This window comes from Teichococcus wenyumeiae, from assembly GCF_003696345.1.
Taxonomy (GTDB): domain Bacteria; phylum Pseudomonadota; class Alphaproteobacteria; order Acetobacterales; family Acetobacteraceae; genus Pseudoroseomonas; species Pseudoroseomonas wenyumeiae.
Window position 1 is genome coordinate 167,841 of record NZ_RFLX01000006.1, and the last position, 56,774, is coordinate 224,614.

The following is a 56,774-nucleotide window of genomic DNA, read 5'->3' on the forward strand; positions in this document are numbered from 1 at the left end:
GCATCCCGGCTGGGATGACGACCGCTATTGCCCCAATGGCCTCCTGGAACTGGTGGCGGAGGGCGAGGCCCGGCTGGTTCATGAGCCGCTGGCGCGGGAACTGCGGGAACAGCAGCGCCTTTTCCAGGCCTGGTTCGATGCCGCCTGAGGCGCCGGGCCGGATGGATGGTGGCATTCGCATCCGCAGCCGGGAAACCCTGTCGGAGAACTGGTTCCGGCTGGAGAAGGTGACCTTCGACCAGCGCCGCGCCGACGGCTCTCAGCAGACGCTGGAGCGCGAGGTGTATCACAATGGGCCCGGTGCCACCGTGCTGCCGCTCGACCCCGAGCGCGGCACCGTGCTGCTGGTGCGGCAGCTCCGCATTCCCGCGCTGGTCAATGGCGATGGCCCGATGCTGGTCGAGGCCTGCGCCGGGATGGTGGAGGAGGGCGACGACCCCGCCCAGACCGTGCGCCAGGAAGCCGAGCAGGAAATGGGCTGCCGGCTCCATGCGCTGCGGAAGGTGCTGGAACTCTATCCCAGCCCTGGCGCATCGGCCGAGAAGCTCCACCTCTTCCTGGCCCGCTACACCCCGGCCGACAGGACCGGGCACGGCGGCGGGCTGGCGGGGGAGGGCGAGCAGATCGAGGTGCTGGAAATGCCGCTCAGCCAGGCATGGGCCATGGTCGAGAGCGGCGAGATCATCGACGCCAAGACGGTGATCCTGCTGCAACACGCACGGCTCGCCCAGGCGGGCCTCTAGGCGCCCGCACACCACCAGGAATCATTGCGGAGAAACTTCATGGTCAACGGCAAGCATTTTGCGCCACCTGGGCCGATCGGCTTCGGTGGCGCGCCGCTAGGGAATATGTTCGAGATCGTCTCGGACGCCGATGCCGTGGCGACGCTGGAAGCCGCCTGGGGTGCCGGCATCCGCTATTTCGACACCGCCCCGGAATATGGTCCCGGCATTTCCGAGCACCGCTTCGGCCAGGTGCTGCGCAACAAGCCGCGCGATGAATTCGTGCTCTCCACCAAGGTGGGACGGCTGCTTCGCGCCGATGCGACGAAGGGCGGCCAGCATGGCCCCTTCGTCGCCGGCCTGCCGTTCCGGGTCGATTACGACTACACGGCCGATGGCGTGCGCCGCTCCATCGAGGACAGCTTACAGCGCCTGGGGCTGGCGCGCATCGACATCGCCTATATCCACGACTGCGCCGAGGACGCGCATGGCGGACATTGGCGCGAGGTCTTCGATATCGCCATGAAGGGCGCCGCGGTGGCCCTGACGCAGTTGCGGGAGGAAGGCGTGATCCGCGGCTGGGGCCTTGGCGTCAATCGCGTCGAGCCCTGCATCATGGCGCTGGAGCAGGCGGACCCGGATGTCTTCCTGCTGGCCGGGCGCTACAGCCTGCTGAACCAGCCCGCGCTGGACGAGTTCTTCCCCCGTTGCCAGGAGCGCGGCGTGCATGTGGTGGTGGGCGGCCCCTATAACTCGGGCCTGATCGCCGGCGGCCGGAACTTCGAATATCAGGAGGCGCCGCCCGATAAGGTGGCGCTGCGCGACCGCCTCGCCGCCGTCGCGGACCGGTATGGGGTGGATCTGCGCGCGGCGGCCCTGCAGTTCTGCGCGGCGCATCCGGTGGTGGCCTCGGTCATCCCCGGCACCAAGAACCCGCAGCGGGTGCACCAGAACATGGAGCTGATGCGCCAGGCCATTCCCCCCGCCTTCTGGCAGGAGCTGAAGCAGGAGGGCATCCTGCCGGAGAAGGCGCCGACACCCGCCGGTTGAGCGGAGCCTCGCCGGATGCATGCGATGCGCCGCATGCATCCGGAGGCGGGCCTTGGCCGTTTCAGGGGTAACGAACTGGAGCGCGAACCTTGCCATCTCACCGCCACGCCCTGGAACTCCTCGCGCGCCTTGGCTATGCGGCGCGGGGAGTTGTGAACCTCATCATCGGCCTGCTGGCCTTCCTGGCGGCGCTGGGGCAAGGTGGCCGCACCACCGGCTCCAAGGGCGCGTTGCTCTCGCTGCTGTCGCACCCATTGGGCAGCGTGCTGCTGGGCGTGGTGGCGCTGGGCCTGTTTGGCTTCGCCCTCTGGCGCGCCTGCCAGTCCCTGCTGGATGCCGACCGTCGCGGTCGGGGCGCCAAGGCCCTGATGGCGCGCGGCGGGCAGGCTGTCTCCGCCATCACCTACGCCAGTCTCGGCATCTATGCCGCGACCCTGGCCGCAGGCTTCGCGGCAGGCGGCACGGATGATGCCAAGGCGGCGCAGGACTGGTCCCGCTGGCTGATGGCGCATCCCTTCGGCGAGGTGCTGGTGGCGCTGGCCGGCCTGGTGGTGGCCGGCATCGGCGTCACCATGCTCGGCTGGGCCTGGAAGGGTTCCTTCGCCAAGCACCTGGAATGCCCCGGCACCGCCTCCCGCTGGGTCATGCCGCTGGGCCGCACGGGCTTCGCGGCGCGGGGCATCGTCTTCCTGATCATCGGCATCTTCCTGGCCCTGGCGGCATGGCACTCGAACCCGTCGGAAGTGCTTGGCCTCAGCGGCGCCCTGCGGGCCCTGCAAGGGCAGCCTTTCGGCCAAGCGCTTTATGGCGTGGTGGCGCTGGGGCTGGCGGCCTTCGGCATCTTTGAATTCGCCGAGGCCCGCTACCGCCGCATCCAGGCACCCGGCTGAGGCATCTCCAGCCGCCACGGCAGAGGGAGCCACAACGCCGCACAGGTTCTGTGCCGAGACAGCAATGAGCATCGGCCGCCTCTTCCGCTATGCAAGAGGGGCTGCCCCAGGCCACAGGCCGAAGGGCAGACCAGAAAAGCAAGTGGTGGAAGCTTCAATGGCTCGGCGCAACGGCAGGGTGCTCCTCCGGTCCGGTGCCGCACCCGGCAGGATGCGCCGCTGCCGATGAACCGGGCCGTATCGGCTCGTGGCTGAGGAAACGAAAAGCATGACCAAGGCAGTAAGCCGGCGGCGGGTATTGGCGGGGCTGGCTCTGGCAGGGCCGGCCTGGCTGGGGCTGGCCCGTGGGGCAACGGCGCAGGGGGCCTGGCCGAGCCAGCCCGTCCGCATCATCGTGCCCTTCGAGCCGGGCGGGCCCGCCGATGCCATCGCCCGCGTCGTCGCCGCCCGCCTGGGCGAGAAGATGGGCCAGCCCTTTGTGGTGGAGAACCGCTCCGGCGCCTCCTCCGCCATCGGCACGGCGGTTGTCGCGCGGGCCAAGCCGGACGGCTACAATCTGCTGCTCGGCACTTCGGCCTTTTCCGGCAATGTGGCGCTGGGGCGGCCACTGACCTTCGACACCCGCAAGGATCTCGCCCCCATCGCCCTGATGGGCGTGAGCCCGGCCTTCCTGATGGTCTCCGCCACCCTGCCCGTGCGCTCGGTGCGGGAGCTGATCGACTACGTCAGGCAGCGTCCGGACGGCGTGACCTATGCTTCTCCCGGCGCCGGCACCTTTCCGCATCTGGCGGTGGAGATGTTCAACCTGCGCGCCGGGACGCAGATGCTGCACGTGCCCTATCGCGGCACCGCGCCGGCCCTGACCGACATGGTGACAGGCCGGGTGCAGGCGATGATCTCGGATACCACCGGCGCCATGCAGCATATCCAGGCCGGCGCCATCCGTGTCCTGGCCGCCGCCGCCGGGCAGCGTTCCGACCTGCTGCCGGAGGTGCCGACGCTGCGCGAGAGTGGCCTGTCCGATTACGCGGCGGAATCCTGGTTCGGCCTGATCGGCCCGGCCGGCGTGCCGGCGGACATCCAGGACCGCCTGGCCACGGCGGTGGCCGAGGTGCTGGCGGAACCCGATGCCACGCGGCGGATGCGGGATATCGGCTCCACCCCGCGCAGCATGAAGCCGGCCGAATTCGCCAGCTACGTGGCCCGCGACATCGACCAGCTCACCGACGTGGTCCGCGCCGCCGACATCAAGGTGGACTGAGGCGGTGGGCCCGCCGCGCCGGGCATCCCGGCGCGGGCCGTGCTCAGCGCGGCGGCAGATGCTCCCGCAGGAATCCCAGCGTGCCTTGCACCACCATCTCCGGCGTCTGCACGGCGGCGATATGGCCGGTCGGCCATTCCTCGTAGCGCGCATTCGGCATCGCAGCCGCCACGGCCTGCACGGCGGCGGGGGGGCGCAGCCCGTCATGCGTGGCGCCGACCAGCAGGGCCGGGCAGGCGATCCGCGGGTATTCTTCCGCCATCTCCAGATGCGCGAACATGCGGTAGATGGCGGCGAAGGAGTGCGGGTCGTTCGCCAGCCAGCGGCAGCGTGCCTGCTCATGCGCCACCGGGTCCTGCCGCAGCGCCGGCGGCAGGATGCCGTCGATAGAGCCGGCCTCCAATGCCCGCAGCCCCTCCTTCTCGATGCGGTCGGCATGCGCCAGCACGGCCTGGTGCCGCGCCGCCGGGCAGGCCGTGACGGGCGAGAGCGCCACCAGGCAGGCGACCCGCCCCGGCTGCACCCGCGCCAGCCGCATGGTCAGCGCGGCGCCGACGGCGGTGCCCAGGAAGGCAGCGGGCTCGGTGATGCCCGCCACATCCAGCAGGGCCACGAGGTCGGAGGCCAGGATCTCCATGGTCAGCGGCGCGCGCACCTTTTCCGACTGGCCGGCGCCGCGCAGGTCGTAGCGCAGCACGCGGTAATGCCGGGCCAGAGCGGGCGCCACGGCGTCCCAGCTGTTCAGGCTGCCGCCCATCTCATGCACCAGGACCAGCGGCGGGCCCTCACCGGTGATCTCGTAGCGGATCACGGTGTCGCCGGTATCGAGCCATTGCATCGGTTGCTTCCTCCTGTGGGGCCGGGCGGCCCGGTTTCCGGCCCCTCAGCCCGGCAGGTCGCTCCAGGGCGAGGGGACGAAGCCGTAGCCGCCGCCGCGCCGCTCGACATGGCCGAAGCCCGGGAAGTGCAGGTGCATGCCGGCGATATGCTGCCGCTCCACCGCCACCTCCTCCAGCACGCGGCGGCGGGTTTCGGCGGCCTGGGCGGTATCGATGTCGAAGGCTATGCCCACCTCTGGCCGCAGCAGCTGGATGTCCGGCACATGGGCGACATCGCCCCAGATCAGCAGTGAATCGGCGCCGGAAGCAATGCGGTAGCCGCTGTGGCCGGGCGTATGCCCGGGCAGCGGCACGGCCGTGACGGTGGGAAAGACCTCGCCGCCCGTGAAGGTGCGGATGCGGCCCTGGTAGGGCGCGAAGCTGGCGAGAGTCGGCACGAGGTAGCGCTGCGCCTGCGGCGGCAGGCGGGTCTCGGCGCCGGGGGAGAGCCAGAAGCACGCCTCCTCCGCATGCAGCAGCACCTCCGCATTGGGGAAGAGCGCCTCGCCCGATGATGTCACCAGCCCGTAGGAATGGTCGGGGTGGCTGTGCGTCAGCAGCACGGTGTCGATCTGCCCAGGCTCCACGCCAGCGCGGGCCAGGTTATCGGCCAGGAAGCCGACGCTGGGCGCCATGTGCTGCCGGCCACCGCCGGTATCCACCAGCGCGAAGCGGCCGCCGGCCTGGATCAGGTAGGTGCTGACCTGGGTGCGCGGCACCGGCGGTGCGAAGGCGGCATCAAGCAGGTGCCGTGCCTCCTCTTGTCCGATGTTGTTGAGCGCGGCGATCCCGGCGGGCAGCGAGCCGTCGCTGATGCAGGTGACCAGCGTGTCGCCTACCAGAATGGGGTGGAAGCCGGGAACCTGCGGCCTCGCCAAGCTCACGGCCGGCCCTCCGGCCGGGTCGTGGAGGCCAATGTTCTTGAAAGGGCCGCATCAGCCCATGGCGCCGCCAAGCCAGTCATCGCGCTCCTCCGGGAGGGGTGGTCTCAGGGCCGCCCCCTTGACGGCATCTGGCCGCATGACGCAGGCCCTGTCCATGGTCAGGACATGCCATCACCGGAATGGTTCTGTGCAGCGCTGGCACAAATGTGGGGGCAGGGTGGCAGCTTCGGCACGGCTGCATGCAACCTTTGGGTGCCGGGAGGGTAGAAATCTGCCAGCCACCCTGCCGCCGGATCGTGGCAGAAGCAGCATGAGCGGTGCTCCGCCACCTTGAGGACAAGTATTTGATGGTCGCGCGTGTTGAGGCTGAGGCGGCGGAGTGGCTCTTCCTGGCCGGCGGCGGGGAAGTGGCGCGGCTGATCAGTGCCTTCGACTGGAGCGCGACGCCGCTGGGCCCCATGAGTGGCTGGTCCTCGACCCTGAAGAGCACGATCGGGCTGATCCTGCGCTCCCCGGTGCCGATCGTCACCCTCTGGGGCGAGGACGGCGTCATGATCTACAACGACGCTTATTCCGGCTTCGCTGGCGGCCGCCATCCGCGCCTGCTGGGCTCCAAGGTGCGGGAAGGCTGGCATGAGATCTCGGACTTCAACGACCATGTCATGAAGGTGGGCCTGGCCGGCGGCACCCTGGCCTACCGGGACCAGGAGCTGACGCTGGAGCGCGACGGCCAGCCCGAGCCCGTCTGGATGAACCTGGACTATTCGCCCATCACCGATGAATCCGGCCGGCCAGTCGGCGTCATCGCCATCGTGGTCGAAACCACGGCGAAGGTGCGGGCGGAGCAGACCCTGCGCGTCACCGCCGGTGCCCTGGCCGAGCTGAACGCCACGCTGGAACAGCAGGTCGAGGACCGCACGCGCGACCGCGACCGCATGTGGCGGCTGTCCACCGACATCATGCTGGTGGCGGATTTCGATGCGCGGATCGCGGCGGTGAACCCGGCCTGGACCACGGCCCTGGGCTGGGCGCCGGAGGATCTGCTGGGCACCGACTTCATGACCCTGGTACATCCGGAGGACGTGGCGGCGACGGTGGCCGAGGTGGGCAAGCTGGCGGAGGGCATCACGACCCTGCGCTTCCAGAACCGCTACCGCAGCAGCGACGGGCGCTACCGCTGGTTCTCCTGGACGGCGGTGCCGGACGAGCGCTTCATCCACGCCGTCGGCCGTGACATCCATGCCGAGAAGGAGCAGGCCGAGGCGCTGCGGCGGGCCGAGGAAGCGTTGCGCCAGTCCCAGAAGATGGAGGCGGTGGGGCAACTGACCGGCGGCATCGCGCATGACTTCAACAATCTGCTCGCCGGCATCACCGGGTCGCTGGAATTGCTGAGCGTGCGCATCGCGCAGGGGCGGCTGGCGGACCTCAACCGCTACATCGCCACGGCCCAGGGCGCGGCCGGGCGCGCCGCGGCGCTGACGCACCGGCTGCTGGCCTTCGCGCGCCGGCAGACGCTGGACCCCCGGCCCACCAACGTAAACCGCCTGATCGCCGGGATGGAGGAACTGATCCGCCGCACCGTCGGCCCCGCCACCAAGGTGGAGGTGGTGGGTGCCGCCGGGCTCTGGACCACCTCGGTCGATTCCAACCAGCTGGAAAGCGCCCTGCTGAACCTCTGCATCAATGCGCGCGACGCCATGCCGGATGGCGGGCGCATCACCATCGAGACCTCCAACCGATGGCTGGATGAGCGCATGGCGCGGGAGCGCGACATGCAGCCAGGCCAGTTCCTGTCCCTCTGCGTCACCGATACTGGTACGGGCATGACGCCGGAGGTGGCCGAGCGCGCTTTCGACCCCTTCTTCACCACCAAGCCGATCGGGCAGGGCACCGGGCTGGGGCTTTCCATGGTCTATGGCTTCGTGCGGCAGTCGGGCGGGCAGGTGCGGATCTATTCCGAGGCCGGCATGGGCACCACCATATGCCTCTACCTGCCCCGCCATTACGGGGAGGAGGCCGATGTGGAGACGGTGGCCGCCCCGCCCGCAGTTGGGCGCGCGGAGCAGGACGAGGCCGTGCTGGTCGTGGATGACGAGCCGACGGTGCGGATGCTGGTGACAGAGGTGCTGGAAGACCTCGGCTATACCGCCATCGAGGCCGGGGATGGCGCCGCCGGCCTGCAGGTGCTGCATTCCGACCGGCGGGTGGATCTGCTGGTGACGGATGTCGGCCTGCCCGGCGGCATGAACGGGCGGCAACTGGCCGATGCGGGGCGGGCGATCCGCCCCGGGCTGCAGGTGCTGTTCATCACCGGCTATGCCGAGAATGCCGTGCTCAGCCATGGCCATCTGGAGCCGGGCATGCAGGTGCTGACCAAGCCCTTTTCCATGGAAGTGCTGACGAGCCGCATCAGGACGATGATCAAGGGCGGCTGAGCGGCAGCCCTCAGGCGGCGTGGGAAGCGGCTGGCTCGTTCTGCTTGCGCAGGTTGAGCATCGGTATCTCGATCTCGCAGACCAGCCCGCCCGGCAGCCAGGATTGCGAAAGCCGGCCGCCGAGCTGCCCCCGCACCACCGTCGCCATGACGCGCGAGCCGAAGCCGCGCTCCACCGGAATCCCGGCCACCCGCGGTCCGCCAGTCTCTTTCCAGCGCAGCGCCAGGGCGCTGGCCGGGGCGTCTTCCTGGTCGGTCAGGTGCCAGGAGATGGAAACGCGCCCGCCGGGGGTGGAGAGCGCGCCATGCTTCACGGCATTGGTCGCCAGTTCATGCACCACCATGGCCAGCGGTTGCGCCGCGTTGGGCGGCAGCAGCACCGGCGGGCCTTCCAACTCCGCGCGCGTATCGCATTCGCCATCCGCTTCCGTGACGAAGGGCGCCAGTTCCGCCTTCAGCAGCGCATGCAGGCTGGCGCTGCGCCAGTGGTCCTCCGACAGAAGGGTCTGCGCCCGGGACAGGGCCGAGACGCGCCCCTCCACCGCCCTGATATAACTGGTCACGTCATTCTTCGGTGTCAGTTGCAGCATCGCCTGCACCACCGCCAGGGCGTTCTTGGCGCGGTGATCGACCTCCCGCGCGAGCAGGCGGAGGCGTGCCTCGCCGGATTCGATTTCCGCTGTCCGCTCCTTCACGCGGTTCTCGAGGGTGGCATTGAGGTCGCTCAACTGCCGCGTGCGGCGCCATGCCAGCAGCACCAGCCAGGAGAGAGCGATGGAGGTCAGCACCGCGAAGCAGCCATAGGCCATGGCGCGGCGCCGCCAGGGGGCCAGCAGCATGTCCACCGGGGTGCCATAGGCAACCCTGACAGGGTAGCCGGCCAGACGGCGGAAGGCCGCCAGGCGCTCCACCTCGTCGAGCGGGGAAACGCCCCGCACCACCTGCCGCTCGGCATCGGCGCTCGCCGCCCGGGACAGCGGCCCCTGCGGCAACATGCGCAGGCTGCTCTCCAGCGCGACCGTCGGGCGCCGGGCCAGGAGCGTGCCATTGTCCAGCGACAGGCTGACCAGTCCGCGCTGGTCCGGCACCGCCTGGTCCCAGTAGCTGAGCAGGGACCGCTGTTCGACGATCACCGCCGCGACGCCGAGAAAGGAGCCGTCCTCGGCGGAGCGGCGGCGGGTGATGAGGAAGACCACCTCGTCGCTGGTCTGGCTGCGGACCGGGCCGGAGACGAAGGGATCATCGCCTCGGTTGTCGCGGTGCCAGAGGAAGTAGTCGCGCCGGCTGACATTAACCCTCTCCATCGGCTCAAAGCGCTCCGAATCCACCAGGACACGGCCATCGTCGTCGAAGATGGCCACCCCGATCTGCTCGTTCGCGTAGAGCTTCAGCCGGCGCAGGAAGCGGTGGTGAGCGGGAGCATCCATGCGGATGTCGGCATTGGAAAGGCCGCGCAGCCGGTCCTCGGCGGCACCCAGAGCCAGGGCCTGGAACTGGAAGACCTTCTCGGCCTGGCCATGGATGGTGTCCAGCATCACCACGATATTGCGCCCGGCTTCGGAGAGCACTTGGCGGCGGTCCTGGAAGGCCTCACCGGCCGCCAGCAGCAGCGGCAGGCCCGCACAGGCGAGGAGCAGGGCATTAAAGGCGTGCAGCCGTTGTCTCGGCCGTGGCGCCGACGGCGGCCGAAGGGAATTTACGCCTGACATCTCCGCTCCTGCAGGACGGCCACTGATAGTGGAGCGACCGCCAGCTTTCTGACCAGAAATAACGGTGTGGATGGGATGATCAAGCTGAAACAGCGTCTCAAACGAGGCGAAGCGCCCGGGTGTAAAGCCAGCGGCAGGTTCATCCTGAGGAGCAGACTGCTATAGCAGTAGCGCGGGCAACGAAGGTGTGATTAGCATCCGGAAGACCAATGGATCGCCCACCGGCCTGGCGCCCCCCGCCGCGCCGGCCCCTGCGTCCTGGTAAGGAAAAGAGGAAACGACATGCAACACGCCTCTCGCCGCGGCCTTCTGGGCGGCAGCGCCGGACTGGTTCTTGGCAGCATGGCGGGGACGGGCGCCAAGGCCCAGACCGCCGAACCGCGCAGCCCGCTGGCCCTGAACATCATCGATGCCGCCGGCAACCTCGCGCTGACGCAGAAGGCCTTCGAGAACTATCGCCGCGCCAAGCCCCGCATGGTGTCGCGCATGGTCTTCACCAAGGCGCCGGCCCCGGAAGTGCCAGGCAAGATCAAGGCCCAGCAGGAGGCCCGGCGGCTCGATATCGACCTGGTGATCGTCGGCACCGATGCGCTCTCCGCCGGCATCCAGCAGGGTCTCTGGACGGAAGTGACGGACACCTACGCCAGCGCCCTGCCCAACCTGCAGGACATCTTCCTGGAGCCTGCCTGGCGCATGCAGGGCCTGGCGCAGAAGCAGGGCGTGGTGGTCTCCTACTACCCTTCCGGCCCGCTGCTGGAATACATGCCGCACAAGGTGCCGACACCGCCTGGCAGCGCCGAGGAGCTGCTGGCCTGGACCAAGCAGAACCCCAACAAGTTCTCCTACGCCCGCCCGGCCAATTCCGGCCCCGGCCGCACCTGGCTGATGGGCCTGCCCTATATCCTGGGCGACAAGGACCCCAGCGACCCGGTGAATGGCTGGGACAAAACCTGGAGCTACCTGAAGGAACTGGGCCAGAACATCGAGTACTACCCGACCGGCACCGGTGTGACGATGAAGGAACTGGGTGAGGGCACCCGGGACATGATCATCAGCACCACGGGCTGGGACATCAACCCGCGCGTCCTCGGCATCGTGCCGAAGGAAGCGAAGGTCTCGACCCTGAAGAACTTCCGTTGGGTGGTGGATGCCCATTACCTCGTCATCCCGAAGGGCGTGACCGAAGAACGCCTCAAGGTGCTGCTGGACCTGACCTCCTTCCTGCTCACCAAGGAAAGCCAGGCCTATACCTATGACGAAGGCTACTTCTATCCCGGCCCAGCGGTGAAGGGTGTCACGCTCGACATGGCGCCGAAGGAAAGCCAGGACGCGATCCGCGAATATGGCCGCCCGGAATACGAGAAGCTGATCGCCGAGACGCCCACGGAACTGCCGCTGGACGCCGACAAGATGGTGCTGGCCTTCCGTCGGTGGGACGAGGAGATCGGGGCGCGGAGAACCCGGTGAACGACGGAGTCATCCAAGTATGACCATGCACGCAGCCGAATTCCGCGAACTGCGCCTCGAAGGCATGCGGCGGACCTTCGGGAACCTGAATGCCCTGAAAGGGATCGACCTCAAGATCGCGCGCGGCGAGTTCATCGCCCTGCTCGGCCCCTCGGGCTGCGGCAAGTCCACCGCGCTGAACTGCCTGGCCGGCCTGCTCCCCCTCACCGGGGGGAGCATCTGGCTCGATGACCGGCGCATCGACACGCTGCGGCCGGAACAACGCGGCTTCGGCATGGTGTTCCAGAACTACGCGCTGTTTCCGCATATGAGCGTGCGCCGCAACGTGGCCTTCGGGCTGATGATGAAGGGCGTGCCGAAGGCGGAAGCCGCGCGGCGGGTGGATGAGGCGCTGACGACCGTGCGCCTGCAATCCCAGGCGGACAAGCTGCCGGGCCAGCTTTCGGGCGGGCAGCAGCAGCGCGTGGCCATCGCCCGCGCCATTGTCATCGAGCCGCCGCTGGTGCTGATGGACGAGCCGCTTTCCAACCTCGATGCCAAGCTGCGCCTGGAGATGCGCGCCGAGATCCGGCGAATCCACGAAGGCCTTGGCTCCACCACCATCTATGTGACGCACGACCAGGAGGAAGCCCTGTCGCTGGCGGACCGCATCGTGGTGATGCGGGAAGGCGAGATCCGGCAGGTGGGCACGCCGCAGGAGCTGTATGCCCAGCCGGCGCATCTCGATGTCTCCGACTTCATGGGCTACCGCAACCGGCTGCCGGGCCGTGTCATCGGGCGCGAGGGCAACCTTGTCACCCTCGACATGGGCCATGGCGGGCGCCTCACCGGCACGGCGCGGGAGACACTGGGCAGCAATGCCGTCATCGCCGTACGCCCGGACGACATGACCACCACGGCGGAAAATGCTTCCGGCGTCCCGGCCACCGTTCGCGCCATCGAGTACCGCGGCCGCGAGTTCCACGGCATCGCCACCACGGCGGGCGGCATCGACCTGTTCTTCCATACCGAGGCTCCGGTGGAGATCGGCACGCAGGTCCGGCTGGCCGCCGAGCCGCAGCGCGCCCTGGTCTTCGCAGGGGAGGCTGCATGAGCGCGGCGATCGACAGCAGCCCACCGCTGCGGATGCGCCTGGCGGCACGGGGGCTGGACACGGTGACGCTGCTGGTGCTGCCGGCAGCTTTCGTGCTGGTAGCGCTGTTCCTCTACCCCTTCCTCTACGGGCTCTGGCTGTCCTTCCACCCCAAGGACGGCACCCTGCTGGGAAACTACGGCCGCTTCTTCTCCGACCCGTTCCTCTACGACACGATCTGGACAACCATGCGCCTAGCGGTGCCGGTGACGCTGCTGAACCTGCTGCTGGCGGTGCCCGTGGCCTTCCGCGTGCGCCTGATGCGGCGGCAGCGGCTGCTGACCACCATCCTGATCCTGCCGATCACGCTCGGCACGGTGCTGGTGGCGGAAGGCATGCTCTTCTACTTCGGCGCCCAGGGCTGGTTCAGCCGCACGGTGATGATGCTCGGCCTGTCCTCGACCCCGGTGAAGCTGACCAACAGCTATATCGGCGTCTTCCTGTCGCTGCTGATCACCGGCTTTCCCTTCACCTTCCTTCTGACGCTGTCCTATGTCACCGGCATCGATTCCTCGCTGGAACAGGCGGCGGCGACACTGGGTGCGGGGCCGCGTTCGCGCTTCCGGCACATCTTCCTGCCGCTGCTGCTGCCGGGTCTCGCTATCACCTTCTGCCTCAGCTTCGTGCAGGCCTACTCGGTCTTTCCCTCGGCGGTGCTGGTGGGCGAGCCAGCACGAATAACCAGGGTGATCTCCATCGCGGCCTACCAGGCGGCTTTCGAGGAATATGATTACTCGCTGGCCTCCGCCATCGCGATGATCATGGGCTTCACGCAGCTCGCCGTGGTGGTCGTGGTGCTGGCATCGCGGCAATTGCTGTATCGCGGCCCCGCCGGCGGCGGAAAAGGCTGAGGAGCGCAGGACATGCATAGCAATCCCAGCCTTTCCACCCGCCTCTGGGCCGCGGCCCTTTGGGTGACGGTCGGCTTCTTTGTCCTGAACCTGCTGGCCATGATCGCCTCGGTGGTGGTCAGCTCCTTCGGCACGCGCTGGCTCGGCACCTGGCTGCCGGCGGGGTGGACCACACGCTGGTACTTCTCCGCCTGGGAGGAATTCCAGCTGCACGACGTGCTGCTGGTCACCTTCCAAGTCGCCTTCTCCGTGGTGCTGCTGTCGGGCCTGCTCGGCGTGCCGGCGGCTTACGCCATGGCGCGGCGGGAATTCCCCGGCAAACGCGTGCTGATGCTGCTGTTCCTGCTGCCGCTGCTGGTGCCGCCCATCACCTACGGCATCCCGATGGCGACGGTGCTCTACCAGACCGGCCTGGGCGGCACGATGGCCGGCGTCATCCTGGCCAACCTGGTGCCCACTGTGCCCTTCGTGATCCTGGTGATGATCCCCTTCGTGGAGCAGATCGACCCGAGGATCGAGGCCGCCGCGCGGGTCTTCGGCGCCGGCACCTTCCGACTCTTCGTGCATGTGCTGACGCCGCTGCTGCTGCCGGGCGTGCTGGCGGCGCTGCTGCTGGTGCTGGTGCGCACCATCGCGATGTTCGAGCTGACCTTCCTGACGGCTGGCCCGACCAGCCAGACGCTGGTGGTCGCGCTCTACTACTCGGTCTTCGCGGCGGGCGTGCGCGCGGTGCAGTCGGTGGATGCCATGGCGGTGATCTACATGCTGGCCACGCTGGTCTGGCTGGTGATCGCGCTGCGTTTCGTCAGCCCGACTCAGATCGTGGGCCGCGCTAAGCAACAGCAGGCGCATTGAACGGAAACGGCAGGGCGGCACGCCGCCGCCCTGCCGGCCCTTGTTACTGCCGCGGCTTCTTGGAGCCGATCTGCTCGTCCCAACGGCGGAAGGCCGCCACCAGCCGGTCCGGCGTCAGTGGCGGCGCCACCGGCCGCTCGCGGAACCAAGTCTCGTATTCCGGACGGCCGAATTCACGGATCACGTCCTGGCTTTCCTGCGGCGCCATCGAGAGCGGCGCATCCGCGATCACCGGGCCCGGATAGAGGTAGCCCTTGTCATAGGTCATCGCCTGCTGCGGCGGCTGCAACAGGAAGGCCATCAGCTTGGCGCAGACCGCCACGCGCTCCGGCGCCACGCCCTTGGGCACGGCCATGAAATGCGCGTCCGGCAGCCAATGCGTACCGTCCAGCATGAAGACCTTGGCCTCCTTCGGCACGATGCCCAGTACGCGTGGGTTGATGTCCCAGCCGCAGGCGGTCGCGATGATGTCGCGCGAGCCTTCGCCGAACTCGCGCATCGTGGCGGAGGTGCCGGTCGGGTAGTAGTCGATGGTCTCGCCGATGGCCTGGAGATAATCCCAGCTCTTGTCCCAGCCATTGACGGGGTCCGAGGGGTCCCTGTCACCGAGGATGTAGGGAAGGCCCTGCAGCAGCGTCCAGCCCGGGCCGGAATTGGCCGGGCGGGCATAAACGAAGCGCTCGGGATGCGCCCGTGCCCAGCCGAGCAGATCCTCCGGCGTGCGGATCGCCGCCGTCATGCGGTTGGGCATGTACTCGAACAGCGGGCCGGAGGGCGTATAGGACACCTCGATGCCATAGCCCCGGCCAAAATTCGCCTGCAGCATCTTGGCGCCGGGGATCAGGATCTTGTCGAGGTCCGGCAGGACATCGGAATAGGCCGGCAGCATCTGCGTCCAGAGGCCCTGGTTGACGCCGTCCGACAGTGGTCCGAGCCCCAGCAGCACGAAGTCGATATCCAGCCGCCCGGCATCCTGCTGCGCCTTCAGCTTAGGCGCCAATTCGGGCGAGGGCGCGACCTGGATGTTCAGCCGGGAGATCAGGTTGGGATTCTGCTGCCGGAACAGCTCGATCGCCGGGCGGTCGATCTGCAGGGCGCCGGCGACATCCATGATGCTGAGCGCGATCGGCGCACTGGGCAGGGGGTGCGGTTGCGCGTGAGCCTGGCGCAGGGCCACTGTCGCGGCGGAGCCACCGGCCAGCAACGCGCGGCGGCCCAGGTGATGGACAGGCATGTTTCCTCCGTTCTTGCTGCTTCAGCGCGAGGGGGACGAAGACTCGCGAGGGGCCGTGCACCAGGATCGGTGCGGCGCCTGCCGGGAAGCATGCCGGAGAATGCAGCGGCTTTGCAGTCAATTCGGCGGGGCTTCGAATAACCCCGCAGGGATGTCAGATGCTTTTCACCCGACAAGGACGGCCGGTGCGCGAGCTCTCCAGCAGGGCGTCCACGAGGTAGTGGACGCGCAGCGCATCGGCGCCACTGGCGGCGGGCTCGCGCCCCTGGTCGAGCGCATCCAGGAAATCCGCCAGCACGCTGCGGTGGTAATCATGCGGGAAGGCCATGGGATCGGCACCGGTGCCACCGCCACCGCCCGGCCGAAGCTCGGTGACGCGGCCGTCCTGGTGCTGCACATGCAGGTCCACGCCTGTCAGCGAAGCCGTGGCCCGCTTGCCGGTCAGTTCGATACGCTCGGGAAAGCCAGGGAAGGCGGCCGTGGTGGCCTCGATGGTTCCCATGGCGCCGCTGGCGAAGCGCACCGCCGCGCAGGCCAGATCCTCGGTTTCCATGCGGTGGACCGGGCTGGTCGTGGCATAGCCGGTGACCTCGGCCACCGGGCCGGCGAGGCTTTGCAGCAGGTCCAGCGTATGGATGCCCTGGGTGATCAGCACGCCGCCGCCATCGCGCGCCAGCGTGCCGCGGCCAGGCTCGTCGTAATAGGATTGCGGGCGCCAGAGGCGGATGCTGGCGGAGGCGGCGATGAGGTTGCCGATCTGCCCCTCCCGCTGCAGCGCCGCGAATTGCACAGCGGCGGGGCGGAAGCGGTGCTGCAGCACCAGGCCCAGCGTGACGCCGGCCTCGCGGCAGGCGGCGACCAGTTGCTCCGCCCGCGCGGTGGTGATCTCCAGCGGCTTTTCCAGCAGGATATGCTTGCCGGCGGCGGCACAACGCCGCACCAGATCCAGATGCGTATCCGGCGGCGTCAGGATCATCACGCAATCCACGCTGGAATCTTCCAGGATAGTGTCGAGCTGATCGGTGGCGGGGAAGGGGAAGCGCTGCGCGAAGCTGTCGCGCCGGGCGGCGCTGCGTGCATAGGTGCCCGCCACCTCCACACGCTCCGCAAGGTCCAGCAAGGATCTGGCATGGGGCGTGACCGCCATGCCGAGGCCGATGACTCCGATGCGGTGCCGCGTGCTCATGCCCTGCCTCCGGCCTCAGGAAGAAACCGCGGCCCGGGAAGGCCGCGGGGTCTCAAGCGGGTGCTCAGAACTGCGGCATCGGCGGCAGCGGGTCCATCGGCGCCTTGAACCAGCGCTGGTGGATACGGTCCAGCTCGCCATTCTGCACGATGGAGGCGATGAAGGTGTTGCTCCAGTCGCGCAGCGCCTCATCCTGCTTGCGGAAGGCCATGCCATTGGCCTGGGCGCGGAGCGTGAACTTCGGCTCGATCTGCAACTGCGGGTAGTTGTTGACCAGCTGCGCCAGAACCGTGCTGCTGGCGCCAATGGCCTGCACCTGGCCGGAGATGATGGACTGCGTGGTGGTGGCATCGTCATCGAAGCGCATGACGCGGATTTCCTTCGGCGCCACGGCCATCAGCGCCGAATCCTGCGTGCTGGCCCGCGCCACGCCGACGCGCACGCCCTTCAGGTCGTCCGGGCCTTTGATGTTGGCGCTCTTCGGCGCCAGGATATAGGTGGTGAAGGCGCTGTAGGGGTTGGAGAAGAGCACCTGCTTCGCCCGTTCCTCGGTGATGCCGAAGGTGGCGACCAGCATGTCCACCTTGTTGGTCAGCAGGAAGGGAATGCGGTTGGGGCCGGTGACGGGCACGAGCTGAAGCTGCACGCCCAAGGCCTTGGCCAGCAGAACGGCAACATCGGCGTCGTAGCCGGCGGGCTTCTGATTCTCATCGATGCCGCCGAAGGGCGGGTAGTCGGTGAGGATGCCGATGTTGATGGTGCCGCGCTTCTTGATCTCATCCGGCGTCGCGGCGGCGGCGGGGCGGATCAGGCCCGGCATCAGGGCGGCGGCGCCACCGAGTGCGAGCGCGCCCAGTGCGCGGCGGCCGATCGGGTTGAAGGTCATGTCAGTTGTCTCCCTGGTCGTGGCGTTTGCTTGTGTTGTCGGTGGCCGCTTCAGCGGGTGGCAAGGGCGAGTTTCTGTTCCATGCGCTTGCTGTAGGCGGAAAGCGGCCAGCAGATGATGAAATAGGTCAGCCCCACCAGCCCGAAGATGGTGAAGGGTTGGAAGACGGCATTGTTGATCACCTGCGCCGCGCGGGTCAGTTCCACGAAGCCGATGATCGAGGCCAGCGAGGTCGCCTTGATCAGCTGCACCAGGAAACCCACGGTGGGCGGGATGGCGATGCGGAAGGCCTGCGGCAGCACGATCAGCCGCATCTGGTTCCAGTAACGCAGGCCGAGGGCGCTCGATGCTTCCCACTGGCCGCGCGGCACCACCTCGATGCTGCCGCGCCAGATCTCGCCCAGGAAGGCGCTGGCGTGCAGCGAGAGCCCCAGCGCGGCGGCGCCCCAGGGATCGACATCGAAGCCGAAGATGCCGGGCACGAAGAAGGCCAGGAACAGCTGCATCAGCAGCGGCGTGCCCTGGAAGATCTTGATATAGGCGAAGGCGAACCAGCGCAGCGGCTTGATGGGGCCGCTGCGCATCAGCGCGATCAGGATGCCGCCGATGCTGCCGCCGATGAAGGCGAAGACGGAGAGCAGCAGCGTCCAGCGCACCGCCGCCAGGATGAAGAGGATCTCGTTGGGGCCGAGGCTTCGCATGATACCGTTCCCTCAGCGTGTCGCGGGCTGGCGCAGGAAGGCGCGGTCGATCAGCGCGAAGATGCCCCAGAAGATCAGGGACAGGGCGAAATACATGCCCGTCACCACGAAATAGACCTCGAAGCTGCGGAAGTTGCGCGCCTGGATGTCGTTGGCGGCGCCGGTCAGCTCACTGGCCGCGATGGCCGAGCAGACGCTGGAATTCAGCATCAGCAGGATGAACTGGCTGGTCAGCGCGGGATAGATGGCCTGGATGGCAGGCTTCAGCACGATGAGGCGGAAGATCTGCAAGGGCTTCAGGCCCAGCGCGCGCCCGGCCTCGATCTGGCCCTTGGAGATGCTCTCGATGCCGGCGCGGATGATCTCGATGCCATAGGCGCCGACATTGACCACCAGGGCCAGCAGCGCGGCCTGGTCGGCTTCCAGCCGGATGCCGATGGCGGGCAAGCCGAAGAAGACCACGAAGATCTGGATCAGGAAGGGGGTATTACGGATCAGCTCGATATAGGCGTCGATCACCCAGCGCAGCGGCTTTGGCCCGCTGGTCTTGCCCAGCGCGCCCAGGACGGCCACGACCATGCCGATGGCCATGGAGGCCGCGGACAGCCAGAGGGTGCGCAGGGCACCAGCCATCAACTCGTCCCAGGCGTTGAAGACCTGCCCGAATTCAAAAACGTAGTTCATGCCGGCGGGCCGCCGGCCCACGGGCGTGGCACTGCCATCGGATTATAACCCTCCCGAATCGTTTCCGGCCGGCCGTTAAGGCTTTGGCTTGCTCTTCTCACCGTTGCGCAATGCAGTGCAACAGGCCGGAAAGCTGACGCGGATCAGGGCTTTATGCAAGTGGGAGGAGTGGCGGGGGGCTACCGGCCCCGGGCCTGCCAGCCCGCCAATTCTTCCCGCAGGATGCTGTCGAGCAGCATCGTAGCCCCGGCGCTGTCGTTCAGGCAGGGGAGCAGGTGGAAATGCGTGCCGCCGGTGCCGAGGAACTCTTCCCGCAGCTCACTTCCCAGTTCCTCCAGCGTTTCCACGCAGTCGGACAGGAAGCCAGGCGCCACCACGGCGATGCGCTTGATTCCCCTGGCGGCAAGGCTCCCGACATACTCGTCGGTATAGGGCTCCAGCCAGGGCTCGCGGCCGAAGCGGGACTGGAAGGTCATGGGGAACTGCGCCGCGCCCAGGCCCAGTTCCCGCCGCAGCGCCACCATGGTGCGCTCGCATTCGCCCGGATAGGGATCGCCCGCTTCCACATAGCGGCGCGGCAGCCCGTGGAAGGAGCCGATCAGCAGCTCCGGCTCCCGGTCCAGTGTCAGCAGCGAGGCCCGGATACGGTCCGCCATGGCGCGGATATAGGCCGGGTGGTCGGGGAAGCTGGGCACGGTGCGGATGGCCGGCTGCCGGCGCATCCGCATCAGGGTGCGGAAGGCGGCGTCATTCACCGTCGCCGTGGTCGTGGCGCTGTATTGCGGATAGAGCGGCACCAGCAGCACGCGGCCGCAGCCCTGGTCCACCAGCCCTTGCAGGCGCTCGGCCACCGAAGGGCGGCCGTAGCGCATGGCCCAGTCCACCACCACGCCGGTACGTTCCTCCGGCCACAGCGCGCGCAGGTTCTCAGCCTGGGCGCGGGTGAAGGTCCGCAGAGGGGATTCGTCCTTCTCCCGGTTCCAGATCTCGCGATAGGCGGCGCCGGTGCGGAAGGGGCGGCGGCTGAGGATGACGCCTTGCAGCAGCGGCTGCCACCAGAGCGGACTGGCTTCGATGACGCGCCGGTCGGAAAGGAACTCCGAGAGATAACGGCGGATGGCCCAGTAGCCGGTGCCTTCCGGCGTGCCGAGATTCACGAGCAGCAGGCCGGTGCGCTCCGCCCCGGCCAGGGCAGGGCTGGACCAGTTCCGGCTGCCGCCATGGGCTGGCGGATGCTCGATATAGCTCATCACAGAATATCCTCGGGGCTGTCCGCCCGCAGGGCGGCGCCCAGTTCGGCGCCCATCCGCGCCGCATCGGCCTGCTGCCCGCGCAGGCTGCGCCGCAGCAGGAAAGAACCGTCGGGCCGCGCCAGCATTGCCGTCAGCAGCAGTTCGCCACCCGGCAGCGGGCGCGCGAAGGCGCCGGCAGGGGTGCGGCAGGAGCCATCGAGCGCATGCAGCACCGCCCGCTCCGCCCGGGCGGCGAGCCGCGCGGCGGGATCGTCGATCCGCGCCAGCAGGGCGCGGGTGTGGTGGTCATTCTCCCGCGCCGTCACCGCCACAATGCCCTGGCCGGCGGCGGGCAGCATGGCCTCGGGTTCCAGCACGGCGGCGATGCGGTGGGTCAGGCCCAGGCGCTTCAGCCCGGCCACCGCCAGCAGCGTGGCCACGAAGTCGCCGCCCTCCAGCCGCTCCAGCCGCGTGCGCACATTGCCGCGGAGAAGGCCGAAACGCAGGTCTGGCCGCGCATGCAGCAACTGCGCCTGCCGCCGCACGGAAGCGGTGCCGATGCGCCCGGCTTCCGGTAGGCTGGGGAAGGGCAGGGCACGCTCAGTGGGCGGGCAGCCGGGCGCCAGCACCAGGGCATCGCGCGGGTCCTCGCGCGGCAGTACGCAGGCGATGGCGATGCCACGCGGCAGTTCCGTTTCCAGGTCCTTCAGGCTGTGAACGGCGAAGTCGACGTGGCCGTCCAGCAGCGCCTCATGGATGTCCTTGGCGAAAAGACCCTTGCCGCCCAGATCGGCCAGCCGCCGGTCCTGCATCCGGTCGCCGGCGGTGCTGATCACCTCCTGCCGCATCGGCAGGCCGGGGCGGATGGCGTCCAGCGCCTCCATCACCATCCGCGTCTGGGTCCGGGCCAGGGCAGAGCCGCGTGTGCCCAGGCGCAGCGCGGCCGGGCTGTCGATGGAGGGCCAGGTGGGGAGCGAAAGGACGGCTGACATCCGCAAGGTTTCCTTATCGGCCAGGCGCGGGGCGGGCGCCCCGCGCCTGGCCTGTCTGTTACTCGGCGGCTGCCGGGACCACGTCGGCGGCCGTCGTGGGGGCGGAGGCCGGGGCGGTGTGGATGCGCTGGATCGCGGCCTCCACGCCGGCGGCATAGGCCGGATCGGCGCGGCGGAAATGCTCCAGCTGCCGTTCGATGATGAAGCGCGGCACGCCCTGCATGGCGCCGGCGATATTCTCGAACAGCCGCTGCTGCTGCGCCGCGTCCATCAGGCGGAAGAGGTCGCCGGGCTGGCGGTAGTCGTCATTGCCGTCGCGGTGGCTGTAGTGGTCCGCGTCGCCATTGATTCGCAGCGGCGGCTCCTTGGCCGAGGCCACTTCCGCCGGGCCATTGAAGGAATTCGGCTCGTAATAGGCATCGGTGCCCTGCGGCGCGTCGAAGCGCATGGCGCCGTCGGCATGGTAATGATGCACCGGGCAGCGTGGGCGGTTCACCGGCAGTGCCTCGTAATGCGTGCCGACGCGGTAGCGATGCGCATCCGCATAGGCGAAGAGCCGGCCCTGCAGCACCTTGTCCGGCGAATAGCCGATGCCCGGCACGACATTGGAGGGCGAGAAGGAAGCCTGCTCGATCTCCGCGAAGTAATGCTCGGGGTTCCGGTTCAGCTCCAGCACGCCGACTTCGATTAGCGGGTAGTCGCCATGCGGCCAGACCTTGGTCAGGTCGAAGGGGTTGTACCAGTGCTTGTCGGCATCGGCTTCCGGCATGATCTGCACGCAGACGCGCCACTTCGGGTACTCGCCGCGCTCGATGGCTTCGAGAAGGTCGCGTTGGGCGCTCTCACGATCCTCGGCGATCACGGTATTGGCTTCCGCGTTCGTCCAGGTCTTGATGCCCTGCATGGACTTGAAGTGGAACTTCACCCAATAGCGCTCGCCGGCATCGTTCCAGAGCGAATAGGTATGGCTGCCGTAGCCGTTCATGGCGCGGTAGTTCTGCGGCAGGCCACGGTCGCTCATCAGGATGGTCACCTGATGCAGGCTCTCGGGGGAGAGCGACCAGAAGTCCCACATGGCCGTCGCGCTGCGCATGTTGGTGCGCGGGTGGCGCTTCTGGGTGCGGATGAAGTCGGGGAACTTCATCGGGTCACGGATGAAGAAGACGGGCGTGTTGTTGCCCACCAGATCCCAGTTGCCTTCTTCGGTGTAGAATTTCAGGGCGAAGCCGCGCACGTCACGCTCGGCATCCGCCGCGCCGCGCTCACCGGCCACGGTGGAGAAGCGCAGCAGCGTCTCGGTCACCTTGCCGGGCTGGAAGACCTTGGCGCGGGTATACTTGGTGATGTCGCCGGTGATGGTCAGCGTGCCATAGGCGCCGGAGCCCTTGGCATGCACCACGCGCTCGGGGATACGCTCGCGGTTCTGGTGCGCCAGCTTCTCGATCAGCTGGAAGTCCTGCAGCAGGACCGGGCCACGCGGGCCGGCAGTGACGCTGTTCTGGTTGTCGGCAACAGGCGCACCAGCGGTGCTCGTCAGAACCGGACGTATCGGCATGTCGGGCATGGATCCCTCTCTTCTCTCGCTTGGGCCATCATGGACAAGCGGGAGCTATGGGTAAAATCGATCTTTCCGCTCTGATAAATCGGTTATACCTATGTATGACCATGCAGAACCAAACGCTGGCCGGGCTGTCGCTCCGGGATCTGGAATATGCCGTCGCGGTGGCCGACCTCGGCCATTTCGGGCGCGCAGCGGAACGCTGCGGCGTCAGCCAGGCGGGCCTGTCGGAGCAGGTGCGGAAGCTGGAGAGCCTGCTGGGTGCCGCGCTGTTCGAGCGCACCACCCGCCGCATCACCGTCACTCCGGCGGGAGAGGTGCTGCTGCGGCAGGCGCGAGAGGTCGTGGCCGCCGCACGGCTGCTGCTGGAGATGGCCCGCAGCCGGTCGGAGCCGCTGGCCGGGCCGCTGCGCCTGGGCGTCATCGCCACCCTGGGGCCTTATTACCTGCCGGGCCTGCTGCGGGCGGCGCGGGCGCGCTATCCCCGCATGGAACTACGCTTGCAGGAGGGGCAGACGGCCTCCCTGCTCGGCGCCCTCCAGGCCGGTGACCTGGACGCCCTGCTGGTGGCCTTGCCGCTGCCAACGGAAGCCCTGACGGCCGAGGCACTGTTCTTCGAGCCCTTCCGCGCCGTGCTGCCCTGTACCCACCCGCTGGCCAGCCAGCCGGAGCTTGGATTGCAGGATCTGGCGGGCGCGGGGCTGCTGCTGCTGGAGGAGGGGCATTGCCTGCGGGACCAGGCGCTTTCCCTTTGCGGCAAAAGCCAGCCAGGGCGGGATGCGCGCTTCGCCAGCAGCCTGGAGATGCTGCGGCACATGATCGCCGCCGGCGAGGGCTATTCCCTGCTGCCCCTGCTGGCGACGCAGGAGCGGGCGGAGCTGGACGGCTTGGTGCGGGTGCGCGAGCTGGCGCATGCCGAGGAAGTCGGCCGGACCATCGGCCTGGCCTGGCGCCGGACGGATACGCGCGCCGAGGCCTTCCGGGAATTCGCCGCCTTCCTGCGGGAGATGGCGCCCGCCGGAACGCGCGCCGCCCCATAGGGCGGCGCGCCGGGCCCGTCAGGCGCCGGCGGAAGCCTCCAGCGCCTCGCGGAAGCGGGCGAAGGTGGCGGCATCGGCGAAAGCCTTCTGGGTGCCCGGACGGGTGATGGAATCCGCCGCATAGCTGGCACCCCAGGCCATGGCCGCCTGCACGTCGCGGTTGGCGGCGTAATGCTGCGCGAAGGCGCCGATGAAGGCATCGCCCGCGCCGCTGGTGTCATGCACCCGCACCCGCACGGAAGGCACATGCACCGTGGGGCCGTCGGTCACCAGCAGCGCGCCATCGGCGCCCAGCGTCACGATCACCGCTCGGATGCCACGCGCCACCAGGGTCCGCGCGGCGGCCTCGGCCTGTGCCGGCGTCTCGGCGGGCAGGCCGGTCAGGATGGTCAGCTCGGTTTGGTTGGGCACCAGGAAGGTGGCGGAAAGGATGCGCTCCACATCCAGCTCCGGCACCGCCGGGGCGGGGTTCAGCAGCACCTCGATCCCCTCACGCGCCGCCCAGGCGACGGTGTGGTAGATCGTCTCCAGCGGAATCTCCAGCTGCAGCAGGATCAGGCCGCAGGTGCGGAGGTCGTCGGCCGCAGCGTCCACATCGGCCGGCAGCAGGTGCTCATTGGCGCCCTTGACAATCAGGATGCGGTTCTCGCCCGAGGGCTCGACGAAAATGGGCGCCACGCCGCTCTGGGTGCCGGGCACGGCGCGCACGTGGCGGGTGTCGATGCCCAGGTCCTGGAAGTTCTTGACCGTGCCGCCGCCGAAGAGGTCATCGCCCACGCGGCTGACCAACAGCACGTCGCCGCCCAGCTTGGCGGCGGCCACGGCCTGGTTGGCGCCCTTGCCGCCATGGCCCATGGCGAAGGAGGGAGCGGCCAGGGTCTCGCCCGCCGCCGGCATCCGGTCGGTATAGGTGATCAGGTCGACCATGTTGCTGCCGACCACACCGATGCGCGTGCCCATGAAGTTCCTATCCTAGCGATGCAATGAGCGCGGCCGTCTCGCGGGCCGCTTGTTGGTCCAGGTAGCCGGCGCGCACGGAGAAGCCGGCCTGCGCCCCCGGCGGCAGCAGCCGCACATGGCCTTTGCGCTTCTCCGCCGCATAGCCTTCCGGCTGGCAGGTGGAGGGCAGGGCGAAGGCGGCCACCTGCTGGTCCGGGTCGTGCAGAATCCAGCGGACCGTGTGCGGGAAGTCGGCGGGGGCATAGGACATGGCGAAGCCATCGCCCTCCGGCCGCGCCAGCATCAGGTGGGTCTGCCCCTGCGCGTCGGTGCCGAGGCCGTGCAGGTAGAAGACCTGCTCCGGGTCATAAAGCTCCGGCTCCTCCAGCACTTCCATGCGCGCCGGGTTGCGCGCGAGGTCCTCGATCAGCGCCAGATAGGCCGGGTTGGGCTGCACATGCGCCGGCACCGCGTGCCGCACCGCCGTGCGATCCGGCGTGAAGGGGGCCGGTTGCAGGCAGCGGCCGCCGGGCACGAAGGCGAAGTTGACGTGGCACATGTACATCAACTCCATCGGCTTGCCCGACAGGTTGCGGATGTTGAGGCCGATGTCGAAAAGCGTCGCGCCGGGCCGCAGCGTCAGCGAGGGATGCGCCTGGTAGTGCGAGCCGAAGCCCATGACATATTCCCGCGCGCTGACCACGCGCAGGAAGGAGCCATTCGCGTCCTCGCCGAATTCAAGCCATGCCCGATCCATCGGCGCGCAGGGGAATTCGCCATGGGCGGCGTGGCTGTCCTCCGGCGCGGGCACGCCGTTGCGCAGCAAGCCGCTATGGAAGGCGAAGCAGCCGTAGGTCTCAGCGATGGTGGTCGCCGGGCGCGGGGCATCGAAGCCGCTGGACATGGACAGTTCCACGCCGTCGAAGCGGGCGGACCAGATCATGCCGCCCATCCAGGGCAGCACCACCACCTCGCCCCGGCTGTTGCGCAGGCGCAGGCCGGGGATGCCGGTGTGGAAGCGGAAGAGCGTGGCGGAGAGTTCCCCGGCGCGCAGGACCTCGCCGGTGACCTCGGGGTAGAGGGGGATGATGGCGGCCATGGTCAGCGCACCCGGTTCCGCCAGGCGGCCAGTGCGATGGAGAGCAGCAGGAAGCCGCCCCAGATCAGGTCCACCAGGAAGTTGGAGAAGCGCATCATCTGCAAGCCAGAGGAGAGCAGCATCAGCGCCACCAGCGCCAGCGCCACGCCCACCACGCTGCCGCGCCCGCCCGAAGGGTTGGTGCCCGCCAGCACCGAGATCAGCACGGCCTGCAACAGGTAGGAGACGCCGTAATCCGACTTCGCCGCATTGGTGCGGCCCGAGAGCAGGATGCCCGCGATGGAAGCCAGCACGCCGGTCATCACATAGGAGAAGAAGACCGTGCGCCCGGTGCGCAGCCCGGCGAAGGCCGCCGCGCGCGCATTGGTGCCGATCAGCGACAGGTTGATGCCGAAGGCGGTACGCGACAGCAGGAACCAGACCAGCGCCGCCACCACCAGGAAGACGATCAGCGGCACCGCGATGCCGAAGGCCGTGCCATTGCCGATCTGGCCCCAGAGCTTGGGGAAGCCCGCCACGGCGGGCCCGCCCGTCAGCACCAGGCAGATGCCGGTGAAGACCTGCCCGGTGCCGATGGTGGCCAGGATGGGCGTGACGCGCAGCCGGGTGATCAGCAACCCGTTGATGGCGCCCGCGATCATCCCGGTGCCGAGCGCGATGCCGATGCCGGCCGCCACAGTGTGCAGCGGCAGGTTCACCAGTTCAGGCCCGCGCGGCCCGCCGATCCAGTGGAAGAACATGCCCGCCAGGATGCAGGAGAGATTGGCGATGCCGATGACCGAGAGATCGATGCCGCCGGTCAGCATCGCCACCATCATGGCGATGGCCAGCAGGCCCAGCTCAGGCGCGATGAAGGTGATGGATTCGAAGACATAGGGGCGCAGGAACCGGTCGGGGTTCAGCGCGGCCATGCCGGCGAAGATCAGCACCGTCAGCAGCAGGAGCTGCAACAGGTTGGTGTCGAAGCGGCGCAGGCGCTGGGTGATGGCGCTCATGATGCGTTCCCTGCCTTCAGGCGATGCGCTTGCGGTCGCGCCAGGCGGTGGCCGCCGTGGCCGCGATCACGATCAGGCCGACCACCACGCGCTGCCAGGTGGTGTCCACGCCCAGGATGATCAGGCTGTTGGTGATGACCACCAGCGTCAGCACGCCCAGCACGGTGCCGATGACCGTGCCACGCCCGCCGAAGATGCTGGCGCCGCCGAGCACCACCGCCGCGATCACGTCCAGTTCCAACCCCACCATGTCGCGTGGGTTGGCCGTCCAGATCATGGCGCCGTGCAGCAGCCCGGCGAAGCCCGCCAGCGCGCCCGCCAGGCCATAGATGAAGAAGGTGGTGCGGCGGACATTGAAGCCGACGCGCCGCGCCGCTTCCTCGCCGCCGCCCAGGGCATAGATGCTGCGGCCCATCATGGTGTAGCGCAGCATCAGGTGCACCAGCAGGGCGATGCCGGCATAGACCAGCACCATGGAGGAGAGGCCAGCCGTGCTGCCATCCGCCTGTGTGACATGGAAGAACTCGCCACGGGCGAAGTTGATCAGCAGCGGCGGCATCTGGTCGATGTTAATCTGGCTGGTGCCGACCACGCCGAGGATGAAGCCGCGCACGGCGGTGCCGGTGCCCAGCGTGACGATCAGCGGGATCATCCGCAGGTAATAGACAAAGACCGCGTTCACCAGCCCGAGGCCGACGCCGATGGCGGTGGCCATGGCGAAGGGCAGTAGCACGCCGTCGAAGCCCCAGGCGATCATGGCCTTCACGGTCAGGTACATGGCCGCGATGGCGAAGGCGGGGAAGGAGACGTCGATGCCGCCGGAAAGCATGACCAGCAGCACCGCCAGCGCCAGAATGCCGGTGATGACGCTGGCGCGCATCAGGCTGAACAGGTTGGAGGGCTGCCAGAAGACCGGGTTGATCGTGCCGATCACCACCACGGCCAGCACCAGCACGGCCGCCACCATCATCTCCGGATGGCGGCGCAATGCGTTGGCGAGCGCGCTCATGCCAGGGCTCCCAGCTGCTCGCTGAGCGCGGCTTCGCTGGTCGCCTCGGTGGGCGTGTCTGAGACCAGGCGGCCACGATGCAGCACGATGATGCGGTTGCAGTTGTCCACCAGCTCCGGCAGGTCGTCGGAGATCATCAGCACTCCCAGGCCGCGTGTGCGGGCGAGTTCACGGATCTTGCGATGAATGCCGGCCTTGGAGCCGACATCGACGCCCACGGTGGGGCCGTTCAGGATCAACAGGCGCGGGTCGTTCAGCAGCCAGCGGCCGATGACCACGCGCTGCGCATTGCCGCCCGAAAGCTGCGTCACCGGCCGGTCGCCGGTGGGGGTGGCGATCGCCATCTCGCGGATCATCCCCGCCGCCTCCCGCGCCGCGCGGGCACGCTGGATGATGCCGCCCTTGCTCAGCCGGGCATAGGAGGTGGCGAGCATGTTGCGGTCGATGGTCTGCGTCAGGAACAGGCCCTCGGTCAGCCGGTCCTCGGGCACATAGGCGATGCCGTGCTCGATGGCGCGCTGCACGCTGTCCAGCCGCACTTCCCGCCCGTCGATGCGGACCTGCCCCTGGTAGCCATGCTTCATGCCGAAGAGCGCGAGCGCCAGTTCCGTGCGGCCGGAGCCCAGCAGGCCGGAAACGCCGACGATCTCGCCCGGCATGACGCGGAGCGAGACGTCCTCAAGCTGCCCGGGGATGGTGAGGCCCGAGACCTCCAGCAATGGCGTGCCGCCGGCTGTGCCTTCCCAGCGGTAGCCTTCCGCCGCGATCTCCTGGCCCGTCATGGCGCGGGTGATGGCGGCTTCGTCGAACTCGGAAATAGGACCCGCCGCCACGACGCGGCCGGAGCGGATGACGGTCAGCCGCTCGCTGATCTCCAGCATCTCGCGCATCTTGTGGCTGACGAAGAGCACGGCGATGCCGCGGCTCTGGATGTCGCGCACCACGCGGAACAGGGCTTCCACCTCACGCCCCGTCAGGGCGGTGGTGGGCTCGTCCATGATCAGCAGGCGTGGGTCGGACATCAGCGCGCGGGCGATGGCGACAAGCTGCTTGCCGGCGGTGGGCAGCGTCTCCACCAGCGCATCCAGGTCGAGGTCCACGCCCAGCTTACGGATCGCTTCCTGCGCGATGCTGCGGATGCGGCGCCAGGAGACGAGCTTGCGCCCTTCCTGAAGCTCCATGCTGAGCGCGAGGTTCTCCGCGACCGAGAGATTCCCGAACAGCGAGAAGTCCTGGTAGATCACCTGCACGCCATGCTGGATGGCGGCGCGGGGGGTCATGCCCTCCATCTTCTGGCCGTCGATCAGCAACTCGCCCTGGTCGGGCTGCCAGACGCCGGAGATGACCTTGATGAGGGTGGACTTGCCGGAGCCGTTCTCACCCGCCAGGCAATGGATCTCGCCCCGCCCGATGGTGAGGGAGACATCCTCCAGGGCCCGCACGGCAGAGAAGCTCTTGCCGATATGGCGCAGTTCGATCAGCGGAGGGGTCATGCTTGTCCGTCGCCAGGATGCAGGTGCGGCGGCCTAAGCCGCCGCCCCCTTCACCCGGTCAGAGGTTGGTATCAGAAGTTGTACTGGGACATGTTGTCCTTGGTGACGCCAACCCAGCCCTGGCCAACGAGGACATTGGGCTTCTTGGCATCCGGCGCCTGCAGGCTGTTGTAGCCCGCGAGGCCGAGGTCGAGGCCCGCCTTGATGTCCTTCTTGGCCAGCGCCATCACCGCCAGGATGTTCATGGCATAGCCGGCCACCGCCGGGTCCCAGAACTGGATGTAGTTGATGTCGCCGTTGCGCAGGTACTGCCCCGCGACGGAAACCAGACCGGTGCCCGAGAAGAACAGCTTGCCCTTCAAGTTGCGCTCCGCGATCAGGCGGCCCGCGCCGGCCGAGGTCGGCATCGGCGCGCCGACGATCCCCTTCAGGTCGGGATAGGCGGTCAGCACTTCCTTCAGCTTGTTGTAGTCCGTGGTCGCGTCGTCATAGGTCTCGATGCGCCGCGTCACTTCCTGCATCTTCGGGAAGTTCTGCTTCTGGTAGGCAACGGCGCCGTCGATCCATTCCATCTGCGACTGCGAGGTCAGGCTGCCGACGGTGGCCACGTACTTGCCCTCGCCGCCCATGTCGCGCGCCAGCACTTCCATCAGCTTGGCGCCATAGGCGTGGTTGTCGAAGGCCTCGATGTCGTAGTCGATGTTGGTCAGGCCGGAAGCTTCGTGGGAAATGACCACGATGCCCTGGCGCCGCGCCTTCTGCAGCACGGGCTCCACCGCCTCGACCGAGAAGGGGACGATGCAGATGGCATCGACGCCCTGGGCAATCAGGCTTTCCACCAGCTGCACCTGCGCGGCGGCATCGGCCTGGCTGGGGCCGACCATCCAGGTGTCATGGCCCTGGTCCTTGCCGAACTGCGTCACGCCCGTGCGCATGCGGTCGAACCAGGCGATGCCGTCCACCTTCACCACCGTGGCGATGGTGCGCTTCTTGCCTGCCTTGGCATTGATGTCGCCGGAGACCTTGCTGGCATCGACGGCGGCATTCTGCGCCCAGGCCGGGCGACCCATCGTGGCCGCCATCAGGCCGCCTGCCGTCAGCGCGCCCAGGGAACGCCTGCTGAAATCGACCATGTTGTATTTCCTTCCCGTCTCAGCCAGTTGACGCAGTTGAATCAGTAGCCGGCCGCCGCCACCGGCGCGCCGGTGACGAGCGCGACGCCGGAGCTGGCGCCGATCCGCGTGGCGCCGGCGGCGATCAGCGCCTGCGCCCCATCCCATGTGCGCACGCCGCCGGAAGCTTTCACCCCCAACGCATCGCCCACCACCTCACGCATCAGCGCCACGTCAGCGACCGTCGCGCCACCGGTGGAGAAGCCGGTGGAGGTCTTGACGAAATCGGCACCCGCCTCGGCGGACAGCCGGCAGGCGATGCGCTTTTCTTCATCGGTCAGCAGGCAGGTCTCGATGATGATCTTCAGCACCTTGCCAGGGCAGGCGGCGCGAACGGCGGCGATATCGGCCCGCACCGCGTCCAGCCGCCCGTCCTTCAGGGCGCCGATATTGATGACCATGTCGATCTCGTCGGCGCCGTTGCGCACGGCATCGGCCGTCTCGGCCGCCTTGGCCTCCGGCGTCGTGGCGCCCAGGGGGAAGCCGACCACCGAGCAGGTCTTCACGCCGCTGCCGCGCAGCGCCTCCGCCACCAACGCCACATTGGCCGGGTTGACGCAGACCGAGCAGAAGCGGTGCTCGCGCGCCTCGTCGCAGTAGCGGCGCAGCTCGGCCTCGACGGCATCGGCCTTCAGCAGGGTGTGGTCGATCAACGACGCCAGTTCGGCCGGCGTGCGCGGGGTCTTCGTCATGAAGCAGGCGTCCTCGGGGTGCGCGGCCGTGTCATCCGCTATCCCTTAATTTGTTAGTTTCATAACTCTTGTTATAATCGTCACATTAACGGCCCCGATCGTCAAGCGGGGGCTATGCGAGGAGGGTGAATGTCACAAGGCGGCGGGGTGCAGGGGGTGGCGGGTGTGCGGCGCACTGCCCGGCTCGCGCAGCTGGGGGAGATGCTGCGCCAGGGCGGACCGGCCCGGCTGGAAAGCGCCGCAGCAGCATTGGGCGTCTCCTCCATGACCCTGCGGCGGGACCTTGCCAAGCCCGGACAGCCCTTCACCCTGCTGGGTGGCCATGTGGTGCCGCTGGGCGATCCTTCCGGCCGCAGCCCCTATGCCCTCGAGCGTGAGCAGGACAGCCACGCCAGCGCCAAGCGCCAGGCTGCCCGGCGTGCCGCCACGCTGGTGGAGGATGGCGACACCATCTTCATCGACTGCGGCACCACCATGCCGCATTTCGTCGAGGCCCTGCCGCCTGGACTGTCCCTGACGGTGCTCTGCTATGCCCTGAACATCGTGACGCTGCTGAGCCGGCGGGAGAGGACGCAGCTTGTGCTGCTGGGCGGGCTCTATCATCCCGCTTCCGCCACCTTCGCCTCGGATGAGGCGCTGGCCAACCTGCGCCGCCTGCGCATCAACAAGGCCTTTATCTCGGCCGGTGGGGTGCATGCCACGCGGGGCGTGACCTGCACCAATTTCAACGAGGTGCCGGTGAAGCAGGTGGCGCTGGCTTCCGCCGCGCATTCGTTTCTGGTGGTGGATGCCTCCAAGCTGGGCAAGCTGAAGCCGGCCTATTTCGCCCCCGTCACGGCCTTCGACCGGATCGTGACCAGCGCGCTGAACCGTCCGGAGCCCGCTACGGCCCTGGCACGCGCCGGGGCGCGGCTTGACGCAGCGGGCGCCGGTTCCTAACCCCGCCGTCGACAGCACAGGATTGCCGCAATGCAGGACATCGTCATCGGCGTGGATGTGGGCACCGGCAGCGCCCGCGCCGGCGCCTTCGCCCCGCACGGCACCATGCTGGCCCAGGCGGCGCAGCCCATCCGCATGTGGCGGCCACGCCCAGGCTTCGCGCAGCAATCCTCCACCGATATCTGGGCAGCGGTCTGCGCCGCGGTACGCAATGCCCTGGCGGAACTGGGCCCTATACGGGTGCGCGGCATCGGCTTTGATGCCACCTGCTCCCTTGTGGCGCTGGATGCCGCTGGGGACCCCGTCTCCATCAGCCAGGATGGCGAGCCAGAGCAGGATACGGTGGTCTGGATGGACCACCGCGCGGCAGCGGAGGCCGAGCGCATCAATGCCGGCGGGCATGACGTGCTGCGCTATGTCGGCGGCCGTGTCTCGCTGGAAATGCAGACGCCCAAGCTGCTCTGGCTGAAGCACCACCTGCCGGAAGCCTGGGCGCGTGCCGCGCTGTTCCTGGACCTTCCGGATTTCCTGACCTGGCGGGCCACTGGCAGCACCACGCGCTCGCTCTGCTCCACCGTCTGCAAATGGACCTATCTGGGGCGTGAAGGGCGCTGGGACGAAGGCTTCTTCCGTGCCATCGGGCTGGAGGATCTCGCCGCCGAGGGCTTCCAGCGCATCGGCACCGAGATCCTGCCGGTGGGCCAGCCCATCCCGGGCGGGCTGAGCGCCACGGCGGCCACGGAGCTGGGGCTGCCGGCCGGCATTCCCGTCGGCACTTCCGCCATCGATGCCCATGCCGGCGGGCTGGGCGTCATCGGCGCCGCGCTGGACGGGCAGGCGCCGGATGAGCAGGCGCTGCTGCGCCGCCTGGCACTGGTGGGCGGCACCTCAAGCTGCCACATGGCCGTCTCGGCCGAGCCGCGCTTCGTGCCGGGCGTCTGGGGCCCCTATTTCTCCGCCATGCAGCCGGGCCTCTGGCTGAACGAGGGCGGGCAATCCGCCACCGGCGCGCTGGTGGACCATGTCATCACCACTCATGCCGCCTATCCCGCCCTGGCGGAGGAAGCGGCTCAGGCCGGCATCACCATCTACCAACGGCTGAACGAGTTGCTGGAGGAGATGGCGGCGCCGCTGCCCTTCCCGGCGCTGCTGACGGAACATCTGCATGTGATGCCGGATTTCCACGGCAACCGCTCCCCGCGCGCCGATGCCTCGCTGCGCGGGATGGTGTCCGGGCTGGGGCTTTCCGCCACGGCGGAGGACCTGGCGCTGCTCTACCTCGCCACGGTGCAGGCCATCGCCTATGGCACCCGGCATATCATCGAGACGTTGAACGGCCAGGGCTATGCCATCGACACGGTGCTGGCCTGTGGCGGCGGTACCAAGAACCCGGTCTTTCTGCGGGAACATGCCGACGCCACCGGCTGCCGCATCGTGCTGCCCGCCGAGCCGGAGGCCATCCTGCTGGGCGCCAGCATGCTGGGCGCGGTGGCCGGCGGCGTCCATCCGGACCTGCCCGCCGCTATGGCGGCGATGAGCCGCGCCGGGCGCGTGGTGCAGCCGGCCTCCGAGGCCGCGCGGCGCTACCACGACGCCAAATACGCCGTCTTCCTGCGCATGCACGAGGACCAGATGGCCTATCGCAGCCTCATGGCCGGCTGAGTTGCCATCGCCGCGCCCCGGCCGGGGCGCGGCGGCAGCTTGCTTTGCCTCAGGCGGCGAACCAGCCGTTCACCCGCTGGCCATGCTCGTCGATATACTTCGAAACGGCGGCATCGGTGCTTTCCTCCTGGGCCACCAGCATCGCGGCTTCCAGCTCATCCAGCGGCATGTTCAGCTTGGAGAGGAAGGCGGCAACCTCCGGGCGATCCTTCTTCAGGCCAGGGCGGCCCAGGCCCACCACTTCCTCGGCCGCGCCCAGCGCGCCCTTGGGGTCGGCCAGGTAACGCAGCTCATACTTGCCGAACATCCAGTGCGGGCTCCAGGCCGTCGCCACGATCCAGTTCTTGCCGCGCATCTGGCGGTTGACTATCGAGATCATCGCGGCCTCGCTGGATTCCTGCAGCTTGTAGCCATTCAGCCCGTAGGCCTTCAGCGTATCCTGCGACAGGCGCGTCAGGCCGGCGCCGGGCTCGATGCCCTGGATGCGCCCACCCAGCTTCTCCTGCACCGCCGGCTTGGCGAGATCCTCGATGGAAGCCAGCTCGCTCTCCGGCACATACTTCGGCACCACCCAGCCCAGCTTGGCATCGCCATAAAGGGTGCCCAGGCGCTCCACCTTGCCTTCGACGCGCTTGTAGTAATCCTCATGCGTCTTCGGCAGCCAGGACATCAGCATGGCGTCCACGTCACCGCGCGTGACGCCCTGGTAGAGCGGCGCGACATCGGTCTGGATCAGCTCCACCTTGGTGTCGAGCCGGTCCTCGATCAGCTTGGCGGCGAGGCGGGTGATGAACTCGGCATCCGCCCAGGGCGCGAAGCCGAGCTTGATGCCGCCGGAGCGGGCGAACGCCGGGCGGAAGCCCGTGGCGAGGCCGGCGGCCAGGCCCATACCGGCGGTGAGGAACTGGCGCTTGTTGATGGCGATCATGCATCGGCATCCTTCTGCTTGCGGGCGCGGCCAAGGGGCGCGCCCGAGGGTAAATCAGGAAAAAAGGAGGGGCAGGGGCCCGGCGGCCCCCGCCGCGGTCACGCCTTGCGGGCGACCAGCGTGCCGGAGGGCTCCGCCTCATCGCCACGGGCGAAGACGGTGCGCAGGCGCCTGAGGCTGAAGCCCTGCGGCTCGGCACTGAAGCTCTGGGTGATGCGGTCGAGCAGCACGGCCAGCACCACGACGGCGAGCCCGCCCTCGAAGCCCGTGCCCACATCCAGCCGCTGGATGCCGGTCAACACCGTATTGCCCAGCCCGCCGGCACCGATCATGGAGGCGATCACCACCATCGACAGCGAAAGCATGATGGTCTGGTTCACGCCCGCCATGATGGAGGGCAAGGCATTCGGCACCTGCACCTTCAGCAGCAACTGCATCGGCGTGCAGCCGAAGGCCTGCCCGGCCTCAATGAACTCATGATGCACCTGCCGGATGCCCAGGTTGGTCAGGCGTACCACCGGCGGCATGGCGAAGATCACGGTGGCGATGGTGCCCGGCACGGCGCCGAGGCCGAAGAACATCGCCGCCGGAATCAGGTAGACGAAGGCCGGCATGGTCTGCATCAGGTCCAGCAGCGGCCGCGCCACGGCCTGCACCGCGCGGCTGCGCGCCATGGCGATGCCGAGCGGAATGCCCAGCACCATGGCGATACCGGTGGCGGCGAGCACCAGGGACAGGGTTTCCATCATCCGGTCCCAGAGGCCCATGCCGCTGATCAGCATCAGCGCGGCCACGGCGAAGATGGCGAATTTCCAGCCCACGCGCCACAAGGCCAGCAGCGCGATGACGGCGATGGTCAGCGGCGCCGGCGCGAAGACCAGCGCGTCCCGCACGCCATCCGTGACGAAGCCGATGGTGGCGGCAATGGCATCCAGCGCCGGGGTGAAGTGGTCGAGAATGAAGTTCACGACCGCATCGGCGCCCTCGCCGATATGGAGATCGAGATCCTGCAAGGGGATTCTCCTCAGTTGCCGCTGCGGTCGAGCGTTTGCAGCAGTGCGGTCTTGCTGATCGAACCGAGGTAGCGCTGCTCCTCATCGACCACCGGCAGGGGGTGCGGGCTTTCCGCAACCCGGCCCATCACGTCCGACAGCATCTCATTGGCTGCGATGGGCTCGACATGCGGCAGCAAGGCTTGCCGGTAGACGTCCTGCTCCGGGCGCCGCGCGGCATCCTCCAGCGAATCCACGGTGACCATACCGTGATACTTCCTGTCGCGGCCGATCACGATGGCGACGTCGCGCTTGTGGTTGCGCAGCCGCTCCAGCGCGGCCGGCAGGGCGGTGTGGCGGCGCTCGATCATCGGCATATGCGTTTCGGCGGCAATGTCTCCGGCGCGGAAGACCTGGGCGACATCGACGTTGCGGAAGAAGGAGCGCACGTAGTCATTGGCCGGATTGGTCACGATCTCGTCCGGCGTGCCGACCTGCACCACGCGTCCATGCTGCATGATGGCGATGCGGTCGCCGATCCGCATGGCCTCGTCCAGGTCATGGCTGACGAAGACGATGGTGCGGCTGTGCTCGGATTGCAGGCGCAGCAACTCGTCCTGCATCTCCGCGCGGATCAAGGGGTCGAGGGCCGAGAAGGCTTCATCCATCAGCAGGATGCTGGGCTCGCCCGCCAGGGCACGGGCGAGGCCAACACGCTGCTTCATGCCGCCGGAAAGCTGGTCTGGCTTGCTGTCGGCATAGGCGCCGAGACCGACGCCTTCCAGCGCGGCGCGGGCCTTGGCATGGCGCTCGGCCTGGGCCATGCCGGCCACTTCCAGGCCGAAGGCCGCGTTGTCCAGCACGCTGCGGTTGGGCAGCAGGGCGAAGGACTGGAAGACCATGCCCATCTCGGCCCGGCGCAGCGCCGTCAGCTCGCGGCGGGACATCTTCGCGATGTCTCGGCCATCGATCAGGATCTCGCCGGAGGAAGGCTCGATCAACCGGTTGAGCAGGCGCAGCAGGGTGGACTTGCCGGAACCTGAGAGGCCCATGATGACGAAGATTTCGCCGGCGCGGATCTCGAAGCTGGCGTCATGGACGCCGATGGTGCAGCCGGTCTGGGCATGCACGGCAGCCTTGTCCTGGCCTTCGCGCACCATGCGCAGGGCGGCCTCGGGACGGTTACCGAAAACCTTGAAGACGTTACGGAGTGCGATCTTTACTGGGGCAACGGCGTCATCGCCGGCCGCCCTGTCGAGGGTGGGGGTCGGGGCAGTCATTGATTCTCCGGGCTGCCGCGCGCCACGCGGCGGCATCACCTCCATCGGGTTGAGCGAAGCGCAGCCATCCGCTAGTCCGGGCGACTGCTGGGCACGTCATAGTGCCCCTAAAAAGACACAATTGTTCTGTGCCAAATCGAAGGGATGCCTAAAGCATATCTGCGGGCATGTCCAGTCCCATGGAGCTCCCGGCCAGCAAGGCTTGAGCATCAGGTATCAATAAGCAAAGCAGCAGAGAAAATTTTGGGTCCGGCACCGAAAACATGTGTTCACATTGCTGCTTCTTGATCTGCCCGTTTCTGCCCGTGGCTCATTTCTTCTGATCTGCAGTTTGTTCGTGGTCTCCCGGCACCGTGGGTACCTCGAGGTGCGTTATCCGGCCACAAAGTGCAGAAAAATTTGTCCACCTATTCATCCACAGGGCTATCCCCCGAAACTGTGGATATCTTCCGCCGGGCGTGCGGATGACCAGGCGGGGAGGGCCTTTCGCGGAGGGGGCCTCATGGCGTGGTTAGCGCTTCCCAGCGGCGGCGCTTTCATCCTAGCGTTCGCGCGTCCACATGACGGAGACCGCCATGAGCCTGACGCGCCGCCATCTGCTCGCCGGGATCGGCACCTCACCTATGCTCATGTCGGCCTCGGCCGCGCTGGCACAGGGCGTTCAGCCCAAGCGGGGTGGCGTGCTGAACGTCATCCTGAACCCGGAGCCGCCGATCCTGCAGATCGGCGTTAATAACCAGACGCCGACGCTGATCTGCGGCAGCAAGATCACGCAGGGCCTGCTGAAGTTCTCCCCGAGCCTGGAACCGCTGCCCGAACTGGCCAAGAGCTGGACGGTCAGCCCCGATGGGCTGGAATACGTCTTCAGGCTGCAGGAGAACGTGAAGTGGCACGACGGGCGCCCCTTCACCTCGGAGGATGTCCTCTACTCGGTAATGACCTTCAACCGGGAGATCGCACCCCGCCTGCGCGGCGTGATCGCCGGTATTTCCGAGGCCACGGCGCCCGACCCGCTGACGGTGCGCTTCGTGCTGAAGCAGGCCTTCCAGCCCTTCCTGCTGTGCTTCGATGCCACGGCGCTGCCCATCGTCGCTAAGCATGTCTATGACGGCACCGATATCCGCGCCAACCCGGCCAATCTGAAGCCGATCGGCACCGGCCCCTTCCGTTTCGCCGAGTGGCAGCGCGGCAACTTCGTGCGCATGGAGCGCTTCGCGGATTACTGGAAGCCGGGCCAGCCTTATCTGGACGGCATCATCTGGCGCGTGATCCCGGATGGGCAGAGCCGCCGCCTCGCCATCGAGAGCGGCCAGGTGCATATGAGCACCGCGACGGATATCGAGCCTTTCGACATCCCCGCGCTGCGGCAGGCGCCGAATCTCAATGTCACAACCAAGGGCTGGGAGTATTTCTCGCCGCTCTTCTGGTTCGAGATGAACCACCGCGTGAAGCCCTTCGATGACAAGCGGGTGCGGCAGGCCATGAGCATGGCGCTGGACCGCAAGTTCATCGTGGAGCGGCTTTGGTTTGGCCTTGGCAAGGCCGCGACGGGGCCGGTGGCCTCCACCACCCGCTTCTACGATGCCAGCGCCACGCTGGCGCCGTTCGATGTGGCCAGGGCCAATGCGCTGCTGGACGAGGTAGGGCTGAAGCCCAATGCCCAGGGCAACCGCGGCGCCTTCAAGTATGTCATCCCGCCTTATGGCGAGATCTGGACGCGCATGGGCGAGTATTTCCGCCAGGCGATGCGGCGCATCGGCTTCGACGTGACGCTGGAATCCACGGATGCCGGCACCTGGGCTTCGCGCATCGCCAACTGGGATTACGAGGCGACATCGAACGTCCTCTACCAGTACGGCGACCCGACCCTGGGCGTGGAGCGAAGCTATGTGTCCTCCAATATCCAGAAGATTCTCTTCACGAACACTGCCGGCTATTCGAACCCCAAGGTGGACGAGCTGTTCGCCAAGGCGCGCACCGGCGCGACGGAGGCGGAGCGGCGTGCCGCCTTCTCCGATGTCCAGAAGATCCTGGTGGAGGATGTGCCGCTGCTCTGGGTGGTGGAAGTGAATTACCCGACGGTGACGGACAAGCGGCTGCACAACGCCGTGCAGCTCGGCACCGGCAACCATGCCAGCTACGATGACGTCTTCCTGGCCTGAGGAACGGCGGCCGCGCCACAGCGAAACAGCGCCTTGGCGATTGACGAAGGGCGGAAAGGCTGGGGGAATGTTGTCCCCGCTGAAGCCGTTCCCCACCTTCGTCAAGAGGTCGCCACATGCCCGACTGGACCCGCGCCACCACTGAAGCCGATCGCCTCGCGCGGGCCTGGAGCGAAGCTGCGGGGCCGGGCGGTGCCATTCTGCTGTTCGATAGCGCGGGCATCCGCCATGCGGCATCCGGCGGCTTCGCCAGCCTTGAGCATGCGATTCCCTTCACGCCGGATACGCCGAACCGCTACGCCTCCATCAGCAAGCATTTCCTTGCCGCCACGGCGCTGCTGGAAGAACTGCCGCTGGAGGCGCCGCTTGGCGTGCTGCTGGAAGGCCTTCCGGCGGCGATAGGCGCGGTGCCGCTCGGCCGTGCGCTGGATATGACCGCCGCGCTGCCGGACATGATGGAAGTGCTGTGGCAGCAGGGCGTGCCCTATACCGCCGGCCTGAATGCCGCCGAGATTCTGGAAGTTGCCCGCCACCTGCCGGGCTTGAACGCCGCGCCCGGCACGGAGATGGCCTATTCCAATACAGGCTGGCGTCTGGCGCAGTCGATCTTTCCTGCCCAGCGCGGCGTGGCTTACGCCGAAGCGCTGCGACGCCGTCTGCTGGCACCGCTCGACCTGCCTATCCGCTTTCCCGAGGACGAGACGGAAGCCGTGCCGGGTCTCGCCACAGGGTATTGGTGGGATGGCGCTTCCTGGCGGCGCGGGCGCTATGGCATGCATTTCTCCGCCTCCGGTGGGCTGGCCGGGAGCGCGGCGGCGCTGGCACGCTGGCTGGTGGCGCTGATGACGGGCCAGGGGCCGCTGTCAGGGGTGCTGGAGCAGCTTGCCGCGCCAAGGTTCTTCGTGGATGGGGCGGAAAGCGTCTACGGCCTTGGGCTCGTGCGCAGCAGGCTGGGCAATGAGGAGTTGCTGGGCCACGGTGGCTCGCTGCCTGGCTACCGCAACCATTTCCTGCTCGCGCCCCAGCGTGGTCTCGGCGTGGTGGTGCTGACGAACCGGGAGGAGGATGCCCTTTGGCCGGCGATGACCGTGCTGGCGTCCTTGCTGGAGCAGCCGCTGCCTGAACCGGTCCGTGACCTCCCCACCGGACTCTTCGCCTCGGCCGAGGGGCCTTTCTGGGCTGAGACAACACCGGATTCCATCAGCTTCATGGGCGGTTACGAGCGGCTGGTGGCGGAGCCCGATGGCGGCGCCCGCAGCCTTCCCGCTTATCTCGACATCCGCCTGCAGGCGGAGGGGCAGGATGTGTTGGCGGGGCAGGTCGGCGGCGCCGAGCGGCGTTTCCTGCGCGTGTCGCCGGAGCAGCGTCTTGACCCGGCGCTGGTCGGAGACTGGCGTGAGGAACACTACGGCCTTGCCGTGACGATCCGTGCTGACGGCACGGCGCGGCTGCCCTGGGCAGGCGGCAACGGTGCCGAGACCAGGCTGACAGCCCTGCCCGGTGGGCGTGCGCTGGCCGACCTTGTGCATGGGCCCTGGCGGCATCGCCCCTGCCTTTGGCTGCAAGCGGATGGATCTTTGCGCCTTGCCAGCCATCGCGCGCGAGTGCTGCATTTCACGCGACCGAATCCTTGAGGAGACAGGCCTTGAATCGCTCACGCATCGCGTTGTTGCTGGCTGCCGCGCCGATTGCCCTGACGCTGGCCCATGGGGCCGCTGCGCAGCCGGCGCCGAACCGCGTGCTGCGTGTGGCGCCGCACGCTGATCTTAAGACCCTGGACCCGGTCTTCGCGTCCATCGTCATCACCCGCATGCACGGGCTGATGATCTATGAGACGCTTTTCGCCTGGGACTCCAAGCTCCAGTCCCATCCGCAGATGGTGGAGAGCGTCTCGACCTCGCCGGACAACCTGGTATGGAGCTTCCGCCTGCGTGACGGCCTGCGCTTCCACGACGGGCAGCCCGTGACCACGCGTGATGTCATCGCCTCTCTCCAGCGCTGGATGAAGCGCGACACGGTCGGCGGCAAGATGGCTGAGTACACCGCCGCGTTGGAAGCGCAGGACGAGCGCAGCTTCACGCTGCGGCTGAAGAAGCCCACCGGCATGGTGCCCTTCGCGCTGGGTTCGGCAGTCGGGCAGATCCCGGCCATCATGCGCGAGAGCGATGCGGCGACCGATCCGATGAAGCCGGTGACGGAGGCGATCGGCAGCGGCCCCTTCCGCTTCAACCGCGCGGAATGGCAGAGCGGCGCGCGTGTGGTCTATGATCGGAACCCCGATTACGTCCCGCGTTCCGAACCTGCCGATGGCCTGGCTGGCGGGCGCGTCGTGAAGCTCGACAGGGTCGAGTGGACCATCATGCCTGACCCTGCCACGGCGGCGGCGGCCTTGCAGACGGGTGAGATCGATATCTGGGAGCAGCCGGGGCAGGACCTGATCCCCGTCATCAGCCGTAACCGCGATGTGAAGGTGGAGCGCTATTCCAACCTCTCCAACCAGGCGATGCTGCGGCCCAACCACCTGCACCCGCCCTTCAACGACCCACGCGCCCGGCTGGCCCTGGCCTACGCGACGGATCAGGCGGATTTCCTGGCCGCCGGCTTTGGCGATGAGCAGTGGTGGAAGCGCTGCGCATCCTATTTCGTCTGCGGCAGCCCCAATGGCACCGAGGCCGGCACTGAAGCCTTTGCCAAACCGAACCTGGAAACCGCCCGCAAGCTGCTGGCTGAGAGCGGCTACAAGGGTGAGCGGGTGGTGATGAGTTCCTCCTACGACATCGCACCCATCGGGCGCATGGCGGAGGTGGCGGCGGAGACGCTGAAGAAGATCGGCCTGAACGTCGACCTGCAATTCGCCGACTGGGGCACGGTGACGACGCGGCAGCAGAACCGCTCGACGCCGGACCAGGGTGGCTGGAACCTCTTTGTCACCACTGCCTCCGGCGCCACCATGCAGTCGCCGGTGACGAATATCGGCACCAACATGGCCTGCGACCGTGCCTGGTCCGGCTGGCCCTGCGATGCCGAGGCGGAGAAGCTGCGGAACGCGGTGGTAGAAGCGGTGGACGAGGACGGCCGCCGTGCCGCCACCGAGGCGCTGCACCGCCGGCTGGCGGAAATGCAACCTTACCGCGTGCTGGGGCAATACGACCAGCCTTATGCCCGGCGGAGCAATATCAGCGGCGTGCTGAGCGCGCCGGTCATGGTCTTCTGGAACATCGAGAAGAAGTAGATGGGGCAGGGCTGCTGATTGCGCGGATGAGGCCGGCCTGGGTTGACGATGCCTTGGCCGGCGCAGCCGGAAGCCGATGCTATAGGTAGCGCCTCAGCCCCCCTGTGTCCGAGAAGCAACTTGCTTTCACTGCCACGCTCCTTCTTCCAGCGCCCCGCCCCGGCGGTCGCGCATGACCTCATTGGCACCTTGCTGCTGGTCAGTGGGGTAGGCGGCATCGTGGTGGAAGCGGAGGCCTATGATCATCACGACCCGGCCTCCCATAGCTATCGCGGCCCTACCGCGCGCAACGCCGCCATGTTCGGCCCGGCCGGCCATGCTTATGTCTACCGCTCCCACGGCCTGCACTGGTGCTTCGACATCGTCTGCGGTGAGAAGCCCTTGGGCAGCGCCGTGCTGGTCCGGGCCCTGGAGCCTGTACGAGGGCTGGACCTCATGCGGCAGCGGCGCGGCGTTGCCGACCCACGGCTGCTCTGCGCCGGCCCCGGGCGGCTGACGCAGGCGCTGGGGATCACCGGTGCCTTGGATGGCAAGCCGCTTGATCAGCCGCCTTTCCTGATCTCCGCCGGCCAAGCTCCGCCCGACGTTGTGTCTGGCCCGCGCATCGGTCTTACCCGGGGTGGCGACACGCCCTGGCGCTTTGGCTGGGCAGGTTCCGCCTTTCTCAGCCGCCCCTTCCGGCCCTAGGAACTGGCGCGACTTTACAGCCCACACCTGCTCGCGGGAGCGTGAGATCTGTGAGGCCCGGCGAGGGGGATGGTGCAGCTTCGAGAGGGCTGGAAACCCGCGCCTCTGGGCGAGGTGCGCTCCACCAGCCGGTGCCGCGGCAACAGACAAAAGACGCCGGGCTTACGGATACATCCAGCACCGGAAAATTGAGCGCCGCTGCTCAACCAACAAGACTTGCTAAAGCAGCCAAATTCCCCACAATAACAAACAAGTAGATACTTCTTCCGGCGTAAACAACTTTCTTTCAGTGCAAAAAATTTCCAGACCTTGGGGATTCATAGCGGTGTCTCAGCCTCGGGTTCTTCTTGTCGCCAGCAATTTCCCACCCGTTCTCGGTGGTTCCGCCTCCGTTTACGCCAACCTTGCGGCCCATGCTCCGGAGCGCCTCATGGTGCTGGCGCCCAGCAGAGATTACCTGAACGGCGCCGTCATCGAGGGCCATGAAGCGCATGACGCGAACGCCCCCTACCGCGTGTTCCGGCTTCCCTTGTTGCGAACCATCATGCAACAAGGCAGCCTCCAGGGACTGCGGCGTCTGCCGTTCATCCTGTCCGATCTCTTCATCCGGCTGCGGGTTCTTGGCCTTATCCTGAACCTGGTCGTCTTCCGCGGGGTGCGAACTGTCTGCATCGGCGAACTCTTGTCCTTTGGCTGGCTGGCCAAGGTCTTGCGCTGGGTGCCCGGCGTCTCCACCGCCGTCTATGTGCACGGGGAAGAGATCACCATCGCGGATTCCTACGACCCGGAGCATGCCCGTGCCCGGCGTGCGATCATGGACAGCGACGTCACCATCGTGGTGAGCAACTTTACGATGCAGGCGGTCCATGACCTGCTCGGCCCTGGTCATGGCAAGCAGATCACCATGATCCAGAATGGCGTGAACAAGCAGGCCTTCTTTCCGGCCGGCAAGCCGCCCGCGCTGGTGGCACGCTACGGGCTGGAGGGGCGGTTCACCTTCATCTCTGTCTGCCGGCTGGTGGAGAAGAAGGGCGTAGACAACGCCATCCGGGCCTTCCGCGGCATCAGTGAAGCCGACCCGGAAGCCCGCTTCCTGGTGGTTGGCTCGGGCGAGGACGAAGCCAGGCTGCGTCAGATCGTGGCTGAGGAGAACCTGACCGGCAAGGTGATCTTTGCGGGCCGCGTTCCCGATCATGAACTGGCCGACCACTACCGGCTCGGCGACGTGTTCGTGATGCCGAACCGGCGCATGCCGGACGGAGATACCGAGGGTTTCGGCCTGGTGTTCCTGGAGGCCAACCGCTGCGGCCTACCCGTGGTGGCAGGACGCGACGGCGGCAGCACGGATGCGGTGCAGGACGGTCTGAACGGGCTGGTGGTGGATGGGCACTCCGTGCCTGCGATCGCCGCTGCGATGCGGGCCCTGGCTGAGGACAGCGCGCTCTACCAGCGCCTGCGCGAAGGAGGGCTGCGCCGCTCAGATGAGGCCGGCTGGGACGAGAAGGCCCGGGCTTTCCTACGCCTTATCGGCAGCCGCAATGAGGAGGCAGGAAAGCTGGCCCCGACGGAGGGGCAGTTCACCCTGGTGTGGCTGCTTTGCCTGCCGCTGGTTGTTCTGGCGCTGCCATATCTCCTGGCCCTCAGGCTTGGGGGAACCCCGCGAGCCTCTGACGCCTGACCTCAGCACCAGGAACGCCGCCTTGAACAACAGCCATTCCGCAAAGCCGCACTATCAGTACGTCGATTGCCTGCGTGGCTATGCCGTGCTGATGGTGATCGCCTGCCACTTGGCTTACGAGTTCCCCGAGTTGCCTTACCGGGTGAAGCAACTGGTGACCTCCGGCTGGTTCGGGGTGCAGTTGTTCTTCATCGCAAGCTGCCTGACCTTGATGATGTCCTGGAATGCGGAACGGAACGCGAAGGGAGAGGTCAGCCTGCGGGCATTCTTCCTGCGCCGCTTCTTCCGCATTGCTCCCGCCTATTATGCGGCTGGCATACTGTACTTCGTCATTTCCCCTCCGCCGGGAGGCTTTGATGCGATGCAGGCGCTGCGGACGGCGGTCTTCATCAATGCCTGGCACCCTGCCTGGCTAACCGCCCCAGGAAGCTGGAACGTGGTGCCGGGCGGCTGGAGCATCAGCGTGGAATTCACCTTCTATGCCGTGTTCCCGCTTTTCGCGACGCTGGTAACAAGCCTGCGCAGCGCCGTGATCGCTCTGGCCGCCAGTCTGGTATTAGGGGCCGTGGCCAACCTCACCGTCCTTGGTGCCTTCACGCCTCATTATCCAGCGGAATCCATCAGCAACTTCCTGTTCTTCTGGTTCCCGAACCAGTTCAGCATCTTCGCCCTCGGCGCCGTGGCGTATTTCATGATGAAGGATGCGCCACGGCTGATGGCCTTCATCGAGCGGCATAGCGGCCTCATTGCCACGGGCGCCATCCTGTCCTTCTGCATCGTGGCCTTCCTGCCATTCGGCAAGTATATCGGCAGCCAGTCGCTGATGCCGGCGGGACATGCCGCGTCCTTGCCCCTGGTGGTGCTGGTGCTGGCCTTGTCCCGCCACAAGGGCGTGCTGGTGAACCGGCCGGCAGCTGCGATGGGCAAGGTGAGCTTCAGTGCCTACCTGCTTCACTTCATGGTGCTGTATATCTTCGGCTTGTTTCCGGATCTGCTGCATACGCAGGCGACAGGTATTGAGGCTATCCTCGCCTATGCGGTCGGCCTGGTCCTGACCGTAGTGCTGACCTACCTGACTTCGGCTCTGAGCTACTATGTCATCGAGCAGCCAGGAGTGCAGGCGGGGAAGCGACTGATCCACCAGCTCCGCCGGCCGCGGCCGCTGCCGGCTTGATGCCCGGCTAAACCTCCGCCGGCTTCCAACAAAGGTGCCAGATATTCCATGTGTTCTCCCGGACATGGCGTATCTGGTGCTCTGCGTTTCGTTGCTGGGTCTGAGAAGTTCCGGCCAGCCGGGCTGCCCTGCTATCAGTGTGGCGGAGGAGCCCGCATGCCCGAACTCTATAACCTTTCCGCCCGCCGCGCCGATGGCACCGAAGCGTCCCTGGCCGAGTTCCGTGGAAAGGTATTGCTGATCGTCAATACCGCCAGCCGGTGCGGTTTCACGCCGCAATACGAGGGACTGGAGGCGCTGCAACAGCAACTCGCCCCGCGCGGCTTCACCGTGCTGGCCTTCCCCTGCAACCAGTTCGGCGCGCAGGAGCCCGGCGACGACAGCAGCATCGCGGAATTCTGCGCCACCACCTACCGCACCAGCTTTCCTGTCTTCGCCAAGGTGGAGGTGAATGGGGCGGGGGCGCATCCGGTCTTTCAACACCTGAAGCAGGCGCGACGCGGGTTGCTCGGGACCGGGCGCATCCAGTGGAATTTCACCAAGTTCCTGGTGGACCGCCAGGGCGAAGTGGTGGCGCGGTTCGCACCGGTCACCAAGCCTGCCGCCATTCAGGGCGCGATCGAGAAGCTTCTCTGACGGCGAGGTCCGGTTACCTGCGTGGCTCGCCAACAGGGCTTCGCCGGAACCCTTGGCGTGCCAGATTTCATCACGGCAATGCCTCCATAAAGTCGGTTGCGGCGCGCTGAGCCGCATGATTGTCTTTCGTGCATGAAAGCAACGTCCTTTCGCGCCGCCGTGGGCGCTGCCGCGATTTTCGCAGTCGTCCATGCTGACCCCGCTGCCGCGCAGGCGCTGCGAATCGGCGTGCGGGCCGCACTTGATGTGGCCGATCCCGCCAGTTCCTATTCGCCCAACCGCAACATCACGCTGCAGATCTACGAGCCGCTGTTGTTGCAGGACGCGACACTGAAGCCGGTGGCCGGCCTGGCCACGGCATGGCGGATGCGCGGCCCGAATACCTGGGAGTTCACGCTGCGGGAGGGCGTGACCTTCCATGACGGAACGCCCCTGACGGCCGAGGACGTGGCGCATACCATTGCCCGCAACCAGGCCACCGAGACGCCGCTCACCTACAAATCCGACCTGCGCGAAGTGGTGTCGGTGGAGGCGGAGGGGTCACGCACCATCATCATCCGCACGCGGACGCCGCAGCCGCAGCTGACCTTCAGCCTTGCTACCTTCGGCATCGTCTCCGCCCGCGCCACCAGGGATGCCAAGCCGGAGGACTTCCGGGGCAAGGCGGCCCTGGGCACCGGCCCCTATCGCTGGGACCAATGGACCCCCGGCCAGGGCGTGACGCTGACGCGCAACCCGAACTACTGGGGAAACCAGCCCCATTGGGAGAAGGTGGATTTCCGCTTTGTGCCCAGCGACAGCGCGCGCGTCGCCTCGCTGCTGGCCGGCGACCTGGACGTGATCGACGCGGTGCCGCCGGGACTGACCACCCGGGTCGAGAAGGGCGGCAACACGCATCTGATGTCCACAACGGCCATCATGATGATCTATCTGCAACTCGAGATGGGGCGGGAGCAATCGCCCTTCGTCACGGACGAGACGGGCAAGCCCCTGCCCAGGAACCCGTTCCGGGACCTGCGGGTGCGGCAGGCTTTCAGCCAGGCCATCAACCGCGGCGCGATCGCGGAGCGCGCCATGGAGGGCGCGGCCGAGCCGGCCGGCCAGTTCATGGCCCCGGGCCTCGACAACCACGACCCCGGCCTGAAGCCTGTACCCTATGACGCAGCCCGTTCCCGCGCCCTGCTGGCGGAGGCTGGCTATCCCAAGGGTTTCCACATGACCCTGGCCTGCTCCAACGACCGGTATCCAGGTGATGCCAAGGTCTGCCAGACACTGGGCCAGATGCTGGGCGCCGTCGGCATCCAGACGCGCGTGGAGACGGTGCCGATCTCTATCCTGTTCCGGCGCCGCTCTGCCGCGCCTGATGGCGGGCCGGATGTGGCGGCCTTCATGGCAGGCTATGGCTCTCCCAATGGCCTCGCGACCTCGGCCCTGTCCTCGCTGGCGCAGACCATGGACCGGGACCGTGGGCGTGGGGGCAATAACTACACCGGCTATTCCAATCCCGATGTGGACCGGATGGTGAGCGAGGCCGAGGCTGAGCCCGACGACGCCAGGCGCGTGGAACTGGTGCGGCAGGCGACGCGGCAGGCCATTGGCGATTCCGCCATCGTGCCGGTCTATTTCACCAAGGCCATCTGGGGCCTGCGCCGCGACCTGACCATGACACCGCGCGCCGATGCCTTTACCTTCGCTGATAACATCCGGCCTGCCAGATGAGCGCCGTGGTGCAGCAGGAGACGGGGCGGATGACGCTGGAGAGTTTGCGGGCCGAAGTGGATGGGCCGCGCATGATGCAGGACCTGGCCGGGCTGGCCCAATGGGTCAAGCTGTCCGGCACGCCGGAGGAGATGGAGGGCATCCGCTTCCTCCAGGCCCGGCTGGATGCGGCGGGCTACCGCACCCAGGTGCTGCTGCACGACGCCTATATTAGCCTGCCCGGTCCGGCGCGCGTGGAGGTGGATGGCGCACCGCTGACCGCCATCACCCATTCCATGTCTCGTGCCTCTGGCCCCAACGGCGTCAATGGGCCGCTGGTGGATCTGGGTACGGGGGAGGCGGCGCGATTCGCGGGCGCCAATCTGCGCGGTGCACTGCTGTTGGTGCGGGGCATCGCCAGCCCGGATGTTGCGTTGCGGGCCTCGCGCGCCGGCGCGGCGGGCGTGCTGCATGTCAGCCCGCACGAGCACCTGCATGAGATGTGCATCTCGCCGGTCTGGGGTAATCCGGGGCTGGAAACGGTGGCCGACCTGCCCAGCGTCACCGTCTGCACCATCTCCGAGGCGGATGGCGAGGCCCTGGCGGCCCGTCTGGCCAAGGGCGATGCGCCGCGCGTGACGCTGCATGCCAAGGTGGACACCGGCTGGCGCCAGACGCCCATCCTGGTGGGCGAGCTGGATGCGCCACGCGGTGATGCCGGGGCGCCCTTCATCCTGCTCTCCGGCCATCAGGACACCTGGTACCACGGTGTGATGGACAATGGCTCCGCCAATATCGGCATGCTGGAAGTGGCGCGGCTCTGCGCCACGCGGCGGGCGGAGTGGCGGCGGGGGCTGCGGGTCTGCTTCTGGTCCGGCCATTCCCACGGGCGGTATTCCAGCTCCGCCTGGTATGCCGACCGGAACTGGGCCGAGCTGGAGCGGCGCTGCGCCGCCCATGTGAACGTGGACAGCCTGGGCGGCATCGGCGCCGATGTGCTGAGCGATGCCGGCTGCATGGCGCCGCTGAATGCCCTGGCCGCCGATGCCATCTCCGCCGTGTCCGGGCAGGTCCATGCCGGGCGGCGCAAGAACCGCAACAGCGACGAATCCTTCCCCGGAATCGGCATTCCCTCGATCTTCGGCAGCATCAGCATGCAGCCGGCCCAGCCGGACGGCTTCCGCAATGCCCTGGGCTGGTGGTGGCACACGCCGCAGGACCTGCTGGACAAGGTGGACGAGGCCAATCAGGTCCGCGACACCCAGATCCTGCTGCATGCCACATGGCGGCTGCTGGCGGACCCGGTGCTGCCGCTGGACCATGCCGTCCAGGCTGATGCGCTACTGGAGGAACTGCAGGGACTGGCGCCCAGGCTGGCGGATCAGTTGCCGGTGGCGGAGGTGCTCGCCGCCGCCACCCGGCTGCGGGACCGGCTGGCGCGGCTGGCGGCCAGCCCGGCGGAGGATGCCGCCACCCGGAACCGGCTGCTGATGCGCCTGTCCCGCGTGCTGGTGCCGCTGGACTATGTGGCGGGGGACCGCCTCGCGCATGACCCGGCGCTGCCGCAGCCGCCGTGGCCGGTGCTCTCGCCGCTGCGCAGCCTGGCGGAAGCCGAGCCGGGCTCCGATGCGGCGCGCTTCGCCACCGTCAGCGCCATGCGGGCCTGCAACCGCCTGACCCGTGCCCTGGCGGAGGCCGAGGCGGTGCTGGACGCCGGCTGAACGGCCCCGGCCGGGCTGCCCCGCGCGATCCTGCCTTGCTACGGCCCAGTTTGGGTACCATCTCCCTTCAGGCCAGTCCGCTGGCCAAGGCTGATGAGTTTGGATCGTGATGCTGAAGGTTACGCCTGCGCTTCTGTTGCTGGCCCTGCTCGGGCTCCCTGGTTGCGACGACCCGCCGGAGGCGCAGCAACAGGCAGGGTCGGTGCAGGCCGCCACGGCCGAAGCGCGCCGGGCCGCCGAGGAGCAGGTGCGCGCCCGGCTGCGCATCGTCGGCGACATGAGCCTGCGCGCCATTCAGGTCTATCCGCAGCAGGTGCCCGGCAGCTACGCCGTCTGCGGCCAGATCAACCCGACCGGCGCGGCCAACGACCCCTTCATCCCCTGGGTGGCGACGGTGGCCCTGCAGGATGGCAAGGCGAGCCGCGCCTCGCTGGCGATCGGCCTGTCCAATGTCGAGGCCAGCCGCGTTTACCTGGAGATGGTGGACCGCTGCTTCGAAGGCGGCGGTCCGCGCAATGGCCAGATGCCGGCGGTCAGCGGCCTGCCGCCGCTCCCCTCCGATACCGCCCTGGCGCAGCAGCGCGAGGCCGCCCAGGCGCCCCCGGCCCCAACCGCCGCGCCCAGCCAGCCCGCCCCTGGTGCCGCGCCGGCGCCCGTCCCGGCCCCGGCGCCCGCGCCGCAGGTCACCGCCGCCTCCGGCGGGGTGACGACGACCTCGGCCCATCCGGTGAATATCCGCAGCAGCCCGGCGGGCGGCGGCGCGGTGGTCCGTGTCGTTCCCCGGGCCTCGGCGCTGCGGGTCTTTGGGGAAGCGCCGGGCGGCTGGCTCCAGGTGGGCGAGGAGCAGCCCTTCGGCTGGCTGCACAGCTCGATGCTGGAGCGCTAGGTTCGGCTCAGAGGTCCTCCAGCCGCTCCACGTAGCGCAGCCCGGCTTTCTCCAGTGCCGGGCGCATGTTGTAGAGGTCGAGGCCCAGCACGCCGGAGGCCAGCTTCTCGCGCTTCTCGCCCTCGTTCGCCTGCCGTTTCTCGGCGGCGGCGAGGGTGGAGGCGATGTCAGCGGCGGGCACCACCACTACGCCGTCGTCATCGGCCACCACGATATCGCCCGGCCGCACAGCGACGCCGGCACAGACCACGGGCACGTTCACCGAGCCCAGCGTTGCCTTCACCGTGCCGCGTGCCGAGATGGCGCGGGACCAGACCGGAAAGCTCATTTCCCGCAGCACCGCCACGTCGCGCACGCCGGCATCGATCACCAGCCCGCGCACGCCGCGTGACTTGAGCGAGGTGGCGAGCAGGTCGCCGAACATGCCGTCGGTATTATCGGTGGTGCAGGCCACCACCAGGATATCGCCCGGCTGGCATTGCTCGACGGCGACATGGATCATCCAGTTGTCGCCCGGCTGTGCCAGAACCGTCACGGCGCTGCCGGCCACCGAGGCACCCGGCCAGGCCGGGCGCATATAGGTCTTCATCAGGTTCGGCGCGCGGCCGGAAGCTTCATGAGTGGTGGAGACGCCCAGCGGTGCGAAACGGTCAATGACCGGCAGTTCCGCGCGCGGGTTACGCGTGACGACGACGGGCGTCACGCCAGCACCTCGACGGCATCGGGGAAGATGGTCTGATAGGCCTCACCATACTTCATGGCCTTGCCGGAATTGCGGCCGCCCTGCATGCCGCGGTTCAGCGCCACGCGCTCATAATAATCCCAGAGGTGCCGCTGCGCCGGCAGCTGCTCGAAAGCCTTCCACTTCGTATCCCAGACCTCGGTGACGTTGAGGATGCGGTTGGGCTTGAAGTCGCATTGCTCGGGCTGATGCGGCTCGAACTGGAAGACCTGCGGCGCGGAATAGGTGACGCCGCCGGGGTCCGGCTTATGGCCAGCGGCCTGCGCGACGATGCGCGCCTCCTGCGCGATGCGCGAGGCTTCCGGGTGATCGACGTTATAGGGGTCCTTCACCGCATGGGTCAGGACGAAGGAGGGGTTCACCTCGCGGTAGATGTCGATCAGCCGCTCCATCATCGCATCCGTGATGCGAAGCGGGTAATCGCCAGCATCGAAGAATTCGATCTCGGCGCCAAGCACGCTGGCCGCCGCCTCGGCCTCGGCCTTGCGGGCTTCCTTGCACTTTTCCAGCGTCATGCCGGGCTGCTTCCAGGCGCCCTGGCTCTCGCCACGCTCGCCATAGGACATGCAGACGATCTTGACGCGGTAACCCATCTTCGCATGCAGCGCGATGGCGCCGCCGGCGCGCCACACGAAATCGCCAGGATGGGCGGTGACGACGAGGCCGGACTTTTGGGTGCCAGACATCTGGGTAATCCTCAGCGCGCCCAGTAGAGGCGGTCGGGGTTGTCGATCAGGATCTTGCGGCGGGCGGCCTCGTCTTCTACGGCCAGCGCCAGGATATCCACGAGGTCGCCGTCATTCGGCATGTCGCCGGCGATATTCGGATGCGGGAAATCGGTGCCCCAGAGCGTGCGGTCCGGCGCCACCTCGGCCAGCCTGCGCGCGAAGGGCACGGCGTCATGGAAGGGCGCGCCGGTGGAGGTCACGCGCTCCGGCCCGCAGATCTTCACCCAGGCCAACTCGTTCTTCATCAGCTCCAGCAGGCGGCGGAAGGGTTCCTGTTCCAGTCCGTTCTTCGCCTGCACGCGGCCCATGTGGTCGATGACGAAGGGCACCTTGATGCGGCGGATGCGCTCCTCATGCTCCAGGATATCGCCTGCATCGAGATGCAGCACGACGTGCCAGCCCAGCGGCTGGATCCTGTCCAGCACGCGGTCGAAGACCTCCAGGTCCGGCGTGCCGCCCAGGTGCTTGACGAAGTTGAAGCGCACGCCGCGCACGCCGCCTGCGTCCAGCTCCTCCAGCCCCTTGTCGGTGATGCTGCCATCCACAATGGCAACGCCGCGATAGGCGCCTTCACTGTGCTGGATGGCATCGATCATGGCCGTGTTGTCCGTGCCGTGGCAGCTCGCCTGCACGATCACGGCGCGGTCCACGCCCAGGATGGAATGCACGCGGCGCAGATCCTCCACCGGCGCATCCGGCGGGGTGTAGGAACGGTCCGGAGCATAGGGGAACTTATGGGCCGGGCCGAAGACGTGGCAGTGGGCATCCACCGAGCCCGGCGGCAGCTTGAAGGCGGGCGTCTTGGTATGGGGGTCGGGGCCCTTGCAGGTCTTGATGCTCATTGCTTCTCGATTCCAGCCTTCTCGATGACGCCGGCCCATTTTCCGGCTTCGGTGGAGAGCCGCGCACCCAGGGATTCCGGGGTGCCGCCATGGGCTTCCACGCCCGCTTCCAGCAGTTGCTTGCGGATATTGGCATCCGCCAGCACGGTGTTCAGTTCGGTGTTCAGGCGCGCGATGGCCGGTGCCGGCGTCTTGGCGGGCGCCACCAGCGCGTTCCAGGAGGTCACCTCGAAATCCTTCAGCCCCGCTTCGCGCAGCGTCGGCACATCCGGCAGATTGGCGGCCCGCTCGGGGGAGGTGACGGCGATGGCGCGCAGCGAACCGTCGCGGATCTGGCCCATCAGCGGCGCCACGATCTCGAAGGCCACCGTCACGTCGTCGCGCAGCAGCGCGGTCAGCAGGGCAGGGGTGCCGTTGAAGGGCACCGTCACCGCCTCGACCCCGGCAGCGGTCTTGAACAATTCGGCCGCCAGGTTCTGCGTGCTGCCGACGCTGATGGTGCCGATATTCGTCCCCGAAGGATCGCTCTTCAGCTTCTGCACCAGGTCCTGCACGCTGCGGATCGGCGACTTCGGCGACACCAGCAGCGCGATAGAGAAGGTGCCCATCAGCCCCACCGGCACGAAATCCTTGATGGGGTCGAAGGGCAGTGAACGGAACAGCGACTTGCTGATGGCATGGGCATTGGTCGCCACCATCAGCGTATAGCCATCGGCCGGGGAGGAGGTCAGCGCCTGCCCGGCGACGATGCCGCCGGCGCCGGGGCGGTTCTCCACCACCACCGGCTGCTTCAGCCGCTCCGACAGGCCCTGGCCCACGGTGCGCGCGGTCAGGTCCGCCACGCCACCGGCCGCGTTGGGCACCAGCAGGCGGATGGGCTTGTCGGGGAAGCTGCCCTGCGCGGCGGCGGGGGTAGCCCAGGGGGCGAGCAGGCCGGCGGTGCCGCCCAGCGCGGCCAGGCACAGGGCCTTGCGGCGTCGAAGCATCATGGATCGTCCTCCTCAGGCGGCGCCCTGTAGGCGCCGCGGCGTGGCCGTGTGGGGTGGCGCGGTTATTCGGCGGCAGGCCGGTGGCGCATCGCCTCGGCCAGCGCGTCCAGCAGCGGCTCCAGCTCCGGCTTCAGCAGGCTCTCGCGCGGCAAGGCTCGGCCCTGCTGGCCGGCCCAGTCCTGCCGCTCCGCGATGGCGCGGCTGAGCAGCGGCTCCACCCCGGCCTCGTCCACCGTGCGTGCCACCTCTCGCATCTCCTCGGCACGGCGCTTGCCGTGCAGCAGGGCGCGGCTGATGACGTAGCCAGCCAGCCGGCGCCAATCCTCATGCGGCAGGGTATCGGAGAGGGAGCGCAGCACCTCGGCCTCCACGCCGTAATGGCGGGCGGCGAGCATGCATTCGGTGGTCAGCGCCTCCAGCCCCTTCACCATGACGCTGCGGCACATCTTGACCGAGGAAGCCTTGCCGATCTCGCCAGGGAAGACCTTCAGGTCCATGCCGAAGGGTTCCATCAGTTCCATGAAGGCCGCCGCATGCGGGCCGCCCAGCAGCATGGGGGAGCGCAGGCCCTTGGGCGGCACGCTGGCCATCACCGCCGCCTCGACATAACGGCCGCCGGCGGCTTCCACCGCACGCGCCGCCGCCTGCTTGGTGGCGGGGGAGACGGAATTCACATCCACCACGAAGGGCCGGTGCGACAACCCGCCCGCCAGGGATTCCGCCGCCGCCAGTGCCGAGCCGGCGGTGACGGAGATGAAGATCACATCCGCGCCCTGCGCTGCCTCGGGCGCCGAGGCAGCGGCATCGGCGCCCGCGCGTTCCCGCGCCGGGGCCGCGATGTCCCATGCGCGAAGGGCGCTGGCGCCGCCCGCGCGCAGGTCGCGCGCGAAGATGCCGCCGACCTCGCCGAAGCCGATGATCGCGAAGCGCGTGGTATTGGTGGTCATCGCCGTCTCCTGTTCTCAGCCGAGGTTGGCGGGCAGGCCGTCCCAGACCTCGTCCACCGTCAGCGGGCGCGGCAGCATGCCTTGCGCCGTCATGTAGCCCAGCGCCAGCTCGATCACCGGGCGCAGCGCGGCGCGGCCCATGGGCGCCCGCCCGCGCGGGCCGGGCGGCGCGGCCTCGGCCGCCGCCGCAAATAGCCGCAGCAGTTCCGCCACGATTTCCGGCCGCTCTTCCGCCAGTTCCCGCCGCAGGCAGAGCATGTGGTTGACGGGCACGATGCCATGGCGCTGCCAGAAGGCCTCAGCCGCCGCGCCGGGGTCGCGATAGACGGTGCGCAGGCCAGGGTCGTCCGGCACGTCGTTGCCGACGATCACCGCATCCAGCTCGCTGTTCCGCAGCATGGCCAGCATGTCCTGGCCCGGGGCGGCACGCTCGGCCCAGGGCGGGTCCTGGATCTCGGCGACATGGGCATCCTCGAAGGTCAGCCAACGGATGGCGTCCGGGGCCGGGCCGCCGTCCTCGGCCAGGATGCCGCGCAGCCACATGCCGGTGGTCTGGCTATAGGCGCGCACACCGATGCGCCGCCCGGCGAGGTCGGCGGGGCCATGGATGTCGCTGTCGGCGCGGCAGAGCAGGGCGGATTGCTGGAAGCGCGCCGCCAGCACCACCGGCAGCAGCACCAGCGGCTTGCCGCAGGCGCGGGCCTGCAGGAAGGTGGCGATGGCCATTTCCGACACGTCGTAGCGCACGTCCCGTACCATGGGGGCGAAGGCGCGGCTGATCACCGGCACATCGGCGAAGTCCAGCGCCAGGAGGTTGGAACGGAGTTCTCCGTCCTTCAGCGCCCGCGTGGCCGGATAAGTGCCGATGGCGGCGCGGAGCAGGGTCCGGGTCTCTGCCTGCATGCTGCGTTTCCTCTGCCCGGCCGGTTTCCCGGCCCTTGCTGCGGAGGTTCGCCTACACCCGGCGGCATGCGCGCGTCTTATCGTTTCTCCCGGCTGGCCTATCACCGCTGGTTATAGCGAGCGGAGCCTTGGCCAGCCCCTGGCCGGTCAGCGCGGGGCCGGGCCGCCGAACCTGCCGCGCAGTGCCGCCAGCTTTTCCGGATTCCGCATGACGTGGATGGCGATGATGCGGCCATCGTGGATGTCCAGTGCTGTGGTCTGCGGCAGGCCATCGGCTTCCAGCGTGACATAGCCGGGCAGGCCGTTGATCCGTCCGAGGTGCAGCAGCGGCGGCCGTCCCGCTGCCTTGCGCGCCAGCCCGGCGAAGAAGCGCCCCACCTTCTCCGCGCCCAGCACCGGGTTCAGGGCAGCGGGGCGGATGCCGCCGCCATCGGTGCGCAGCACGACATCCTGCGCCAGCAGGGTGCGCAGCGCCGCCTCATCGCCGTCGCGGGAGGCCGCGAAGAAGGCGCGGGCGATGCGCTTCGCCTCGTCCTCATCCACCGCGTGGCGCGGGCTGCCTTCCCCCAGCAGGGCACGGGCGCGGCTGGCCAGCTTGCGGCAGGCGGGCTCGCTGCGGTTCAGCAGGGTGGCGATCTCGGCGAAGGGGGTCTCGAAGAGGTCGTGCAGGATGAAGACGGCGCGTTCCGCCGGAGAAAGGCGCTGCAGGGTCAGCAGGAAGGCCACGGAGATATCCTGCGCGCGGGAGAGGGCGGCCTGCTGCGGCGGCTCCAGGTCTTCCACCAAAGGTTCCGGCAGCCAGGGGCCGACATAGGCCTCCCGCCGGCTGCGGGCGGATTTCAGGTGGTCCAGGCTCAGGCGCGCCGCGATCTTCAGCAGAAAGGCGCGGGGCACCTCCACCTG

General features: G+C 68.0%; 51 protein-coding genes (2 of these 51 cut by a window edge). 23 read left to right on the forward strand and 28 right to left on the reverse strand.

Translation table 11 applies throughout. The features are described 5' to 3' along the window. From EBE87_RS10750 to EBE87_RS10770, 5 genes are all read left to right on the forward strand, one after another. Positions 1-148, forward strand: partial view of a glycoside hydrolase family 1 protein gene (locus EBE87_RS10750; RefSeq protein ID WP_233553063.1) — the 3' portion only. 1,046 nt of this gene lie to the left of the window's left edge; only the last 148 of its 1,194 coding nucleotides appear in the window; the start codon falls outside the window, past its left edge; its stop codon occupies positions 146-148. A gap of 13 nt (positions 149-161) precedes the next feature. Beyond that, complete coding sequence (locus EBE87_RS10755; RefSeq protein WP_120636915.1) at positions 162-743, forward strand: NUDIX domain-containing protein; 582 nt, start codon at positions 162-164, stop codon at positions 741-743. 39 nt (positions 744-782) lie between these two features. Beyond that, positions 783-1,772, forward strand: a complete 990-nt coding sequence (locus EBE87_RS10760) for an aldo/keto reductase (protein WP_120636878.1) — start codon at positions 783-785, stop codon at positions 1,770-1,772. An 89-nt stretch (positions 1,773-1,861) separates the two neighbouring features. Then, the gene (locus EBE87_RS10765) at positions 1,862-2,662 is read left to right on the forward strand and encodes a DUF1206 domain-containing protein (RefSeq protein WP_120636879.1); all 801 of its coding nucleotides are present in this window, start codon (positions 1,862-1,864) and stop codon (positions 2,660-2,662) included. Between the two features lie 268 nt (positions 2,663-2,930). Further along, positions 2,931-3,923 carry a Bug family tripartite tricarboxylate transporter substrate binding protein gene (locus tag EBE87_RS10770; protein WP_120636880.1) on the forward strand — a complete coding sequence of 331 codons (993 nt, stop codon included), beginning with the start codon at positions 2,931-2,933 and terminating at the stop codon, positions 3,921-3,923. 43 nt (positions 3,924-3,966) lie between these two features. On the opposite strand, the gene EBE87_RS10775 is transcribed toward EBE87_RS10770, so the two are convergent. Further along, complete coding sequence (locus tag EBE87_RS10775) at positions 3,967-4,761, reverse strand: alpha/beta fold hydrolase (RefSeq protein WP_120636881.1); 795 nt, start codon at positions 4,759-4,761, stop codon at positions 3,967-3,969. A 45-nt stretch (positions 4,762-4,806) separates the two neighbouring features. Then, positions 4,807-5,685: an MBL fold metallo-hydrolase gene (locus tag EBE87_RS10780; RefSeq protein ID WP_158600812.1), complete on the reverse strand. Its 879-nt coding sequence runs from the start codon at positions 5,683-5,685 to the stop codon at positions 4,807-4,809. A 347-nt stretch (positions 5,686-6,032) separates the two neighbouring features. Between EBE87_RS10780 and EBE87_RS10785 the strand changes: the two genes are divergently transcribed. Next, positions 6,033-8,120 (forward strand): hybrid sensor histidine kinase/response regulator, encoded by a 2,088-nt coding sequence (locus EBE87_RS10785; protein WP_120636883.1) that lies wholly within the window; start codon positions 6,033-6,035, stop codon positions 8,118-8,120. A 10-nt stretch (positions 8,121-8,130) separates the two neighbouring features. Here EBE87_RS10785 and EBE87_RS10790 read toward each other — a convergent pair whose 3' ends face one another. After that, positions 8,131-9,828: an HWE histidine kinase domain-containing protein gene (locus tag EBE87_RS10790; RefSeq protein WP_120636884.1), complete on the reverse strand. Its 1,698-nt coding sequence runs from the start codon at positions 9,826-9,828 to the stop codon at positions 8,131-8,133. A gap of 282 nt (positions 9,829-10,110) precedes the next feature. On the opposite strand from EBE87_RS10790, the gene EBE87_RS10795 reads away from it, so the two are divergent. Genes EBE87_RS10795 through EBE87_RS10810 form a run of 4 tightly spaced genes read left to right on the forward strand, consistent with a single transcriptional unit; the run spans position 10,111 to position 14,133 of the window. Further along, positions 10,111-11,295 carry an extracellular solute-binding protein gene (locus EBE87_RS10795; protein ID WP_120636885.1) on the forward strand — a complete coding sequence of 395 codons (1,185 nt, stop codon included), beginning with the start codon at positions 10,111-10,113 and terminating at the stop codon, positions 11,293-11,295. Between the two features lie 19 nt (positions 11,296-11,314). Continuing rightward, entirely contained in the window at positions 11,315-12,388 is a 1,074-nt protein-coding gene (locus tag EBE87_RS10800) for an ABC transporter ATP-binding protein (protein WP_199707125.1), read from the forward strand. After that, positions 12,385-13,278, forward strand: coding sequence for an ABC transporter permease (locus EBE87_RS10805; RefSeq protein WP_120636886.1), 894 nt, complete (start codon positions 12,385-12,387; stop codon positions 13,276-13,278). The genes EBE87_RS10800 and EBE87_RS10805 overlap by 4 nt, the downstream gene beginning before the upstream one ends. A gap of 12 nt (positions 13,279-13,290) precedes the next feature. Further along, positions 13,291-14,133: an ABC transporter permease gene (locus EBE87_RS10810; RefSeq protein WP_120636887.1), complete on the forward strand. Its 843-nt coding sequence runs from the start codon at positions 13,291-13,293 to the stop codon at positions 14,131-14,133. A gap of 43 nt (positions 14,134-14,176) precedes the next feature. On the opposite strand, the gene EBE87_RS10815 is transcribed toward EBE87_RS10810, so the two are convergent. The 8 genes from EBE87_RS10815 to EBE87_RS10850 all read right to left on the reverse strand — a co-directional run bounded on the left by EBE87_RS10815 (position 14,177) and on the right by EBE87_RS10850 (position 22,603). Next, complete coding sequence (locus EBE87_RS10815; protein WP_120636888.1) at positions 14,177-15,367, reverse strand: extracellular solute-binding protein; 1,191 nt, start codon at positions 15,365-15,367, stop codon at positions 14,177-14,179. 154 nt (positions 15,368-15,521) lie between these two features. Continuing rightward, positions 15,522-16,553: a Gfo/Idh/MocA family protein gene (locus EBE87_RS10820; RefSeq protein WP_120636889.1), complete on the reverse strand. Its 1,032-nt coding sequence runs from the start codon at positions 16,551-16,553 to the stop codon at positions 15,522-15,524. A 64-nt stretch (positions 16,554-16,617) separates the two neighbouring features. Beyond that, on the reverse strand, positions 16,618-17,439 hold the full coding sequence (locus EBE87_RS10825; RefSeq protein ID WP_120636890.1) for a transporter substrate-binding domain-containing protein: 822 nt from the start codon (positions 17,437-17,439) through the stop codon (positions 16,618-16,620). Positions 17,440-17,489: 50 nt separating this feature from the next. After that, on the reverse strand, positions 17,490-18,140 hold the full coding sequence (locus EBE87_RS10830; RefSeq protein WP_120636891.1) for an amino acid ABC transporter permease: 651 nt from the start codon (positions 18,138-18,140) through the stop codon (positions 17,490-17,492). A gap of 12 nt (positions 18,141-18,152) precedes the next feature. Next, a complete protein-coding gene (locus EBE87_RS10835; protein ID WP_120636917.1) occupies positions 18,153-18,824 on the reverse strand; it encodes an amino acid ABC transporter permease in 672 nt (223 codons plus the stop codon). Between the two features lie 179 nt (positions 18,825-19,003). Continuing rightward, the gene (gene hemH, locus EBE87_RS10840) at positions 19,004-20,074 is read right to left on the reverse strand and encodes a ferrochelatase (RefSeq protein WP_120636892.1); all 1,071 of its coding nucleotides are present in this window, start codon (positions 20,072-20,074) and stop codon (positions 19,004-19,006) included. Beyond that, a complete protein-coding gene (gene hemC / locus EBE87_RS10845) occupies positions 20,074-21,048 on the reverse strand; it encodes a hydroxymethylbilane synthase (protein ID WP_120636893.1) in 975 nt (324 codons plus the stop codon). Before hemC ends, hemH begins: the two co-directional genes overlap by 1 nt. 58 nt (positions 21,049-21,106) lie before the next feature. Further along, complete coding sequence (locus EBE87_RS10850; RefSeq protein WP_120636918.1) at positions 21,107-22,603, reverse strand: catalase; 1,497 nt, start codon at positions 22,601-22,603, stop codon at positions 21,107-21,109. Between the two features lie 110 nt (positions 22,604-22,713). On the opposite strand from EBE87_RS10850, the gene EBE87_RS10855 reads away from it, so the two are divergent. After that, positions 22,714-23,646: a LysR substrate-binding domain-containing protein gene (locus tag EBE87_RS10855; protein ID WP_120636919.1), complete on the forward strand. Its 933-nt coding sequence runs from the start codon at positions 22,714-22,716 to the stop codon at positions 23,644-23,646. 18 nt (positions 23,647-23,664) lie between these two features. On the opposite strand, the gene rbsK is transcribed toward EBE87_RS10855, so the two are convergent. The 7 genes from rbsK to deoC all read right to left on the reverse strand — a co-directional run bounded on the left by rbsK (position 23,665) and on the right by deoC (position 31,045). After that, positions 23,665-24,606 (reverse strand): ribokinase, encoded by a 942-nt coding sequence (rbsK, locus tag EBE87_RS10860; RefSeq protein ID WP_120636894.1) that lies wholly within the window; start codon positions 24,604-24,606, stop codon positions 23,665-23,667. 7 nt (positions 24,607-24,613) lie between these two features. Beyond that, a complete protein-coding gene (locus EBE87_RS10865) occupies positions 24,614-25,684 on the reverse strand; it encodes an aldose 1-epimerase family protein (RefSeq protein ID WP_199707127.1) in 1,071 nt (356 codons plus the stop codon). Positions 25,685-25,686: 2 nt separating this feature from the next. Then, the gene (locus EBE87_RS10870; RefSeq protein WP_120636896.1) at positions 25,687-26,679 is read right to left on the reverse strand and encodes an ABC transporter permease; all 993 of its coding nucleotides are present in this window, start codon (positions 26,677-26,679) and stop codon (positions 25,687-25,689) included. Positions 26,680-26,695: 16 nt separating this feature from the next. Beyond that, complete coding sequence (locus tag EBE87_RS10875) at positions 26,696-27,688, reverse strand: ABC transporter permease (protein WP_120636897.1); 993 nt, start codon at positions 27,686-27,688, stop codon at positions 26,696-26,698. Then, positions 27,685-29,181, reverse strand: a complete 1,497-nt coding sequence (locus EBE87_RS10880) for a sugar ABC transporter ATP-binding protein (RefSeq protein WP_120636898.1) — start codon at positions 29,179-29,181, stop codon at positions 27,685-27,687. Before EBE87_RS10880 ends, EBE87_RS10875 begins: the two co-directional genes overlap by 4 nt. A 71-nt stretch (positions 29,182-29,252) precedes the next feature. Beyond that, positions 29,253-30,314, reverse strand: a complete 1,062-nt coding sequence (locus EBE87_RS10885; protein ID WP_199707129.1) for an autoinducer 2 ABC transporter substrate-binding protein — start codon at positions 30,312-30,314, stop codon at positions 29,253-29,255. A gap of 41 nt (positions 30,315-30,355) precedes the next feature. Then, positions 30,356-31,045, reverse strand: a complete 690-nt coding sequence (deoC, locus tag EBE87_RS10890) for a deoxyribose-phosphate aldolase (RefSeq protein ID WP_120636899.1) — start codon at positions 31,043-31,045, stop codon at positions 30,356-30,358. Between the two features lie 129 nt (positions 31,046-31,174). Between deoC and EBE87_RS10895 the strand changes: the two genes are divergently transcribed. Both EBE87_RS10895 and EBE87_RS10900 read left to right on the forward strand, forming a co-directional pair. After that, the gene (locus tag EBE87_RS10895) at positions 31,175-31,984 is read left to right on the forward strand and encodes a DeoR family transcriptional regulator (RefSeq protein WP_120636900.1); all 810 of its coding nucleotides are present in this window, start codon (positions 31,175-31,177) and stop codon (positions 31,982-31,984) included. A 30-nt stretch (positions 31,985-32,014) separates the two neighbouring features. Further along, entirely contained in the window at positions 32,015-33,646 is a 1,632-nt protein-coding gene (locus EBE87_RS10900; protein WP_120636901.1) for an FGGY-family carbohydrate kinase, read from the forward strand. 49 nt (positions 33,647-33,695) lie between these two features. On the opposite strand, the gene EBE87_RS10905 is transcribed toward EBE87_RS10900, so the two are convergent. The 3 genes from EBE87_RS10905 to proV form a co-directional block, all read right to left on the reverse strand. After that, positions 33,696-34,574 carry a glycine betaine ABC transporter substrate-binding protein gene (locus EBE87_RS10905; RefSeq protein ID WP_199707131.1) on the reverse strand — a complete coding sequence of 293 codons (879 nt, stop codon included), beginning with the start codon at positions 34,572-34,574 and terminating at the stop codon, positions 33,696-33,698. 98 nt (positions 34,575-34,672) lie between these two features. Next, entirely contained in the window at positions 34,673-35,587 is a 915-nt protein-coding gene (locus tag EBE87_RS10910) for an ABC transporter permease (protein WP_120636902.1), read from the reverse strand. A gap of 11 nt (positions 35,588-35,598) precedes the next feature. Continuing rightward, a complete protein-coding gene (gene proV / locus EBE87_RS10915; protein ID WP_233553064.1) occupies positions 35,599-36,846 on the reverse strand; it encodes a glycine betaine/L-proline ABC transporter ATP-binding protein ProV in 1,248 nt (415 codons plus the stop codon). Positions 36,847-37,421: 575 nt separating this feature from the next. On the opposite strand from proV, the gene EBE87_RS10920 reads away from it, so the two are divergent. From EBE87_RS10920 to EBE87_RS10965, 10 genes are all read left to right on the forward strand, one after another. Beyond that, the gene (locus EBE87_RS10920; protein ID WP_233553065.1) at positions 37,422-39,008 is read left to right on the forward strand and encodes an ABC transporter substrate-binding protein; all 1,587 of its coding nucleotides are present in this window, start codon (positions 37,422-37,424) and stop codon (positions 39,006-39,008) included. Positions 39,009-39,124: 116 nt separating this feature from the next. Next, the gene (locus EBE87_RS10925; protein WP_120636905.1) at positions 39,125-40,642 is read left to right on the forward strand and encodes a serine hydrolase domain-containing protein; all 1,518 of its coding nucleotides are present in this window, start codon (positions 39,125-39,127) and stop codon (positions 40,640-40,642) included. A gap of 11 nt (positions 40,643-40,653) precedes the next feature. Continuing rightward, on the forward strand, positions 40,654-42,240 hold the full coding sequence (locus tag EBE87_RS10930; RefSeq protein ID WP_120636906.1) for an ABC transporter substrate-binding protein: 1,587 nt from the start codon (positions 40,654-40,656) through the stop codon (positions 42,238-42,240). 120 nt (positions 42,241-42,360) lie between these two features. Continuing rightward, positions 42,361-42,927, forward strand: coding sequence for a DNA-3-methyladenine glycosylase (locus tag EBE87_RS10935; protein ID WP_233553066.1), 567 nt, complete (start codon positions 42,361-42,363; stop codon positions 42,925-42,927). 430 nt (positions 42,928-43,357) lie between these two features. Then, positions 43,358-44,605 (forward strand): glycosyltransferase, encoded by a 1,248-nt coding sequence (locus EBE87_RS10940; protein ID WP_120636908.1) that lies wholly within the window; start codon positions 43,358-43,360, stop codon positions 44,603-44,605. Between the two features lie 22 nt (positions 44,606-44,627). Next, a complete protein-coding gene (locus EBE87_RS10945) occupies positions 44,628-45,779 on the forward strand; it encodes an acyltransferase family protein (RefSeq protein ID WP_158600813.1) in 1,152 nt (383 codons plus the stop codon). A gap of 156 nt (positions 45,780-45,935) precedes the next feature. Beyond that, positions 45,936-46,415: a glutathione peroxidase gene (locus tag EBE87_RS10950; RefSeq protein WP_120636910.1), complete on the forward strand. Its 480-nt coding sequence runs from the start codon at positions 45,936-45,938 to the stop codon at positions 46,413-46,415. A 132-nt stretch (positions 46,416-46,547) separates the two neighbouring features. Continuing rightward, positions 46,548-48,134, forward strand: coding sequence for an ABC transporter substrate-binding protein (locus EBE87_RS10955; protein ID WP_120636911.1), 1,587 nt, complete (start codon positions 46,548-46,550; stop codon positions 48,132-48,134). Then, on the forward strand, positions 48,131-49,834 hold the full coding sequence (locus EBE87_RS10960; RefSeq protein ID WP_233553067.1) for a M28 family peptidase: 1,704 nt from the start codon (positions 48,131-48,133) through the stop codon (positions 49,832-49,834). Before EBE87_RS10955 ends, EBE87_RS10960 begins: the two co-directional genes overlap by 4 nt. A 109-nt stretch (positions 49,835-49,943) precedes the next feature. Then, positions 49,944-50,720, forward strand: a complete 777-nt coding sequence (locus EBE87_RS10965; RefSeq protein ID WP_122139989.1) for an SH3 domain-containing protein — start codon at positions 49,944-49,946, stop codon at positions 50,718-50,720. Between the two features lie 7 nt (positions 50,721-50,727). On the opposite strand, the gene EBE87_RS10970 is transcribed toward EBE87_RS10965, so the two are convergent. From EBE87_RS10970 to EBE87_RS11000, 7 genes are all read right to left on the reverse strand, one after another. After that, the gene (locus EBE87_RS10970) at positions 50,728-51,423 is read right to left on the reverse strand and encodes a 4-carboxy-4-hydroxy-2-oxoadipate aldolase/oxaloacetate decarboxylase (protein ID WP_120640987.1); all 696 of its coding nucleotides are present in this window, start codon (positions 51,421-51,423) and stop codon (positions 50,728-50,730) included. Continuing rightward, entirely contained in the window at positions 51,420-52,148 is a 729-nt protein-coding gene (locus EBE87_RS10975; protein WP_120640986.1) for a PIG-L deacetylase family protein, read from the reverse strand. Before EBE87_RS10975 ends, EBE87_RS10970 begins: the two co-directional genes overlap by 4 nt. An 11-nt stretch (positions 52,149-52,159) precedes the next feature. Further along, the gene (locus EBE87_RS10980) at positions 52,160-53,032 is read right to left on the reverse strand and encodes an amidohydrolase family protein (protein ID WP_199708019.1); all 873 of its coding nucleotides are present in this window, start codon (positions 53,030-53,032) and stop codon (positions 52,160-52,162) included. Continuing rightward, positions 53,029-54,021, reverse strand: coding sequence for a Bug family tripartite tricarboxylate transporter substrate binding protein (locus EBE87_RS10985; RefSeq protein ID WP_233553477.1), 993 nt, complete (start codon positions 54,019-54,021; stop codon positions 53,029-53,031). The genes EBE87_RS10980 and EBE87_RS10985 overlap by 4 nt, the downstream gene beginning before the upstream one ends. Positions 54,022-54,083: 62 nt before the next feature. Beyond that, a complete protein-coding gene (locus EBE87_RS10990; protein ID WP_120640985.1) occupies positions 54,084-54,968 on the reverse strand; it encodes an NAD(P)-dependent oxidoreductase in 885 nt (294 codons plus the stop codon). Positions 54,969-54,983: 15 nt separating this feature from the next. Then, a complete protein-coding gene (locus tag EBE87_RS10995) occupies positions 54,984-55,871 on the reverse strand; it encodes an ABC transporter substrate-binding protein (RefSeq protein WP_122139990.1) in 888 nt (295 codons plus the stop codon). A 147-nt stretch (positions 55,872-56,018) separates the two neighbouring features. Beyond that, positions 56,019-56,774, reverse strand: the 3' portion of a protein-coding gene (locus EBE87_RS11000) for a sigma-70 family RNA polymerase sigma factor (RefSeq protein ID WP_120639037.1). It continues 147 nt past the right edge of the window; the window shows 756 of its 903 coding nt (coding positions 148-903); the start codon falls outside the window, past its right edge — the gene reads right to left on this strand; its stop codon occupies positions 56,019-56,021.

Coding starts and splice junctions, on each gene's coding strand:
- hemC (WP_120636893.1), bottom strand. CDS start 21,048: ATGTCAGCCGTCCTTTCGCTCCCCACCTGGCCCTCCATCGACAGCCCG.
- EBE87_RS10870 (WP_120636896.1), bottom strand. CDS start 26,679: ATGAGCGCCATCACCCAGCGCCTGCGCCGCTTCGACACCAACCTGTTG.
- EBE87_RS10880 (WP_120636898.1), bottom strand. CDS start 29,181: ATGACCCCTCCGCTGATCGAACTGCGCCATATCGGCAAGAGCTTCTCT.
- EBE87_RS10810 (WP_120636887.1), top strand. CDS start 13,291: ATGCATAGCAATCCCAGCCTTTCCACCCGCCTCTGGGCCGCGGCCCTT.
- EBE87_RS10980 (WP_199708019.1), bottom strand. CDS start 53,032: ATGAGCATCAAGACCTGCAAGGGCCCCGACCCCCATACCAAGACGCCC.
- EBE87_RS10855 (WP_120636919.1), top strand. CDS start 22,714: ATGCAGAACCAAACGCTGGCCGGGCTGTCGCTCCGGGATCTGGAATAT.
- EBE87_RS10805 (WP_120636886.1), top strand. CDS start 12,385: ATGAGCGCGGCGATCGACAGCAGCCCACCGCTGCGGATGCGCCTGGCG.
- EBE87_RS10785 (WP_120636883.1), top strand. CDS start 6,033: ATGGTCGCGCGTGTTGAGGCTGAGGCGGCGGAGTGGCTCTTCCTGGCC.
- EBE87_RS10830 (WP_120636891.1), bottom strand. CDS start 18,140: ATGCGAAGCCTCGGCCCCAACGAGATCCTCTTCATCCTGGCGGCGGTG.
- rbsK (WP_120636894.1), bottom strand. CDS start 24,606: ATGGGCACGCGCATCGGTGTGGTCGGCAGCAACATGGTCGACCTGATC.
- EBE87_RS10790 (WP_120636884.1), bottom strand. CDS start 9,828: ATGTCAGGCGTAAATTCCCTTCGGCCGCCGTCGGCGCCACGGCCGAGA.
- EBE87_RS10820 (WP_120636889.1), bottom strand. CDS start 16,553: ATGAGCACGCGGCACCGCATCGGAGTCATCGGCCTCGGCATGGCGGTC.
- EBE87_RS10985 (WP_233553477.1), bottom strand. CDS start 54,021: ATGATGCTTCGACGCCGCAAGGCCCTGTGCCTGGCCGCGCTGGGCGGC.
- EBE87_RS10795 (WP_120636885.1), top strand. CDS start 10,111: ATGCAACACGCCTCTCGCCGCGGCCTTCTGGGCGGCAGCGCCGGACTG.
- EBE87_RS10995 (WP_122139990.1), bottom strand. CDS start 55,871: ATGCAGGCAGAGACCCGGACCCTGCTCCGCGCCGCCATCGGCACTTAT.
- EBE87_RS10960 (WP_233553067.1), top strand. CDS start 48,131: ATGAGCGCCGTGGTGCAGCAGGAGACGGGGCGGATGACGCTGGAGAGT.
- EBE87_RS10940 (WP_120636908.1), top strand. CDS start 43,358: ATGGTGCTGGCGCCCAGCAGAGATTACCTGAACGGCGCCGTCATCGAG.
- EBE87_RS10955 (WP_120636911.1), top strand. CDS start 46,548: ATGAAAGCAACGTCCTTTCGCGCCGCCGTGGGCGCTGCCGCGATTTTC.
- EBE87_RS10975 (WP_120640986.1), bottom strand. CDS start 52,148: ATGTCTGGCACCCAAAAGTCCGGCCTCGTCGTCACCGCCCATCCTGGC.
- EBE87_RS10850 (WP_120636918.1), bottom strand. CDS start 22,603: ATGCCGATACGTCCGGTTCTGACGAGCACCGCTGGTGCGCCTGTTGCC.
- EBE87_RS10800 (WP_199707125.1), top strand. CDS start 11,315: ATGACCATGCACGCAGCCGAATTCCGCGAACTGCGCCTCGAAGGCATG.
- EBE87_RS10875 (WP_120636897.1), bottom strand. CDS start 27,688: ATGAGCGCGCTCGCCAACGCATTGCGCCGCCATCCGGAGATGATGGTG.
- proV (WP_233553064.1), bottom strand. CDS start 36,846: ATGACTGCCCCGACCCCCACCCTCGACAGGGCGGCCGGCGATGACGCC.
- deoC (WP_120636899.1), bottom strand. CDS start 31,045: ATGACGAAGACCCCGCGCACGCCGGCCGAACTGGCGTCGTTGATCGAC.
- hemH (WP_120636892.1), bottom strand. CDS start 20,074: ATGAGCTATATCGAGCATCCGCCAGCCCATGGCGGCAGCCGGAACTGG.
- EBE87_RS10925 (WP_120636905.1), top strand. CDS start 39,125: ATGCCCGACTGGACCCGCGCCACCACTGAAGCCGATCGCCTCGCGCGG.
- EBE87_RS10760 (WP_120636878.1), top strand. CDS start 783: ATGGTCAACGGCAAGCATTTTGCGCCACCTGGGCCGATCGGCTTCGGT.
- EBE87_RS10990 (WP_120640985.1), bottom strand. CDS start 54,968: ATGACCACCAATACCACGCGCTTCGCGATCATCGGCTTCGGCGAGGTC.
- EBE87_RS10950 (WP_120636910.1), top strand. CDS start 45,936: ATGCCCGAACTCTATAACCTTTCCGCCCGCCGCGCCGATGGCACCGAA.
- EBE87_RS10770 (WP_120636880.1), top strand. CDS start 2,931: ATGACCAAGGCAGTAAGCCGGCGGCGGGTATTGGCGGGGCTGGCTCTG.
- EBE87_RS10895 (WP_120636900.1), top strand. CDS start 31,175: ATGTCACAAGGCGGCGGGGTGCAGGGGGTGGCGGGTGTGCGGCGCACT.
- EBE87_RS10755 (WP_120636915.1), top strand. CDS start 162: ATGGATGGTGGCATTCGCATCCGCAGCCGGGAAACCCTGTCGGAGAAC.
- EBE87_RS10965 (WP_122139989.1), top strand. CDS start 49,944: ATGCTGAAGGTTACGCCTGCGCTTCTGTTGCTGGCCCTGCTCGGGCTC.
- EBE87_RS10815 (WP_120636888.1), bottom strand. CDS start 15,367: ATGCCTGTCCATCACCTGGGCCGCCGCGCGTTGCTGGCCGGTGGCTCC.
- EBE87_RS10825 (WP_120636890.1), bottom strand. CDS start 17,439: ATGACCTTCAACCCGATCGGCCGCCGCGCACTGGGCGCGCTCGCACTC.
- EBE87_RS10920 (WP_233553065.1), top strand. CDS start 37,422: ATGAGCCTGACGCGCCGCCATCTGCTCGCCGGGATCGGCACCTCACCT.
- EBE87_RS10835 (WP_120636917.1), bottom strand. CDS start 18,824: ATGAACTACGTTTTTGAATTCGGGCAGGTCTTCAACGCCTGGGACGAG.
- EBE87_RS10885 (WP_199707129.1), bottom strand. CDS start 30,314: ATGGTCGATTTCAGCAGGCGTTCCCTGGGCGCGCTGACGGCAGGCGGC.
- EBE87_RS10775 (WP_120636881.1), bottom strand. CDS start 4,761: ATGCAATGGCTCGATACCGGCGACACCGTGATCCGCTACGAGATCACC.
- EBE87_RS10905 (WP_199707131.1), bottom strand. CDS start 34,574: ATGATCGCCATCAACAAGCGCCAGTTCCTCACCGCCGGTATGGGCCTG.
- EBE87_RS10900 (WP_120636901.1), top strand. CDS start 32,015: ATGCAGGACATCGTCATCGGCGTGGATGTGGGCACCGGCAGCGCCCGC.
- EBE87_RS10865 (WP_199707127.1), bottom strand. CDS start 25,684: ATGGCCGCCATCATCCCCCTCTACCCCGAGGTCACCGGCGAGGTCCTG.